General features: G+C 41.5%; 54 protein-coding genes, 1 tRNA gene, 1 pseudogene and 1 CRISPR repeat array (1 of these 57 only partly in view). Of the genes and pseudogenes, 32 read left to right on the top strand and 24 right to left on the bottom strand.

Annotation, left to right across the window (positions count from 1 at the left end; all coding sequences use genetic code 11):
- Positions 1-269 precede the first annotated feature (269 nt).
- Together V7K44_RS19620 and V7K44_RS19625 are read right to left on the bottom strand one after the other, a co-directional pair.
- Entirely contained in the window at positions 270-3,155 is a 2,886-nt protein-coding gene (locus V7K44_RS19620; RefSeq protein ID WP_334933570.1) for a choice-of-anchor D domain-containing protein, read from the bottom strand.
- Positions 3,156-3,461: 306 nt separating this feature from the next.
- A complete protein-coding gene (locus V7K44_RS19625) occupies positions 3,462-3,584 on the bottom strand; it encodes a hypothetical protein (protein ID WP_334933571.1) in 123 nt (40 codons plus the stop codon).
- 400 nt (positions 3,585-3,984) lie between these two features.
- Between V7K44_RS19625 and thiD the strand changes: the two genes are divergently transcribed.
- From thiD to V7K44_RS19640, 3 genes are all read left to right on the top strand, one after another.
- Positions 3,985-4,818, top strand: a complete 834-nt coding sequence (gene thiD / locus V7K44_RS19630; protein ID WP_334933572.1) for a bifunctional hydroxymethylpyrimidine kinase/phosphomethylpyrimidine kinase — start codon at positions 3,985-3,987, stop codon at positions 4,816-4,818.
- Positions 4,819-5,017: 199 nt separating this feature from the next.
- Positions 5,018-5,626 (top strand): hypothetical protein, encoded by a 609-nt coding sequence (locus V7K44_RS19635; RefSeq protein ID WP_334933573.1) that lies wholly within the window; start codon positions 5,018-5,020, stop codon positions 5,624-5,626.
- Positions 5,627-5,986: 360 nt separating this feature from the next.
- On the top strand, positions 5,987-6,325 hold the full coding sequence (locus V7K44_RS19640) for a P-II family nitrogen regulator (RefSeq protein WP_012410794.1): 339 nt from the start codon (positions 5,987-5,989) through the stop codon (positions 6,323-6,325).
- A gap of 7 nt (positions 6,326-6,332) precedes the next feature.
- On the opposite strand, the gene V7K44_RS19645 is transcribed toward V7K44_RS19640, so the two are convergent.
- From V7K44_RS19645 to V7K44_RS19655, 3 genes are all read right to left on the bottom strand, one after another.
- Complete coding sequence (locus V7K44_RS19645) at positions 6,333-7,595, bottom strand: RNA-guided endonuclease TnpB family protein (protein WP_334933574.1); 1,263 nt, start codon at positions 7,593-7,595, stop codon at positions 6,333-6,335.
- 128 nt (positions 7,596-7,723) lie between these two features.
- On the bottom strand, positions 7,724-8,302 hold the full coding sequence (rdgB, locus tag V7K44_RS19650) for an RdgB/HAM1 family non-canonical purine NTP pyrophosphatase (protein ID WP_334933575.1): 579 nt from the start codon (positions 8,300-8,302) through the stop codon (positions 7,724-7,726).
- Positions 8,303-8,382: 80 nt separating this feature from the next.
- Positions 8,383-9,819, bottom strand: coding sequence for a phosphoglucomutase/phosphomannomutase family protein (locus tag V7K44_RS19655; protein ID WP_334933576.1), 1,437 nt, complete (start codon positions 9,817-9,819; stop codon positions 8,383-8,385).
- A gap of 309 nt (positions 9,820-10,128) precedes the next feature.
- Between V7K44_RS19655 and V7K44_RS19660 the strand changes: the two genes are divergently transcribed.
- Positions 10,129-11,301 carry a DNA cytosine methyltransferase gene (locus V7K44_RS19660; protein WP_334933577.1) on the top strand — a complete coding sequence of 391 codons (1,173 nt, stop codon included), beginning with the start codon at positions 10,129-10,131 and terminating at the stop codon, positions 11,299-11,301.
- Between the two features lie 204 nt (positions 11,302-11,505).
- On the opposite strand, the gene V7K44_RS19665 is transcribed toward V7K44_RS19660, so the two are convergent.
- From V7K44_RS19665 to V7K44_RS19685, 5 genes are all read right to left on the bottom strand, one after another.
- Positions 11,506-12,072 carry a SinI family restriction endonuclease gene (locus tag V7K44_RS19665; RefSeq protein ID WP_334933578.1) on the bottom strand — a complete coding sequence of 189 codons (567 nt, stop codon included), beginning with the start codon at positions 12,070-12,072 and terminating at the stop codon, positions 11,506-11,508.
- Positions 12,073-12,239: 167 nt separating this feature from the next.
- Positions 12,240-12,719, bottom strand: coding sequence for a plasmid segregation centromere-binding protein ParR (locus V7K44_RS19670; RefSeq protein ID WP_094347280.1), 480 nt, complete (start codon positions 12,717-12,719; stop codon positions 12,240-12,242).
- Between the two features lie 5 nt (positions 12,720-12,724).
- On the bottom strand, positions 12,725-13,879 hold the full coding sequence (locus V7K44_RS19675; protein WP_334933579.1) for a ParM/StbA family protein: 1,155 nt from the start codon (positions 13,877-13,879) through the stop codon (positions 12,725-12,727).
- Positions 13,880-14,119: 240 nt separating this feature from the next.
- Positions 14,120-14,743: a DedA family protein gene (locus tag V7K44_RS19680; protein ID WP_334933580.1), complete on the bottom strand. Its 624-nt coding sequence runs from the start codon at positions 14,741-14,743 to the stop codon at positions 14,120-14,122.
- A 367-nt stretch (positions 14,744-15,110) separates the two neighbouring features.
- The gene (locus V7K44_RS19685) at positions 15,111-16,193 is read right to left on the bottom strand and encodes a Gfo/Idh/MocA family protein (protein WP_094347283.1); all 1,083 of its coding nucleotides are present in this window, start codon (positions 16,191-16,193) and stop codon (positions 15,111-15,113) included.
- Positions 16,194-16,531: 338 nt separating this feature from the next.
- On the opposite strand from V7K44_RS19685, the gene queC reads away from it, so the two are divergent.
- On the top strand, positions 16,532-17,209 hold the full coding sequence (queC, locus tag V7K44_RS19690) for a 7-cyano-7-deazaguanine synthase QueC (protein WP_334933581.1): 678 nt from the start codon (positions 16,532-16,534) through the stop codon (positions 17,207-17,209).
- 88 nt (positions 17,210-17,297) lie between these two features.
- Here queC and V7K44_RS19695 read toward each other — a convergent pair whose 3' ends face one another.
- Together V7K44_RS19695 and V7K44_RS19700 are read right to left on the bottom strand one after the other, a co-directional pair.
- A complete protein-coding gene (locus tag V7K44_RS19695) occupies positions 17,298-18,716 on the bottom strand; it encodes a hemolysin family protein (RefSeq protein ID WP_334933582.1) in 1,419 nt (472 codons plus the stop codon).
- Between the two features lie 124 nt (positions 18,717-18,840).
- A complete protein-coding gene (locus V7K44_RS19700; RefSeq protein ID WP_334933583.1) occupies positions 18,841-19,542 on the bottom strand; it encodes a hypothetical protein in 702 nt (233 codons plus the stop codon).
- Between the two features lie 295 nt (positions 19,543-19,837).
- Between V7K44_RS19700 and V7K44_RS19705 the strand changes: the two genes are divergently transcribed.
- Positions 19,838-19,910: transfer RNA gene (locus V7K44_RS19705), tRNA-Ile, on the top strand.
- Positions 19,911-20,033: 123 nt separating this feature from the next.
- Here the strand turns inward: V7K44_RS19705 and V7K44_RS19710 are convergent.
- Positions 20,034-20,465, bottom strand: coding sequence for a hypothetical protein (locus V7K44_RS19710; RefSeq protein ID WP_334933584.1), 432 nt, complete (start codon positions 20,463-20,465; stop codon positions 20,034-20,036).
- A 106-nt stretch (positions 20,466-20,571) separates the two neighbouring features.
- Between V7K44_RS19710 and pyrE the strand changes: the two genes are divergently transcribed.
- The gene (gene pyrE, locus V7K44_RS19715) at positions 20,572-21,195 is read left to right on the top strand and encodes an orotate phosphoribosyltransferase (RefSeq protein ID WP_334933585.1); all 624 of its coding nucleotides are present in this window, start codon (positions 20,572-20,574) and stop codon (positions 21,193-21,195) included.
- 20 nt (positions 21,196-21,215) lie between these two features.
- Complete coding sequence (locus V7K44_RS19720) at positions 21,216-21,545, top strand: hypothetical protein (RefSeq protein ID WP_322692398.1); 330 nt, start codon at positions 21,216-21,218, stop codon at positions 21,543-21,545.
- A gap of 62 nt (positions 21,546-21,607) precedes the next feature.
- On the opposite strand, the gene V7K44_RS19725 is transcribed toward V7K44_RS19720, so the two are convergent.
- Together V7K44_RS19725 and V7K44_RS19730 are read right to left on the bottom strand one after the other, a co-directional pair.
- Entirely contained in the window at positions 21,608-23,131 is a 1,524-nt protein-coding gene (locus tag V7K44_RS19725) for an ATP-binding protein (RefSeq protein WP_334933586.1), read from the bottom strand.
- Positions 23,128-23,811 (bottom strand): response regulator transcription factor, encoded by a 684-nt coding sequence (locus V7K44_RS19730; RefSeq protein ID WP_334933587.1) that lies wholly within the window; start codon positions 23,809-23,811, stop codon positions 23,128-23,130. The genes V7K44_RS19725 and V7K44_RS19730 overlap by 4 nt, the downstream gene beginning before the upstream one ends.
- Before the next feature lie 148 nt (positions 23,812-23,959).
- On the opposite strand from V7K44_RS19730, the gene V7K44_RS19735 reads away from it, so the two are divergent.
- The 3 genes from V7K44_RS19735 to aspS all read left to right on the top strand — a co-directional run bounded on the left by V7K44_RS19735 (position 23,960) and on the right by aspS (position 27,112).
- Positions 23,960-24,229, top strand: a complete 270-nt coding sequence (locus tag V7K44_RS19735; protein WP_334933588.1) for a hypothetical protein — start codon at positions 23,960-23,962, stop codon at positions 24,227-24,229.
- Positions 24,230-24,375: 146 nt separating this feature from the next.
- Complete coding sequence (locus V7K44_RS19740) at positions 24,376-25,029, top strand: hypothetical protein (RefSeq protein ID WP_334933589.1); 654 nt, start codon at positions 24,376-24,378, stop codon at positions 25,027-25,029.
- A 295-nt stretch (positions 25,030-25,324) separates the two neighbouring features.
- The gene (aspS, locus tag V7K44_RS19745) at positions 25,325-27,112 is read left to right on the top strand and encodes an aspartate--tRNA ligase (protein WP_334933590.1); all 1,788 of its coding nucleotides are present in this window, start codon (positions 25,325-25,327) and stop codon (positions 27,110-27,112) included.
- 182 nt (positions 27,113-27,294) lie between these two features.
- Here the strand turns inward: aspS and V7K44_RS19750 are convergent, their stop codons facing one another.
- The gene (locus tag V7K44_RS19750) at positions 27,295-27,933 is read right to left on the bottom strand and encodes a DUF4241 domain-containing protein (protein WP_334933591.1); all 639 of its coding nucleotides are present in this window, start codon (positions 27,931-27,933) and stop codon (positions 27,295-27,297) included.
- 219 nt (positions 27,934-28,152) lie between these two features.
- Between V7K44_RS19750 and V7K44_RS33245 the strand changes: the two are divergent.
- The 6 genes and pseudogenes from V7K44_RS33245 to V7K44_RS19775 all read left to right on the top strand — a co-directional run.
- Positions 28,153-28,362 (top strand): annotated as a pseudogene (locus tag V7K44_RS33245) (DUF3011 domain-containing protein); the annotation flags it as partial.
- Between the two features lie 25 nt (positions 28,363-28,387).
- Positions 28,388-28,597, top strand: a complete 210-nt coding sequence (locus tag V7K44_RS19755) for a hypothetical protein (RefSeq protein WP_334933592.1) — start codon at positions 28,388-28,390, stop codon at positions 28,595-28,597.
- Positions 28,598-28,668: 71 nt separating this feature from the next.
- Positions 28,669-28,950, top strand: a complete 282-nt coding sequence (locus V7K44_RS19760) for a hypothetical protein (RefSeq protein WP_334933593.1) — start codon at positions 28,669-28,671, stop codon at positions 28,948-28,950.
- A 50-nt stretch (positions 28,951-29,000) separates the two neighbouring features.
- Positions 29,001-30,317, top strand: coding sequence for a M16 family metallopeptidase (locus tag V7K44_RS19765; protein ID WP_334933594.1), 1,317 nt, complete (start codon positions 29,001-29,003; stop codon positions 30,315-30,317).
- A 210-nt stretch (positions 30,318-30,527) separates the two neighbouring features.
- A complete protein-coding gene (locus V7K44_RS19770) occupies positions 30,528-31,412 on the top strand; it encodes a fructosamine kinase family protein (RefSeq protein WP_334933633.1) in 885 nt (294 codons plus the stop codon).
- A gap of 128 nt (positions 31,413-31,540) precedes the next feature.
- On the top strand, positions 31,541-32,179 hold the full coding sequence (locus V7K44_RS19775) for a histidine phosphatase family protein (RefSeq protein ID WP_334933595.1): 639 nt from the start codon (positions 31,541-31,543) through the stop codon (positions 32,177-32,179).
- A 134-nt stretch (positions 32,180-32,313) separates the two neighbouring features.
- Here V7K44_RS19775 and V7K44_RS19780 read toward each other — a convergent pair whose 3' ends face one another.
- A complete protein-coding gene (locus V7K44_RS19780) occupies positions 32,314-33,180 on the bottom strand; it encodes a WYL domain-containing protein (RefSeq protein WP_334933596.1) in 867 nt (288 codons plus the stop codon).
- 169 nt (positions 33,181-33,349) lie between these two features.
- On the opposite strand from V7K44_RS19780, the gene V7K44_RS19785 reads away from it, so the two are divergent.
- The 13 genes from V7K44_RS19785 to cas2 all read left to right on the top strand — a co-directional run bounded on the left by V7K44_RS19785 (position 33,350) and on the right by cas2 (position 46,677).
- Positions 33,350-33,610, top strand: coding sequence for a DUF433 domain-containing protein (locus tag V7K44_RS19785; protein WP_334933597.1), 261 nt, complete (start codon positions 33,350-33,352; stop codon positions 33,608-33,610).
- Positions 33,607-33,993: a DUF5615 family PIN-like protein gene (locus V7K44_RS19790; protein ID WP_334933598.1), complete on the top strand. Its 387-nt coding sequence runs from the start codon at positions 33,607-33,609 to the stop codon at positions 33,991-33,993. Before V7K44_RS19785 ends, V7K44_RS19790 begins: the two co-directional genes overlap by 4 nt.
- Positions 33,990-36,167, top strand: a complete 2,178-nt coding sequence (gene cas3 / locus V7K44_RS19795) for a type I-D CRISPR-associated helicase Cas3' (RefSeq protein WP_334933599.1) — start codon at positions 33,990-33,992, stop codon at positions 36,165-36,167. Before V7K44_RS19790 ends, cas3 begins: the two co-directional genes overlap by 4 nt.
- A gap of 453 nt (positions 36,168-36,620) precedes the next feature.
- Positions 36,621-36,812, top strand: coding sequence for a hypothetical protein (locus V7K44_RS19800; RefSeq protein ID WP_334933600.1), 192 nt, complete (start codon positions 36,621-36,623; stop codon positions 36,810-36,812).
- A 187-nt stretch (positions 36,813-36,999) separates the two neighbouring features.
- Complete coding sequence (locus V7K44_RS19805) at positions 37,000-38,019, top strand: PDDEXK nuclease domain-containing protein (protein ID WP_334933601.1); 1,020 nt, start codon at positions 37,000-37,002, stop codon at positions 38,017-38,019.
- A gap of 16 nt (positions 38,020-38,035) precedes the next feature.
- Positions 38,036-41,326: a type I-D CRISPR-associated protein Cas10d/Csc3 gene (gene cas10d, locus V7K44_RS19810; RefSeq protein ID WP_334933602.1), complete on the top strand. Its 3,291-nt coding sequence runs from the start codon at positions 38,036-38,038 to the stop codon at positions 41,324-41,326.
- A 50-nt stretch (positions 41,327-41,376) separates the two neighbouring features.
- Positions 41,377-42,393, top strand: a complete 1,017-nt coding sequence (gene cas7d, locus V7K44_RS19815) for a type I-D CRISPR-associated protein Cas7/Csc2 (protein WP_334933603.1) — start codon at positions 41,377-41,379, stop codon at positions 42,391-42,393.
- Positions 42,393-43,100 (top strand): type I-D CRISPR-associated protein Cas5/Csc1, encoded by a 708-nt coding sequence (cas5d, locus tag V7K44_RS19820; RefSeq protein WP_334933604.1) that lies wholly within the window; start codon positions 42,393-42,395, stop codon positions 43,098-43,100. The genes cas7d and cas5d overlap by 1 nt, the downstream gene beginning before the upstream one ends.
- Positions 43,101-43,214: 114 nt before the next feature.
- Entirely contained in the window at positions 43,215-43,835 is a 621-nt protein-coding gene (locus V7K44_RS19825) for a 2OG-Fe(II) oxygenase (protein WP_334933605.1), read from the top strand.
- On the top strand, positions 43,825-44,661 hold the full coding sequence (cas6, locus tag V7K44_RS19830; RefSeq protein WP_334933606.1) for a CRISPR-associated endoribonuclease Cas6: 837 nt from the start codon (positions 43,825-43,827) through the stop codon (positions 44,659-44,661). Before V7K44_RS19825 ends, cas6 begins: the two co-directional genes overlap by 11 nt.
- Positions 44,662-44,692: 31 nt before the next feature.
- Positions 44,693-45,286: a CRISPR-associated protein Cas4 gene (gene cas4 / locus V7K44_RS19835; RefSeq protein ID WP_334933607.1), complete on the top strand. Its 594-nt coding sequence runs from the start codon at positions 44,693-44,695 to the stop codon at positions 45,284-45,286.
- 59 nt (positions 45,287-45,345) lie between these two features.
- A complete protein-coding gene (cas1d, locus tag V7K44_RS19840; protein ID WP_334933608.1) occupies positions 45,346-46,350 on the top strand; it encodes a type I-D CRISPR-associated endonuclease Cas1d in 1,005 nt (334 codons plus the stop codon).
- Positions 46,351-46,389: 39 nt separating this feature from the next.
- Complete coding sequence (gene cas2, locus V7K44_RS19845) at positions 46,390-46,677, top strand: CRISPR-associated endonuclease Cas2 (protein WP_334933609.1); 288 nt, start codon at positions 46,390-46,392, stop codon at positions 46,675-46,677.
- Between the two features lie 268 nt (positions 46,678-46,945).
- Positions 46,946-49,437: a CRISPR direct-repeat array (repeat unit 37 nt; unit sequence ATTGCAATTCATCAAAATCCCTATTAGGGATTGAAAC).
- 82 nt (positions 49,438-49,519) lie between these two features.
- On the opposite strand, the gene V7K44_RS19850 is transcribed toward cas2, so the two are convergent.
- Entirely contained in the window at positions 49,520-50,098 is a 579-nt protein-coding gene (locus tag V7K44_RS19850) for an NADPH-dependent FMN reductase (RefSeq protein ID WP_334933610.1), read from the bottom strand.
- 104 nt (positions 50,099-50,202) lie between these two features.
- Between V7K44_RS19850 and V7K44_RS19855 the strand changes: the two genes are divergently transcribed.
- Positions 50,203-50,691 (top strand): NUDIX hydrolase, encoded by a 489-nt coding sequence (locus tag V7K44_RS19855; RefSeq protein WP_334933611.1) that lies wholly within the window; start codon positions 50,203-50,205, stop codon positions 50,689-50,691.
- Here V7K44_RS19855 and V7K44_RS19860 read toward each other — a convergent pair.
- The 3 genes from V7K44_RS19860 to V7K44_RS19870 all read right to left on the bottom strand — a co-directional run bounded on the left by V7K44_RS19860 (position 50,688) and on the right by V7K44_RS19870 (position 54,187).
- Positions 50,688-51,422 (bottom strand): amino acid ABC transporter ATP-binding protein, encoded by a 735-nt coding sequence (locus tag V7K44_RS19860; RefSeq protein ID WP_334933612.1) that lies wholly within the window; start codon positions 51,420-51,422, stop codon positions 50,688-50,690. The two genes, V7K44_RS19855 and V7K44_RS19860, sit on opposite strands and share 4 nt — an antisense overlap.
- Positions 51,415-52,902: an ABC transporter permease subunit gene (locus tag V7K44_RS19865; RefSeq protein ID WP_334933613.1), complete on the bottom strand. Its 1,488-nt coding sequence runs from the start codon at positions 52,900-52,902 to the stop codon at positions 51,415-51,417. Before V7K44_RS19865 ends, V7K44_RS19860 begins: the two co-directional genes overlap by 8 nt.
- A 154-nt stretch (positions 52,903-53,056) precedes the next feature.
- The gene (locus V7K44_RS19870; RefSeq protein ID WP_334933614.1) at positions 53,057-54,187 is read right to left on the bottom strand and encodes a 2-dehydropantoate 2-reductase; all 1,131 of its coding nucleotides are present in this window, start codon (positions 54,185-54,187) and stop codon (positions 53,057-53,059) included.
- A 161-nt stretch (positions 54,188-54,348) separates the two neighbouring features.
- Here V7K44_RS19870 and cspC point away from each other — a divergent pair, with 161 nt between their 5' ends.
- Positions 54,349-54,639, top strand: coding sequence for a cold shock-like protein CspC (gene cspC / locus V7K44_RS19875; protein WP_442940703.1), 291 nt, complete (start codon positions 54,349-54,351; stop codon positions 54,637-54,639).
- A gap of 397 nt (positions 54,640-55,036) precedes the next feature.
- Here cspC and V7K44_RS19880 read toward each other — a convergent pair whose 3' ends face one another.
- From V7K44_RS19880 to V7K44_RS19890, 3 genes are all read right to left on the bottom strand, one after another.
- Positions 55,037-55,906: an inositol monophosphatase family protein gene (locus V7K44_RS19880; RefSeq protein ID WP_334933615.1), complete on the bottom strand. Its 870-nt coding sequence runs from the start codon at positions 55,904-55,906 to the stop codon at positions 55,037-55,039.
- 562 nt (positions 55,907-56,468) lie between these two features.
- Positions 56,469-57,074, bottom strand: a complete 606-nt coding sequence (locus V7K44_RS19885) for a PEP-CTERM sorting domain-containing protein (RefSeq protein ID WP_334933616.1) — start codon at positions 57,072-57,074, stop codon at positions 56,469-56,471.
- Between the two features lie 78 nt (positions 57,075-57,152).
- A protein-coding gene (locus tag V7K44_RS19890) for a cobalt-precorrin-6A reductase (RefSeq protein WP_334933635.1) crosses the window boundary here: on the bottom strand, positions 57,153-57,671 show its 3' portion. Its footprint extends 240 nt past the window's final position; 519 of the gene's 759 nt are visible here — the last part of the coding sequence; its start codon lies beyond the right edge, outside the window; the stop codon is at positions 57,153-57,155.

Raw genomic sequence — 57,671 nt, forward strand, 5'->3', positions numbered from 1 at the left:
GAGTGGTGATATTATTCATGGGCAACAACGTTTTTATTGTCAAGATGTTTTTTGCAATGGCTTTTACTTAACTACCATTTATTAAACATCTCCATAAATTAAATATAGGTTATCTAAAACCCTTATAGAGACGTAGCCGTGCTACATCTCTACATTCTTTTTCACTCCCCTATGTTGCGCCCCTATGGGTATGCTCTATCTCAATTGAAAGCCGCCTTAAAACTCGATTCATGTTTGGATTATACTTCCACTCAGTTGACCCGACCCAGCTATGCTTGAATGATGAAGTCAGAGGCAGTAAGATTGGGCGCACCAGTAAGTTGTGCAAATTGACCACCACTGCCGAAACCAGCAGCACTACCATTTTGATTGTAAAGTAACTGCCCAGTCATCGAGTCGTAAACAATTACAGCATTGCTAAGTGCCCCTAAACTGCTGATTTGAAAATCACTGGCGTTACTAAAACCCGTTCCCACAACAGAAGTAATAGCAGTAAAGGTAGTCTTATCGAGGATAATCTTATCACCTTGAGAGCGATTGAAGTCAGCGATAGTATCAATACCCACAACAGCGCTATTAAAGATGGAATTAGTGTCGTAGAGGAAAGAGTCAGCACCTGCACCACCCACAAGAGTATCATTGCCTGGTCCACCAATCAGAAGATCGTTGCCAGCACCACCCCGCAGCAGGTCGTCACCACCGCTGCCATCGATGGTATCATTACCCCCTTGACCATTAATCACATCGTTTGAACTGTAAAAACCGCTGATGTTATTGTTCAAGTCATTGAGGAAAGTAACAGTGTTTGCTGTAGAAATATACGTTTGAGTAGAGTTGGCATTAATCACATCAAAGCTTTTGGTAACACTGTCTTCTCCGTCAAAGATGATATTGCCGATAGCAGGTCTTGTTGTCGATGCGGCTAAGTTGTCTAGGTTTTCTAACTTAAAGTTTTGCAGAGTGACTTTAGTATTAGCCACATTTCCAAAGCTGACTTCTAAATTGCTGCCATTTTGAGTTAATTGCAGATTTCTTGCAGTTAATTCAGTCCCAATAAATTGTAAGGTATCTACTTTGGCAATTACCGCAGCCGAAGGGTTTGAGCTAGTACCTACACCACCAAAGTCGTTAATGCTGTAATTGCCATCACCTCGTTGGATAATAAAAGTGTCATTGGAGTTAGTGCCATTGAGAACTTGAATTCCTGGGGCAGGAGCAGGTCTGACTGTGCCACTAATGGCAAAGTCAAAGGGGCTTTCATCAATATCGTTGTTGTTTAAAATGAGGCTGCCACTATAAGTGCCGGCTGTAGTGGGCTTGAGTGCTACAGATATGGTGGTAGAAGCATCAACAGCCACACTCGTAGGAAGAGTTCCGACCAAACTAAATCCGTCTGGAAGTTTAAGACTACTCAGCTTGAGTGCGCCTGTACCGGTGTTCTTGATGGTAAAGGTTTTGGTCAAGGCGTCACCAACAGTCGTTTCACCAAAGTTAATGGCGGTAGTATTGCCATCTGTAATGTCAACAGCGCCATTGAGAACTTGAATTTCCGGGGTACTCACTGTGCCACTAATGGCAAAGTCAAAGGTGCTTTCATTAATATCGTTGTTGTTTAAACTGAGGCTGCCACTATAGATGCCGGGTGTAGTGGGGTTGAGTGCCACCACTATATTGGTGGAAGCATTGACAGCCAGGCTCGTTGGAAGAGTTCCGACCAAACTAAATCCGTTGGGAAGTTTAAGATTACTCAGGTTGAGTACAGCTATACCGGTGTTCTTGATGGTAAAGGTTTTGGTCAAGGCTTCACCAACAAGGGTCTGGCCAAAGTCAATAGCGGTGTTGCCATCAATAATATTAACTGTGCCATTCAGAACTTGAATTTCTGGGGTTTTGGTAGGGTTGGGGGGAGCTTCATATGCACCAATATCAATGACTGTACTGCCATTCCCATCACCATCCTGAGGAGTCTTTTTAGTGATGCTATTGAAGGCATTGGAACCACCATCAATCGCAACACTTCCAGGTTTGAGTGCAAAATCCCCTTTGTCTGCATCAACAAATTGAGGATCTTGACCCAAAAGATTTTGTAGCCCTGTAGCGTTTAAATTATCTGAAGCTTGGAATACGTTCGAGTTATAAACAAGATTGCGATCGAAAATTACATTTGTGTCATACCTAATTCTGTTAGCATTTTGATTGTCGCTTGCATACAAAATGTTGTTGTAGACATGTACATTTTCTGAATAAGTAACACCAATCTCTCCAGAATCTGGAAGAACCTGGGCATTCATGTAAGCCGTGTTATTGATAACATCAACATTGGTAGCTTTAAAAACATTAATGCCTGCACCTCCATTGTTGTAAGTAATGTTATTTGAAATTAATGCCTTACCTGTATAGGCCACATTATTTTCACTGGTATTGGTAGTATCAAGCATAATCCCATGTCCCTCAGTGATTGTGTCAGTACCTCCATTTTTCCACGGAACTAAACTTTGGTTATCGTAGACAATGTTGTCTCGAAAAATCATTCTGTAGTCAGTGGTATTGTTATCAAAATTAAAACCACGGAGAGAGGTTATTCCCTGATTGCCGTGAGGCGAATACCAAGCGTTTCCAGACACAATGTTTTTCTCAACAGTTATATAGTCTGAATTACTGAATTCTATGCCTCCACCTGGAAAGTTACGGATTGTGTTACCAGTTATGACAATATGATGGGGATTAGTACCACCAACACCATCGGTGTTTTTCCATGCTTTAACAGCAATTCCATTACTATTCGTCAAGGGGTTATTAAGGTTATTCTTCTCTTGTAAGGCATATTCGAGAGTAATGTTTTCCCGATTGCCTTCTATATCAAGTCCTTCAATCCGCACGTAGGATGAACTAAATATATTAATGCCACTTCCCGTTGTTGTTATCTTAGGCGTAGCCCCTGGATAAGCTTTTATTGTTGTCCAGTTATCTGGTGAGCCATTCAAGTTAAAAAGCGTAACCCCTTTCATTTGATAATTTCCATTCATGACGTAGAGCGTGTCGCCTGCTTTCATCTCATACACGGCTCTACCCAAGTTGAGAAATGCAGAATCTTTATTTAAGCCATTATTTTTATCACTGCCTGTTGCAGAAACGTAGTATGTTGTGCCAGCCATTTGTTTACTCCGAATATGTGTAAGGGAAATTAGTAGTACAATTTCAGCAACTTTATTTAGTTGCTAAGTAGTTATTTGAATGAGTCATCTATCTGCACTGTTAAGGACAGTCACAGTTATCCAAGCGCGACTTAAAATCGCGTCGATTATAGAAACGCTGTTGTAAAACTGAAAATTTTTTCTCCTGTCAACCGTTGATGGTTAAACTAGGAATATCCATACCGTCAATCGTCAGAGTTTTGCTGAGAGTAATTGGACGATTAACACGTAGATGCTTCTACTCTAGACTTGTCGTCAGATATCCTCTTAGTAAGACTGCATGGAGTTGAATTGAATCGTATCTTTAGCAGCCGTGTAGGCGTAGCCCGTCGTAGACATCGCTGCTCTTCGATCGTATTTGGCATAGTAATTCCTCTGAACTTTATGCATTGTTTTAAGTCAGGGGGTTGCCAAATCTGCATGGTAAAATTCACCCTTAACTGATAACTGGGGACTTAAAGTTAAAGCGATCAAAGTGAAATTGGTTGAAACTTTAGTTAGGTTGACCCTTGAACTTAAGGGGACTAATGTAACAACTTAGTTGAACCTGTTTTAAGCGGTGTAACTGAGCATTGTGAACTTAGTTAAAACTAACCTTTACAAATAGCACTTGATATCAGTGGATGCCCGGAATATGGTAAGTTTTTTTACAACAAAACCCAAAAAACTATGGAGGTGTCTGGTGGAGTCAGTCATTGAAATCGGGCAGGAGAGAAGAGGGTTTTAGCCTAGTTCATGAATCTTTGAGATAGTTTGGTTTGATAACGCAAACTTACTTAATCTTCATAATATGAACACTGAAGTAAACTCCAGAATACCTGTTGCTTTAACCATTGCTGGTTCAGATAGCGGTGGCGGTGCCGGAATTCAAGCTGATTTACGTACCTTTGCTTTTCACTGTGTCCACGGTACTAGTGCTATAACCTGCGTCACGGCACAAAACACTCTAGGAGTGAAGAGGGTTGATGCTATGCCAACAGAGGCTGTTGTGGCGCAAATTCAGGCAGTAGTTGAGGATATTGGCGTACAAGCTGCCAAAACTGGAATGTTGCTCAATCAAGAAATCATCTTTGCTGTTGCCCAGCAAGTGGAAGCTTTACAAATCAATAATCTAGTAGTCGATCCAGTAATGGTGTCACGCACGGGAGCACAATTGATTGATGATGATGCCGTAAAGACTCTGTGCCACGCCTTGATTCCAAAAGCGGTTATGATTACGCCTAATCGCTATGAAGCCCAGATTTTGAGCGGTTTACAAATTAATTCTTTAGAGGATATGCAAGCCGCTGCTGAAATTATTCACAAGACTTTAAAGACAAAGGTTGTTTTAGTCAAAGGTGGAGGTATGCAGGGAGATTTGCGTGGCGTTGATATTTGGTTTGATGGGGACAAATTGGAAGTTTTGACTTGCCAGCAAGTAGAGACAAAAAATACCCACGGTACTGGTTGTACACTATCGGCTGCGATCGCTGCTAATCTAGCTAAAGGAAAAGATTTGTGGCAGGCAGTGCAACAGGCAAAGGAATATGTGACTACCGCACTCACTTACGCCCTAGATATTGGCGAAGGACAAGGCCCTGTGGGACACTTCTTCCCATTGTGGGGACTAGGGACTAGAGACTAGGGATTAGGGATTGGAGACTGGGCATTGGGGATGGGGGCTAGAGAAAAGTTTTCTCAGTACCTCATCCTCAATGCCCAAATAAAAAATCTTTGCCCTTTCGGTATTTTTCTATTATTCTTGGGCATAGTTTCAGGGGTGACTATCTCTGTTAGCATCTCTGTACGATCTAATTACTTTGATTTTTAATACCAAGCCCCCGATGCGAACAACCATAGGTTCTGTTCACAGAAATTCGCCAACACCGAGTACTCAAGCCTACCCTCCCTCTGTACCACTATCTGTATACAGGGAATTGTCAACAGAGTTGCAAGCAGCACAGGCGAGGCTAAATGCACTCACCACCCAAAATCAGCAACTAGTACAAGAAAATCAACTATTACGCCAAGAAATTACCAAAGTCGTTGAGTCTTTTTCTCGTTTGCAAAATTTTGTGGATTCCCATGCTACAGCTAATTATCCCCAAGCTAACCAAGTTTCTGGTGATGTTCAAAGTACTGCTAAACAGCCAGTAACACAACCGCGTTCACCTCAGCGGGTTTCTCCTTCGCGTCCATCTGTTGTGTCCAAACAACCAGCTAAAAAAAGCCGCCACCAAGACTTTTCTGCACCTGTAATGGAAATGAATTTTCCGGTATCAGAACCAGTTTTTATAGAAGAGCAACAAGTCAGTTACTATTCCACTACTGAGCCAGATGTCAAGGGACTTAATGGCTGGTGGTTAATTATTACCATCTTGTTAATCATGCTGACTGCCTTTAGTGCTGGATATTTCGTTGTGCGTCCCTTGTTTGAACACCAGAAACGTTAGTTGACATTCCCACAGTCAGCAGCAGTAGCAGGCTTTCGGGCTAGTGTATAATTTGGCTGCGATCGCTCTCTAAATATCCAAACAAATCTGCTCAATGGTGGAAACGATCTATTTTTAGGTTATAAAAGCTACATAAAATGCTAAATTGACAGCAACTTCTTTATGTTAGAACCTCAAAGATTATCCAATTAATAAATCCTTGCCGCTTTTTATGTCATAAACCCTCAAGTAAAGCACTTACACTTTAAAAAAGTTGTAATTATTACATATTTTTTAGGAAAAGCACCGCTAGTTACAGCTTCAGACAGCGGATCTGGTTAGATATATAAACGAAGCTAGTAGAAGTCAGGAGTAAAGAAGATGAAAAAAGTAGAAGCTATTATCCGCCCATTTAAGCTAGATGAGGTGAAAATTGCTTTAGTTAACGCTGGTATTGTTGGCATGACTGTTTCTGAAGTCCGGGGGTTTGGACGCCAGAAAGGTCAAACTGAACGGTATCGTGGTTCTGAGTACACCGTTGAGTTTCTGCAAAAACTCAAAGTGGAAATCGTAGTTGACGACAATCAGGTTGATATGGTGGTAGACAAAATTATTGCTGCTGCCCGCACTGGTGAAATCGGCGATGGTAAAATTTTCATCTCGCCTGTTGAGCAAGTGATTCGGATTCGCACTGGCGAAAAGAACACAGAAGCAGTGTGAACTACTCCTAGTAGCATAAAGCTGAACTAGGAGCTTCTGTAATCACGGGGGAGTGCCCAAACTTAGACTTTCGCCCAAGTTTAGGACTTACCTCCCCTCCTACAGCAGAAACGGCTGAACCTTCCGCCTTTATCATTCTGATACCCTCTGCTCTAATATTTGTCGCTGCGTTTCCATCCCTATCATGATGAGTACCGCAGTGAGGACAAGTCCACTCACGGACATCCAATGACAACTCACTGATTTGATAAAAACAATTAGAGCAGAGTTTGGAACTGGGGAACCATCTATCAATCTCAATCAATTGACCACCATTGCGTTCTAGCTTGTAGGCTAAGAAATTAGTGAATGTTCCCCACCCAACATCAGATATTGATTTTGCCAATTGATGATTCCGTACCATGCCTTTAACATGAAGATTCTCTACTATGACAGCTTGGCTATCGCTGACTAACTTATAACTAAGTTTATGTAGAAAATCCTGCCGCGAATTACTAACTCGCTCGTACACCTTGGCAACAACTTTTCTATACCTATTCCTTGACTTACTCCCCTTCTGTTTACGTGCTAATTTTTTCTGTTTGCGTTTGAGGTTTTTCTCGTGTTTGGCAAGATGTTTAGGATTGTCATATTTTGAAACCTTTTCGCCGTCGGTAACAACTGCAAAGTATTTCAACCCTAAATCAATGCCGTAAATTTTACCAACTGAAAAACGCGGGTTTTCTCCCGCAGTCGCTCCACTTGGGCAAAGCCCAAGACCGCGCTGCTCTTCTGTTTCAGTCAAGATAGATGCAAGATATTTACCAGAAGGCGTTCTACTCACAGTAACAGTTTTGATTTTCCCCTCAATCGCTCTATGTATTTTGGCTTTGACTATCCCGATATTGCCAGGGAGTTTGACATTACCATCTACAATTTTGACATTTTGAGGATACTGGATAGACTGTTTTCCGTGCCTAGATTTGAATTTAGGGAATCCAGCACGGCTCTCAAAAAAGTTTTTGTAGGCTGTGGTCAAATTGAGTGTTGTAGCCTGTAAAACTTGGCTATAACAATCAGCCAACCAAATAGTATCGTCTGCTTTTTTGAGTACAGGAAGAAATGCGTTAAGTGCAACACGGCTAAGTCCCTTACCCGTCTCCTTATAAGTCTCGATAGATTTATTCAGAGCATAATTCCACCACCATCTAGCACACCCAAAAGTTTGAGCTAATTGAGTTTGCTGTTCAAGTGACGGATATAAACGGACTTGTACAACCTTGTGCAACACTTAACGTTACCTCCTTGATAGGAGGACTCTACCACAAATATATATTATGATAAAGTACTCAAACAAAATAATTAGGGATTCGTCATACATCTGATAAATGAAGAAAGATTTAGCATAACTCCCAACTCCTAACTCCCAACTCTCTCTAGTTGCGGAAGTAAAGCTGTAAAAGCCTTGCCTCGATGACTAATCGATCGCTTTAATTCCCGTGTCATTTCAGCAAAGGTCAATTGCAACTCTTGCACATAAAAAATTGGGTCATAGCCGAAACCACTGTCACCACGAGGCGCATGGAGAATTTCGCCCCGACAAATACCTTCAGATTGTAATACGATCGCACCATCGGGACGAGCGATCGCTACTGCACAAACAAATTGTGCTTGCCGATTTACCTCATTGCCTAATTCGCTCAATATCCTAGCAATACGTTCTGAGTCGGTTTTGGCGTAACGTGCAGAATAAACCCCTGGTGCGCCATTTAGAGCATCTACTTGCAAGCCTGAATCATCAGCAATTGCCCAGTTTCCCGTAGCTTTAGCAATTTGTGATGCTTTCAGACAAGCGTTAGCGGCAAAAGTTTCACCCGTCTCTTCAATTTCTAATTCTTCAGGTTTGAGGGTTAATTCCCAACCAGAATTTTCCAGGTAAGCTTGCATTTCCTTCAACTTACCTGGATTTCCTGTAGCTACTACAAGTAATTTGGTCATTGGTAATTAGTCATTGGTCATTGGTATATTAGTCATTGGTCATTTACCAAGGACAAATGACTAATGACTAATAATGAATTTTACCCCGCCCACTGTTTCGCCCAAGCAAGAGTTTGATGCACTTGCTCAATTGTCGAGGCTTCGCAGTAGAGGCGTAAAACTGGCTCAGTCCCGCTAAAGCGAATCATTAACCAGCTTTTATCAGCTAGACGATATTTATAGCCGTCAATTGTTTGACAATCAATCACTGCTTTCCCTGCAATTTCTGTTAAGGGTTGGGTTTGCAGTTGTTGCAAAAGACGCGATCGCACTTGCATATTTGCTAAGGGTAAATCAATGCGATCGTAAGCTGAGGTAAACCCGGTTTTTTTCTGCAAGTAGCGATAATACTCACCTAAATCCAAACCAGATTCGACGATCGCCTCTAACACGTACAAGGCTGACAGCAGTGCATCACGTTCGGGAATATGGCTGCCATAGCCAATTCCTCCCGACTCTTCGCCACCCAGTAACACTTTTGCTGCTAACATTCTGTCAGCAATATATTTATAACCAACTGCTGTCTCAAAGACTGACAGGTTATGTAGTTTTGCCACAAGGGGCATCAAGTCGGAACCACTAACAGTTTTAACTATTTCTCCAGTAAAACCGCGCCGCAGGGTTAAATGGTCGATTAATATCGGGATTAATACTTGAGAACTTAGGAAGTTGGCTTCTCCATCCACTGCTGCAATGCGATCGCAGTCTCCATCAAATACCAACCCCACCGTTAAACCTGATTTATCGGTTTCTCTGTGAGTCTTGATGACTTCAAATAGCTTTGAAAGGTATTTAGGTAAGGGTTCCGGCGCACCCCCACCAAATAGGGGATCGCGTTCTGAGTTGATTTCTTTGACTTGATTGCCTAGTAGTCTTGCCAATCCAGTAGCAGCAGCGCCATGCATGACATCGGCAAATAACGTTAATTTACCAGATGCGATCGCTTCTCGAAGTTTGGCAATATCAACTTTACGTTCTAACGCTTGGGTATAACTAGGCCAAGGATCGAATTTCTCTTGCTTACCTGGGGTAGCTGCTAGAGGTACTCCCACCGACAACTGATCTTCTATCTCTTTTGTGACTTCTGGCGGTACCGATCCACCAAAATAACCCTTGACTTTTAAACCCAAATATTTACCAGGATTATGGCTGGCTGTAATTACCAGTGCCCCTAAAGCATTGAGTTCTTTTGCCGCCCAACTATAAGCTGGGGTTGGGGCATAACTCTCGCTCAGTAGCACATCAAATCCGACAGCACTGACAGTATCGGCAACAGCACGAGCAAAGTCTTCAGCCATGAATCGGCGATCGTAACCGACAATTATTGTTCGGCTACCAACCGTAGAAAAATATGTATCATATAATACTTTTGCGGCAACTGGTGCGACCAGGGCTAGGCGTTCAAAGGTGAACTCGTCACCAATAATGCCCCGCCAGCCGTCTGTACCAAACTTGATTGAGTTAGCTACAACTGGCATCTAGGTATCCTAACTGTCTACTTGAGGATTCTAGCATTTATACAGTGTGCAGAGTAAAAAAAGAATCTAGTAAAAATATGTACTAATAATATTCAACATAAAGGCAAGCAAATTTGTGCATTGTACAAATACAATGTCTAACGATAAGCCCGTCTACGCCTGCCACATTTAAAAGAGAATAGCGCCTTTGTAACATACTGTTTCAAAAGGCTTACACTATTAGAATTGCAGGTATTTATCGTTAGCATGAAGCAGACTTGAGGGTTCCAGTAAATCGTATATTTGATTAAGGCTGTAAGGATAAAAGCAGTGATAGACAATCGGGCAATATCAATCAGTTTATTTACAGGAGCAGGTGGACTAGATATTGGGATAGAACAGGCAGGTTTTCGGGTAGTAAGTGTTGTTGAGAAAGATCCTGATGCTGCGAAGACTATAGCTTTCAACCGACCTCACCTAAATAGTGCCGTAGCAAGAGATATACAGAAAATCACTGCTCAAAATCTTTTGGAAGAAGGGGGATATGTTATTAACCTTGGTAGACCTCTACGTATTGGAGAAGTAGATTTAGTAACTGGTGGCCCCCCTTGTCAACCCTTCAGCACAGCAGGAAAACGTGGTTCAGTTATGGATCCTCGTGGCAGCTTGTTTATGGACTTCATAGGTATTGTTGAACAATTGCAGCCACGCTTTTTTGTCATGGAGAATGTTAAAGGTTTACTCTCGGCTCCTATTCGTCATAGACCTCATCTGGAACGAGGAACGGGTTATGCTCCTTTGGAACTAGATGAAATGCAAGGGAGCGCTCTTGAGATTGTTCTAGAAGAAATGAAGCGCCTTGGTTATCAAGTTATTTATAAAGTAATGGAAGCAGCAGATTACGGTGTTCCGCAAAACAGAGCGCGAGTAATCTTTATTGGCTCAAGAGATGGTGAATCGGCTACATTCCCTTTGCCTACTCATAGTAAAGATGGCTCTTTATTACCTCAATGGCGCACTCTAAAAGATGCTCTGCTCAACTTAGAAGATCCACAACCAGAGTATACTTCCTACTCAAAAAACCGTCTTCAATATTTAAAGCTTTTAAAAAGTGGTCAAAACTGGAGAGATTTACCTAACGACTTGATAAAAGAAGCAATGGGAGGAGCTTACAAATCTGGAGGCGGTAAAGTAGGGTTTTACAGAAGGTTATGTTGGGATAAGCCGTCTCCTACTGTTACTACAAGTCCTTACCAAAAGGCTACAGATATGTGTCATCCAGAGGAACTTCGTCCTCTAAGTGTTCGAGAGTGTGCCAGGATTCAAACCTTTCCAGACTCATGGATTTTCTATGGTTCGACAGCTTCTAAATACAGACAGATAGGTAATGCTGTACCTGTACTCTTAGCTCAAGCTATTGGTGACTATTTACATAGTCTAATTAGACAGGAAAAACCTAAAGGAATACCAGTCTTTGAACAGCTTTCACTATTTAATCGCTAAATCCCTAGCCTGTTGATTATTTTAAGACTTTTACTACTGAATTTGTTGCCAGTATTTACTATCTTCTACATACAATGCTGCATGATTTTCAGCAATAGTTTGTCTAACAAATACACCAAAGTCTTCTTCAGAAAGATTAGAGCATCCTATTAATTGATTCAGATCTTTCCAATAGTAAGCTCCATTTTGAGCATTGACTCTATGCTATTTCCGAATGACAGTTCCTTTACGGACACTACTGCTCGAACTATTTTCAGAATTACTACGATTTTTAACTTGTAATAGCTCACCTTTCTTGGTGCAAAAATCAACCTTATTTATAGTTTCACCCCAAGCACAGTACCAACCATAAAATGACAATTTGTCGGCAAGATATTCTTCTAAAAGAAGACCTAATATGTTTTCTGCCGACATGGAAAGACGATGAGCATACTTTATGTGATTAATGCCATCAGTGCTGAGAGTAGGTAAACGAGCAGAAATAATCGTGTCAATAATTTTGTCAGAGACAGTGCCTATCTTCTTACTAGTTCGCTTTGAGGCTCGATTATTATAACCGCCAAAATACTTATTTAACCACTTAGTAATGTAATCTAAGCGAGAATTGCATACTTTTAAATATGGAAATAATTCAGGCGAATTACAACAGACGGATAAAACTGTTTTTACAGAATCATTCCAGAACATCCCAGCATGAAATTTGGCGATATTTTCAGCTTCTGACACGATCAGATTGGCATCAAAATCCGGTATTTTTAGGTTATTGCTCACAGTTACTATTGGGTAAAATCTGCTGTTTCAATTATGAGCGATCGCCCCATCTATACAAATCTCAATAATCCCAATATTTCCATATATAAACATTAATAATCCTTAATAGTATTAACTATTAAGGATTGTTAACATGAGCAAAAACTGCTCATAAACCTGATTGTTCCTTAAAAATCATCGAGAAACTGACTAAGGCGACTGATTACGGGGTCAACCTCTTGAGGAGGGGTAGCAACAGTATAAGAAGTATTATTTACTACTTCTAATTGAGTTGGAGACGGAATGAACGATCGATCGTTGACTATGAGCGCCAGTTGTGCAACTTGTTGAGAAAGTTGCAGTAGATGATGTTCCATCGCCTCCAAACGATTAGATCCCTTGGCAAAAAAACGTTCCTCAAGTCCAGCCACTTGACGTTGCAGTTCACCGATTTGTTGATCGATCGGTGTGGTTACTGCTGTTTGTGGAGCAGGTTGTACAGGTTCCGGTACACATAAAGATTGCCATAAGGCTTCTTTACAGAGGTCGCTGAAAGTCTTGTCTGGTTGTTTTTCCAAATAACTTTCTACTTGCGCTAACAAGCTTTCATCAGCAAGCTCTGGGTTGAACGTGACGGATTTAACTACCTTTTTTGACCATTGGAACATCAGCTTTATGCCCTAGCAGCGCGATTGGAGGATAATTGTGCCTCTCCATAAATATACTGCCCCAAAGCATTCGCCTGACGGGAAGGTGCTGCTAAATGAGCATTAATCTTTGCTTCTTTGAGCAGACGTTGAACGTCGTCCCAGAAGAACTCACCACCGCCGCCAGTAAGAATCACATCGGTGACGCGTTCTGGCAACCAGGCTAGCACACGGCTACAGATTTCACGAGAAAACATCTCTGTAAGGTTAGGAAGAAAATCATCTAGGTTGGTGGGCTTGCTAGCGCCTTTAGGACGGTAATAGCGTTCACCTCTGGGTTTGTTCACAGCAGAAATCAGTGCTAGAGATTGACTATCTGCTCCCTCAATTTCGGCAGACACCAATTCATAAAACTTATTCATCCCGAAGTCTTCGCTCTTAGAAGCACCTCTGGCAAAACGGAAGTTATCTACCATCAAAAGATCGACGGTTTGATGTCCAATATCGACGATCGCCACCGATATTTTTGTAAAATCGGGACTGCCAGGGTTTTTCTTGGGTTGAGCTTCAGACCACAGCAAGCTGCCGTAGCCTTCTGGCATTACCCATACCTTACTGACGTTCAGCGACACAGATTCGCCTCGGAAGTTCAACACGTGAGGGCCACCTACTTGGCTAATCAATTGTGCTTTTTCCTTTTCAAATTGCTCTAAGGAAAGAAAAGGCAGACCCAGTACGACTGAGATATCATCTCTGAGTTTGAAGTAGCCAGCACTTGCTAAAACTTTTACCAGTGCAGCTTCTACCTTAGATTGTCCGACTCCTAAATTCGCCCCAAAATCGGCTGCTAGTTGACCAACAGCATATCCATTTCCTTGATACTCCAGCCACAAATCCATTAAGGGGTCAGTAGCTCTGGCTTCAAAAACACCACCGCGTACTTGTTCTATTGACATCTGCTTGACGTTGGCAGGTACGAACACCACACTGCCTGGTTCGCGACTCACACAAGTTTTTGTGGAAGTTCTGCCTAAATCAACACTGAGAATGGTTTTTCCCGAAACACCGCCTGTCTTGGGAGGATTATTATTAACAGCATTGATAGGAGTCGAGGCCGACACCCTATTCATGGGTATAGCAGCGGCATTGATGGGGGTAGCGGCGGAAGGTTGGTCTGTCATGAAAGCTCCTAGTTCAAACTTAACTGTAAAAAGTTGTCATGCTCATCTTACAAAAATGCGAGCAACCAGAAATTCTAGGTTGCGTCAAGTGTAGCTAGAAATACGCCAAAAATTAATTCGGTCGATACCTCCGATAAGCTCATGCCTTCGCACATCTAGTATTATTTGGCATAGTGTAGGCGAATTTTGGCCAGATGTAACCCCTGCTTTCACTGCTTTCAAACCAAAAGCGTCCGTGTCTCATCTTCTAGTACGTCTTAACTGGCGCTTGAATATCCAGAAAACAAATGCTAGAACCAAACCGCCAAGTACGATTTTAGATACAGGAGCAAGGTACTTGTCCACAAGTTCGTACTGACTACCCAATGCGTATCCTGAGTATGTTAGCAAACCCACCCAAGCCGCGCTACCTAATGTTGTGTAAACCAAAAATGGTAGCAGGGGCATATTGCTAATACCTGCGGGAACAGAAATCAAGGTACGGATTCCCGGTACAAGGCGACCAATTAATACTGCTGTTCTACCTTGTCGGTTAAACCACTCTTTGGCTTTGGTGATATCTTTACCAGATATACCCAGCCATTTGCCATACTTATCAGCCCAAGCTTTCAAACGGGTTTCGCCTAAAAACTTACCCGGATAATACCAAATAAGTGCGCCTAATACAGAACCCAAAAGTCCTGCGAAAAATACACCAATGATATTTAGCTTTGCCCCTCCTGGTTGATATGGACTTGCTGTAAATCCAGCAAGTGGCATAATCAATTCTGAAGGAATTGGGGGAAAAAGGTTCTCTAAAAACATTAGTAGAGCGATTCCCCAATAGCCAAAATAATTGATAGTATTAGTTATCCATTCAAGCATTTAGTCTATTCCTGAAATTGCTGCATTATAAAGTTGGCATTGCAACGGAGAAACAAAGCAAGACGAGTGGAAGATAAGGGTCTGTTTCACTAATTTCGAGGATTATTGTAAGTAGCTATAACCCTTGAAATTGAGCGATTTATCGCTCACTACGAACTTTACAAAATTAATGAAACGAACCACTAGGTTTTGTTTTCTAATTTTTTAGATCCCCCTTAGTCGCTTTCATAAAAGGACTTGGGAGGATCTAAAGATTTGATGGCAAATTTAAAAACACACTCTAGGGTTTTCTTTTGAAGTTGTGGCTGTTGGAGAGTAGGGAGAAAAGTTTGTCTTGTTCCCCTCATCCTCCTCATCCCCTCTTCTTCTAGGCTGTCGGGGTCAATGATTGTACCCTTGGTTCCGATTGCCAGTCCAAGGGATTCCAAACTCGATCTTCCAGCGCCATCTGCTCAATTAAACTTGCAAGTCTCAGGGCTTTGAGAGCTTGTTCACCACCTACTGAAGGTTGATTGCCACCGTGTACACAGTTGACAAAATGTTCTAATTCTGCACTCAGTGGTTGAATATTGCTGGTGTAGACTTTTTCAATTACACCATCTTGTCTGTAAAGTACTTGTCGGTGGTCGGTGAGAGAATTGGCAGCCGTTTGTCGGTGAATCAAAATTTCATTTTTGAGAAAATCTGCCTCAGTAAATGAATTTTTGCAATGGGCGACAATCCGGCGAATTTTGCGGTGAGTGACTTTACTAGCAGTCAGAGTAGCAACAATACCATTGGCAAACCCCAAGGTGGCGGTTACGTAATCTAAATAACCAGAGTCTAGGGAGCGAGTACCGCTAGCAGTCAATTTTGTGACTGGGGAAGCAGCTAATTCCAGAAGTAGGTCGATGTCATGGATCATTAAATCCAGCACAACGGAAACATCGTTTGCCCGATCTGAGTAAGGACTCATTCTGTGGGCTTCTAGCGCCAGTAATTCCTCTGTTTTTAGAACTTGACTCAGTTCTTTAAAAGCTGGGTTAAAACGCTCAATATGACCTACTTGCAGGATACACCCAGACTCAGCTGCGGCATTTACTAAAGACTCTGCTTCAGAAATACTGGCTGCGATCGGTTTTTCAATCAAAACATGAATTCCCGCTAACAGACAGTTGATGCCCACGGCATAGTGCAGACGGGTGGGAACAGCCACACAAACTGCTTCCACAAGGGGTAGCAGATCGCAGTAATCTTCAAAAAAACGCACCTTGTACTTGCTGGCAGTTTCTAATCCTCGCTCGACGTTAATATCTGCCACTCCGACTAGTTCAACATCTTTCATTGAACTCAGCACGCGAGCGTGGTGTTGTCCCATGTTACCCACTCCAATCACGCCTATGCGGATTGGTCGTGGCTGGTTGCGCTGTGTATATGGATTCGGTTCTGCCACTGACATGCTATTTTGCACTATTATTCTCTCCTCAACCACCAAATTTAGAGACGCTACGGCCGTTGGCGTTTATACTCGAAAGCCGGTTACGATCCGTCTAAAACCATCCAGATGGTAACATAGAGCCTATGTTTATGAAGAATTTCAAAGTTTGCGATCGGTTCCCGTAATCTAAATATCTTTTGTATAGATATTTCGAGTTTCCTTTGAATTTTGCACTTTCTACAAAAATAGATGTCTTTTTATTAACTTTAAAAGTTTCAGTAAGACCTAAGTATAAATTCTCCTTGGCATTGCTTTCTAGCGTCTTGTTAAGGTTTGATACAGTGATTTGAAATCCAAAATTTGCAACCGAGATGAAAGCTGTAATTCTGTTATCTGGGGGATTGGACTCTTCCACAATTCTGTACAAAGCTCAAGCTGATGGCTGTGAATGTCATGCGATTTCCTTTGATTACCAGCAGCGACATCGACGAGAGTTACAGTCAGCGCTCAGTGTCGCTCAAAAAGCTGCGATCGCAAAACATCAGGTAGTTAACTTTGACTTACGACAATGGGGCGGTTCGGCCCTTACCGATAATGCCATTGATTTACCCCAGGAGCGATCGCTGGATGAAATGTCTCAAAATATTCCTGTCACATACGTTCCGGCTCGTAATACCATCTTTTTAAGCTTTGCTCTTAGTTACGCCGAAGCGATCGCAGCAGAGTGTGTCTATATCGGCGTTAATGCCCTAGATTATTCAGGATATCCTGATTGTCGCCCCGACTATATCCAAGCAATGCAGGAAGTTTTTCGCTTGGGAACCAAACAAGGGCGTGAGGGACAACCAATTAAGATTGTTGCACCCCTAATCAACCTGAAAAAAACCGAAATCATCCAACTGGGGAACCAATTGGGAGTTCCTTGGGAACTAACTTGGTCTTGCTATGCTGGTAATGATGTTGCTTGCGGCGTATGTGATTCTTGTCGCTTACGGCTAGCAGCTTTTGCCGAATTGGGACTTGTCGATCCAGTAGCGTATGCACAGTAGAGGCATTGGAAAATTCAATTTTAGATTTTGGATTGACAATTTTGGATTAAATTTCAATCTAAAATCAAAATTCTAAAATCTAAAATTCTTACTCCCCTGCTCCTCTGCTCTCCTGCTTTTCTGTCCCCTCTTCCTCTAACCGTCGCAGTTGAATTTGATGCAGGCGTGGACCAACAATCGATACCACGGTGAATTCGAGATTTTGATAACAAAAGATTTCGCCTTTAGCAGGAATTTTCTGTAACTCATACAGCAAAAAGCCCCCTAGTGTTTGATATTCTCTGGTCAGGGGCAAATTGAGATGCAAAATCTCGTTGAGGTCTTCAAGGTTGATTTGTGCTTGCACCAAAAATTTTTGCTCATCTAACATCTGAATTAGTAAGTCTTCACTGCTTTCAGATTCGCTGGGGCCGCCAATAATTTCGGCAATGACATCTTTGATTGTCACTAGTCCCACAGTAGAGCCAAATTCATTCACTACCATGACCATAGCGGGTTTCTCTTGCTGCATCATGGGCAAAAGTTCACTCAAGGGCGTATGTTCTGGAACAAACCGGGCGGGACGCATCCAAGGCTGGATCTGTGTCTCTAAACTGAGGTTTCCGACTGCCAAAGGTTGTGCCAAATCTTTAAAATAAACAATACCGCGAACATCGTCTAAAGATTCACCAATCACGGGATAGCGAGAGTAACCAGTAGAAGCCATTTCCTTGAGTAATGTCTGGAAGCTAGCATCTTTTGGCAGTGTGATAATACTGGTGCGCGGGATCATCACATCTTGCGCCATGACATCTCCAAACTCGAAGACATTATTGAGCAATTCTCGCTCTGCACGCTGTAACCCAGTAGACCCCCATTCTGTAGAGATGATCAGTTGCAATTCTTCGGGAGTTACAGGCGGTCGCCAGCCTTGACCTGTGTATTGGATGCCAAAAATTCGTAATAAAAAACGAGTTGATTGGTTAAGAATCCAGATGAAGGGGCCAAAAAAACGCACGATCGCTTTTACCGGAGGCCCCAAAAACCTCGCTAGCTGTTCTGAGTACAGCATAGCTAAGGATTTGGGACATAATTCTCCGATCACAATTTGCAAATAGGCAATTAAGAAAAAGGCGATAGGAATTGATAGGGAATGGGCGAGGAAGGTAGTCATACCACTGGGCAAAGGCCAGGATCTTAACCAAGCATTCACCAGCACAACAATCGTACTTTCGCCAATCCATCCCAGTGCCAAACTAGAGAGGGTAATGCCTAACTGGGTGGTAGATAGCAGTCGGTCAATACTGCGTTGTAACATTTCTACAGCGATCGCTGGAATATCCCCAGCCTTAACTAGCTGGTGAATACGCGATCGCCGCACGCTCACCATCGAAAATTCCGCCGTCACAAAAAAGGCATTTATGGCAATCAGTAGTAGCACTGATAACAACCGCAGCGCCACTTCTATCAAACTTAAATTAGGAAAACCACTCACCGCTAAAGCTCGTGTAAAACTCACGCCCTCCATTTAGGGATTTTGGATTTTGGATTTTGGATTTTGGATTAAGTTTTGGGTATTAGGCACTAGGTAAATTGCTTAGTACCAAATCTCCAATCTAAAATCTAAAATCTAAAATCTAAAATTGCCCAATCTACCTTTCTACAGGAATATTCGATGCCTCTAGCTTCAATTGTTGAGCGGGATAATCAGTGAGAGCAAGTGATATTTTCTTGACATCATCAAGTAAAGCTGTAGGAATGCTCACTGTACCTGAAAATGCTGGCCCATTTACAGGCAATTCTGTAGGTAAACCCTCTGTACTTGCACTCAGGGTTCTTCCTTTGTCATCGGTAACATCTAAAAAACTATACAGGAAGCGCACAGAATCCTTACCTTTGTTCTGCATTTTCACTTTCAGTAGTAAATCACCACCAGAGTAGCGGGCAGATTGCACAGTCATTGTTACACCCTGACTTTGGGCAGTAACTGGAAAACCTGGTAGGGGCTTTTCTTCAACTACTTCTGGGGGTTTTTCCTCTGGCTTCTGCTTGCTGCTATTGGTTTCTTCATCATCTTCTTCTGGCTTTTCCGATTTAGCGACTTTGGTCTTACCTTCAATTCGCGCCTTGACTATTTTCAGAATTTCTTCCTCTTTTAATAGCACTAGCCCTCCCTGTTGAGAGCTATTTGCCTTATTGCTGGCAAATTTGGTTGTAGGACGCCCATCTGGTGTAGTCACGCCTTTAAGTGCTGAACTCCCCAGTTCAAAGCCCAACAACGCGCTCACAGAGCCGGCTCCCATCATCAGAATTAACAAAATCAAAGTAAGAAGTACAGTAGAATTTATTTTCATCGCTGACAAGCTATCACAATAGAATGCTGGTCTATTTAAGAATAGTGAAGCTTTTGACCTCAATCCTTAAAGGAACTTAATCAATATTAGTTTGCACTATATCTATGATCAAATTATGTAGTATAAAAATCTAATAAATTATTGTCCAGTATTCACACGTGTTAAATTTGTGCTATATTCATGGAATTGGCTAAACTCAGTGCGTGAGGTATTTTTCTCGGTCTAAAATTAGCAAATAAGGTTGACCTAAGAGTTGAAGTAATTTTCTCGTAGCAACCCACAACCCAAAAAACAAGCGCCTTTGGCCGATTGGGGAGGCAACGAACTCATAATTCGTCTTCAGGCTGGTTCGATTCCAGCAGGGCGCACTGAATCATCACAAAGTAGCAATAGAGGGCATGGGGCATTGGGCGTGGGCACTTATATTGAACATTGCTGAAGTGTTGGTTAGTAATCATTCTCCCCTGCTCCCCATTCCCTACTCCCCAATCTTACCGAGATGGTAAAGTTTCAAACCTGAATTCAGTTCCTACTTTGAGTTTGTTGCTATAGCGAGGAGACACGAGGAGCGATGTGTCATAAGGATTTGGTAAATCAGGAGTACGAATATAAGGATCGTTGCCAACTTGCTGAGTCAGGGCATCATGATATAAAGTATTAACCAAATTAGCGTCGCGGGCAATTTCATTTTCTGGGAAGGAACCACCGAAACCAGAACCAGATCCAAAAAATGAGTCTAGCTGACGCTTGAGGCTGCCATTTTCGTAGAAATTGCGATCGTGACTAAAATAAGCTCGTTCGAATACATCATTCGTAGTTTCAGAATTGGGTGTTGCCGTTTGGGCAGATGCAATAGAGGGAAAAACAATACCAGCAGCAAGCAGCACCAATAAACCACCAAAGGTTTTAAATTTTATACGCACGTTTCTGACTCCTCAACTTTTGCTTTGGGCGAATCTTAATTTATGCTGAAGTTCAGAACTCTGATGAGTTCAACCTTTGGTGTAGCACAACTTTTAATGTTTTGTAATGACGTATCCTACTGAAACTCTTACCCACTCGGATATTTGGGCAACCACTTCTGATTTGACCACTTTACGCCACAAGCTACTAGATTTATTCTCTCAACTAGCTTATCAAGAGGGTGATTTTGTTCTCGCTTCTGGGCAACGTAGTTCTTATTATGTCAATAAGATGCAGGTAACACTCCATCCCCAAGGAGCTTTGGCAGTTGGACGGTTACTATTTCCTTTATTACCTGTAGATACTCAGGCTGTAGCAGGTTTGACAATGGGGGCTGACCCAATTGTGACAGCAGTGAGTATAGTTTCTGTTTATGAAAACCGACCGATACCAGCGCTGATTATTCGCAAGGAAGCCAAGGGTTATGGGACAAGAGCTTATATAGAAGGCCCCACTTTACCAGAGGGCGCAAAAGTAGTAGTTTTGGAAGATGTAGTCACAACTGGGCAATCTGCTCTAAAGGCGGTTGAGCGTCTTAAAGATGCAGGTTATACCGTAAATCAAATAATTTCACTGGTAGATCGACAACAAGGGGGAGGTGAGTTGTACCAGTCAGCGGGTTTGAAATTTGAAACTTTGTTTTCGATTCAGGAAGTTCAAGAACGCTACCGACAACTTGCAAATTCATGAACAAAAGGAGATAGATAAATATGCAAGCAACAGTATCTACAGAACTAACACAAGAAAAAGTTGATAAAGCTGTGAGCGCAATTCTTGAAGTACTAGGAAAGCCAGAAAATGATTTACACCACAAAGCGTTAACAGCTTTTCAGAGTGGCGATTATCAAACTGTAAAGAGACTGGCATCTACCAACTTGACTGATGATTATTGCAAAGCTTTGGGATATCTGGGAGGAGCGCTGAAGTTGACTCCAAACACCGATACTATTTTGGCGGAATCAGCTCGTAGTGCCGCTGAATTTGTCAAAGAAAAAGCATTGCAGCACCTTGGTATTAAGATCGCTGATGCTTTGAATTAACCAATGCAATGAGCTTGCGCGATCGCTCTAAATAAATTAAAAAAACCCTCCTGAAAAACTTTTCAAGAGGGTTTGTTCATCGGTAAGGTGAGGGTGAACGCTGTTTGACCAGAAGATGTTAAGTCAAGAGTAAGGTCGCCACGATGTGCCCTGGCAATTTCCCGTGCAAGGCTCAGTCCTAGTCCGATTCCTTCTACCTTGCGGTTACGTGAGGGATCGCCGCGATAAAATCGGTCAAAAATGCGATCGCGATCGCTTAGGGGAATATCTTTTGATGCATTGACAATGGTAACGTGAAGAGTTGTTAGAGTTTGATGAGTGCGAATTTGTATCCAGCCGTTGGCGAGATTGTATTTAATTGCATTACTAAATAGGTTTTGCAAAACTTGAATTAAAAGATCGCGATCGCCTTTTACTCGCAACCCATCAGTAAAGTCAGTTTCCACAGTCAAATGGGGAGCTAGCATTTCCACATCTTCTAGCATTTCCATCAGCAACTCAGACATATCCACTTCAACCAGATACAAGCTCATTTTTCCGGCATCTGCCAGAGATAGCAACAAGAGTTTTCGCATAATTCCACTCAGGCGGCGCACCTCATCTAACAGGTTACTTAAGCGCTGTTGTACTTCACTACCGGGATCGACCTGTTGGAGTGTTCGTTCTAGTTCGCCCTGCAAAATAGTCAGTGGGGTTTTCAGTTCATGAGCCGCATCACCACTAAAGCGGGAAGCTTGGGTAAAACTCCGTTCCAAACGTGACAACATCAGGTTAAACACTTGAATCAGTTCGACAAATTCAACATCAGTTGTGCCAATGGGAATGCGCTGATCTAGCCCTTTGACAGTTACCTGTTGAATTACGCCCGTTAATTGCCGGATGGGACGTAAAGCACCACCAGAAACTAACCATGCTCCCACAGCAACCAACAGCAGCGCTCCCGGAATTGAAACTAGGAAGATATTGCGAATGGTAGCCATTTCTTGATCTACGGCTTGCAAGCTAACGGCAATGGCAACCTGAGCATTGGGAAATTTAGCTGCCCCAATCCGCCAGACTGCTGTTGTTGTCCGCTCTGTGACAAATTGAGGTGGGCGTGGACGAATTAGTGGTGGCCGCTCGAAGGATGGATTTGTATTAGAGGGTAAAGGTGGTGGTTCTCTCTTTGGCGACGGTGGTAGAGGTGTCAAGTGGAGACGCTTCAGCAACAGACGATTCACCTCAAGATCGGTAGGTAGGGAGTTGGATTGATAAAGTATGTTGTTGTTTGCGTCCAGCACCACTAGGGCGACAGGGGTTTTTGTATTGGTTCCGAAGGAATAAGATAATGAATCTTCGTAAAAGTGCCATCGGGAGCGATCGCGTGAGTTTTCTCTTCTGGGAAAGGCTGCGCCAGCGGGAGGTTCTTCTCGTGGAGGGAAGTTCGGAGTTGCCCGCATCAAGTGATTTAATAGTTCTGCATCCAGGCGGCTAATCTTAGCATTGTAAATCTGAAACCAGGAAACAGCGCCAAATCCGACTAATGTGCTGCCAGCTAGAGCCGCAGACAACAGAGCAATGCGGAGTCGAAAGGAAGGGAGTTTCATGATGAAGAATCTGGCTTGCGAAATCGATATCCAACCCCTCGAATGCTTTCAATCCAGACTACTTGATCGATAGGGTCAATCTTTTTACGAATTCGCTGGATACAAACATCCACAACGTTGGTGTTGGGGTTAAAGTCGTAGCCCCAAACGTGTTCCAAAATTTGGGTACGAGTGAAAACCCGTCCGGGAGAGCGCATAAGATATTCCAGAAGATTAAACTCGCGGCTGGTGAGTTCTATGGCTTGGTGATTGCAAGTTACTTCCCTAGTGATGCGATCGAGTTTGATCGAACCAACGCAAAGTAGATTTTGGCGATCGCTCACACTCCGGCGCACAACTGCATGAATTCTAGCCGCTAACTCTTCCACAAAAAACGGTTTAGCGATATAGTCATCCGCTCCCAAATTTAGCCCTTGTAAGCGATCGTCTAGTTCATTCCGAGCCGTCAACAAAATCACCGGAGCATTCCGACCTTGCCGCCGTAATAGTTTTAGAATCGATAGTCCATCTTTTCCCGGCATCATAATGTCGAGTACGATCGCATCATATTCGTTGTCTAATGCCCGCAGATATCCATCATCACCGTTATCGCAGTAGTCTACAACAAATCCCTGCTCCTTTAATCCAGCCCGGACAAAGTTAGCAATTTTCGCTTCATCTTCAACAAACAGAACGTTCACAGCATTTATTAATTCATATATTCTTCTATTCTAAATTCATTATTTTTTATTCAAATTACAAAACTGTAATTTAGAAAATAAGAAAGCTGTAATTTTGAGGTGGCTCAATTAGAAATATGAACACCCTAGCTTTTGAAGGTTGATTTTTATGAATATTCGTCGAGTCTTAGCCGTAGTAGCGATTCCTTTTTTGATTGGTACATTTGGTTTTGTTGTACCCAATCAGGCAAATGCCGCTAATCCATCTCATCGGAACGCAGAGATTTCACAACAGCCCAACAAACCAGAAATATCTGAGAAAAAACCACAAATCAGACATTCTAAACCCCGTCCACATCAGAAAAAGCGTTCTCCCCAACGTCCCCAAGCTCATAATCAAGAAGCAGTTCAAAACCGGTTAGAACGCAATAACCGTTAATTGATGCACCCTTGCATTTCACCTCGCCCTCAGCGGCGATCTCGTCAGAGTATTGTTGTTTCTAAATTACAAAACTGTAATTTAGAAACAGGGCAGACTGTTATTTTGAGAAGACTTAATTAGAAATATAAACCTTTGGAGATTTAATGATGAATATTCGTAGAGTACTAGTGGTGACAGCGATTCCTGTTCTGGTTGGCACATTTGGTTTTCTTTCACTCAATCAAGCAAATGCTGCTAATCAATTCGAGCAAATTGCACAAGCGCAACAACCGCCCAACCAACCATCAAACGAACGGCCGCGTCCACCCAGACCTGATTTTGCAGCCGCAGCGACAAAGTTAGGAGTTACAGAAGCCCAGTTAAAGGCGGCGCTAGGAGTCCCTGCCAATCCGCCAAATCCAGGCGATCGCAGTCAACGCCCACCCAGACCTGATTTTAAAGCCGCAGCAACCAAGTTAGGAGTTACAGAAGCCCAGTTAAAGGCAGCGTTGGGAGTCCCTGCCAATCCGCCAAATCCAGGCGATCGCAATCAACGCCCACCCAGACCTGATTTTAAAGCCGCAGCGACAAAGTTAGGAGTTACAGAGGCACAGTTAAAGACGGCATTGGGAGTTCCTGCCAATCCGCCAAATCCAGGCGATCGCACTCAGCGCCCACCCAGACCTGATTTGAAAGCGGCGGCGGCAAAGCTGGGTGTCACTGAACAACAGTTGATCGACGCATTAGGTGTTCCACCTCATCCTCCTGGCGATGGCGGAGCCTCTCCTCAAGAAAATCGTCCTAATCAACCAAAATAGTAAATAGACCACGCGGTAGGGGCGCAAGGCCTTGCGCCCCTACAACTCGGTTAAAGGGAAAAAAGAGTGGAAGGCTCGATATATAAGGTTTTTTCCCTTTTAACATGAGTCCCTTACCCCCAAAACCCGACAAGTATTGGGTGTAGTTCAAATACATGAAAACTGCTGTATATATAGTGTGAGATTATTTGATTTTTTCTTTCACCAGAACTACTACAATTACTATTGATGCTAGATAATGGGAAAGCTTTGACATTTTCTTCCCAATCTAGCCCGGAAACAATAACTAAGACTTATGCGAACTCACTATTGCGGCGAACTCCGAAAAGAACATATTGGAGAAACTGTTACCTTTTACGGATGGATAGACCGTCGCCGCGATCATGGTGGTGTGATATTTTTAGATTTACGCGATCGCTCTGGAATTGTCCAAATCGTCAGCGATCCGCAACGCACCCCAGATTCTTACGAATATGCGAATGCCCTACGAAATGAATATGTTGTCAAAATCACTGGTAGGGTAACACAACGTCCCGAAGAATCGTTGAATACCCGCATCCCCACAGGCGAGGTAGAAATCTACGCCGATAAAATTGAACTACTCAATGCTGTTCGCAAACAGTTACCTTTCCAAGTTTCTCTAGCTGACACCGAGACAGTGCGGGAAGACTTACGGCTCAAATACCGTTATTTGGATTTGCGACGCGAACGTATGGCGCAAAATTTGCAACTGCGTCATCAAATTGTCAAAGCCATGCGTCGTTATCTAGAAGATTTGGAAGGTTTTATCGAAGTCGAAACCCCAATCCTTACCCGTTCTACCCCAGAAGGAGCGCGGGATTATGTTCTACCCAGTCGCGTCAATCCTGGTGAGTGGTATGCTTTGCCGCAATCACCCCAGCTATTTAAACAATTGCTGATGGTATCTGGCTTAGATAGATATTATCAGATTGCGCGTTGCTTTCGTGACGAAGACTTACGCGCCGACAGACAACCAGAATTCACTCAGTTGGACATGGAAATGAGCTTCATGTCCCAAGAAGAAATTATCGAACTAAACGAGAATTTAGTTTGCCATATCTACAAAACAGTTAAAGGCATTGAGTTACAGCGCCCTTTCCCCCGTCTTACTTATACTGAGGGGATGGAACGCTACGGTAGTGATAAACCAGATACACGCTATGGTATGGAATTAGTTGATATATCAGATATCGTGAAAGACTCTGGTTTCAAAGTCTTTCGGGATACTGTTACTAATGGTGGTATCGTCAAAATCCTCCCCATTCCTAACGGTAACGATGTAATTTCTAATGTCCGCATTAAACCAGGCGGCGACTTATTTAAAGAAGCCAGCGAAGCTGGTGCGAAAGGTTTAGCTTATATCCGCGTCAGGGATGATGGCGAAATTGACACCATTGGGGCGATAAAAGACAACCTCAGCGTTGAACAAAAACAAGAAATTTTACGCCGCACAGGTGCTAAAGCTGGACATTTGCTATTGTTTGGGGCTGGTGATGCTGCTACAGTTAATAAAACTTTAGATAGATTACGACAAGCGATCGCTAAAGAATTTGACTTAATCGATCCAGAAAAAATCAACTTGCTGTGGATTACAGATTTCCCGATGTTCGAGTGGAATGCTGACGAAAAGCGTCTAGAAGCACTACATCACCCGTTTACAGCACCACATCCTGATGATTTGAGCGATTTAAAGACTGCACGCGCCCAAGCTTACGACTTGATACTCAACGGCGTAGAAGTTGGCGGCGGAAGTCTGCGGATTTATCAGCGAGAAATTCAACAGCAGGTGTTTGAAGCGATCGGTTTATCTCCTGAAGAAGCACAAAGTAAATTTGGCTTTCTCTTAGAAGCATTTGAATATGGTACACCGCCGCATGGTGGCATCGCCTACGGTTTAGATCGTTTGGTTATGTTGCTAGCTGGAGAAGAATCGATTCGGGATGTCATTGCTTTTCCAAAGACACAACAAGCACGTTGTTTGTTAACAGATGCGCCTTCGAGTGTCGATGCTAAACAGTTGAAAGAATTACACGTTGCTTCGACTTATAAACCAAAGTCTTAACTTGACTTTATCCAATTAGGCGGCATAAACAGCAATATCGTTTGTTTCATTGCCAATACCAAACAAGCCAATCCAAGGTGCGCTCTATCACCCGTTGTTTTGGAAGCAAAACAAACCCTTTGCGCTCTTTGGGTTGGAGTACTACTTGTATAATCCAACGGCAATTTTGATTATTTTAATATTCAAAACTCAGTGACAATGTTAACAATTTTATCTTCGTTGTCGTATCCAAAGTAGGTTGGGTAAATACCATCTCCATACCCTGACGAAAAGGCAATTATGTTTAATTGGATAGATTTATCTATACAAATATTTGCCCAATCCCATATATGTCTGTAATTTTTTCTTAATTCATCTTGAATCAGGTCTATCAAGCTTTCTTCTTGGGGATTAGCACTGTATGCATAGTATATTGAATCGTCAAGAATTTCTACTGCATCAAAATCCATAAAGCAGCCAACTCCAGAATCAACTGGATAACCCAAGGTGTCATTTTCTGTAAGCGAAGCTAGTTCTTCATCAGAGCAACTACCTAATTTCCAATTTATGGGAGTTTCTTCGCTAATACGAATTATGGCATAAGCTACTCTTTGGTCATTATTTCTTGGATAATGAGCAACAATTAAGAAAACAGGATATTTACCAATTGGTAAAGACTTTTGAAAAGCTTCACTATCAGGAAAAGCAAGTGGATCGCAAGCTACTAATCTTCCTGAAGTTAAAATTAATTCCCCAACATAATGGGTTGTAAATGTAATATCCCCAATTGAACTAGATAGTTTTTCACCTCTTAAAGCTTTATAAAAATTAATAGTATCCATTTTTGTATAACGTTTGAAATAGATATTGTAGCACAAGTATAGTTCAAACCCTTGCAATGCTTAAGTGCTTGATAGAAGCTGTTGTCTTTGATGAAGTTCGGAGTGCAAATATTCTTTGCATTGAATATGATTTATTGATTGGCTCTGAATGCAATTTGCTAGAATTACTATAGTTTTTGTTTCTGAAATCTAGAAAAAATCTAGCATTTTATTATGATTATGCGCCTTCCCACAATTGCCGCAACCTTTGTCGCGGCCAGTCTTAGTATAGGTACACTTTTGAGTATTGCTGCCCCAGCTTCAGCTGACGAGACAATAACTTGTTCAAGCCAGAATAATCGAAGAAATACTTGTTCGGTAAATACAAGAGGCAGAGTCAGGTTTGTTAGGCAATTATCTAACACCAGTTGTAGAGGAAATTGGGGCTATCGAAGAAATCGTATTTGGGTGAAAAATGGTTGCCGAGCTGAGTTTTCAGTTGGCGATCGCAGAAACGACAGAAACGACAGATACGACAGAGATGATAGAAACGATAGATATGACAGAAACGATAGAAACGATAGATATGATAGAAACGATAGAAACGACAGATATGACAGATATGACAGATATGATAGAAACGATAGAAACGACAGATAGAAGACTGGGTATTGCATCAATATAGTTAAGCAGAAATTAAGAAACTTACTTCTGCTAACTTTTATAAGTAAAGCCCTTATCAACTCTAAGAGGGCATTGATTTCTATCTATGTTAATCAGACATTGCTTTCAACAGCGTGTCTAGTAAGCATCTATCCAGAGTTTCAAAGCCTTTGGATAGATGTTTTGAGTATATATTATGACTTTTCAAACATCCTCTTGGGACTGATACCATTTCTTTGTGAAGCTGCGCTAAATCTCTTAATTTCTTATTTTTTAGCGTACTTGGCGCTCTTCTCTAACGAGACGCTGCGCGTTAGCGGAGCCTCTCGTAGAGAAGCGTCTTTGACAGAAGAAGCGATCGCAGTACTTATTTGAAGTCGCAGATAAGATAAAGAAGTAACATCGCTCCTCACACACAAGTAGCAATGACCTCAACCCTGCGGAAATTTACTCGTCTCAATGCTCCGACGCTGCACCAGTTGCCCAATGGTTTGACAATCATTGCCGAGCAAATGCCAGTTGAAGCCGTAAACCTCAACTTATGGATAAAAGTTGGTTCTGCTGTAGAACCTGATGCTATTAACGGCATGGCTCACTTTTTAGAACACATGATTTTTAAAGGAACAGAACGGCTAGCTAGCGGTGAATTTGAACGTCGAATTGAAGAACGAGGTGCTGTTACCAATGCCGCTACTAGCCAAGACTATACTCATTACTATATAACTACTGCCCCCAAAGATTTTGCCGAGCTTGCGCCACTACAAATAGATGTAGTATCGAATGCGAGTATTCCTGATGATGCCTTTGAACGTGAGCGATTGGTAGTTTTAGAAGAAATTAGGCGCTCAGAGGATAATCCCCAGCGGCGTACATATCGGCGGGCGATGGAGACAGCCTTCGATCGTCTACCCTATCGCCGTGCAGTATTGGGGCCAGAATCGGTGATTGCCGGACTAAAACCCCAGCAGATGCGAGATTTTCATGCTAATTGGTATCAACCGCAGTCAATTACTGCCGTAGCTGTGGGCAATTTGCCCGTAGAAGAGTTAATTGCAACAGTTGCGGAAGGATTTACAAAAGCCACTCGCAACTCCCCACTCCCCAATACAGACGCGATGAATGACGTGTCTGCCCACTCCTCACTAAATCCTGAATCACCATTTACAGAAATTGTCCGTCGAGAATTTATCGATGAAAGTCTGCAACAAGCAAGGCTAGTAATGGTTTGGCGGGTTCCAGGAATGACGCACTTAGATCGTACCTATGGATTGGATGTTTTAGCCGGAATTTTGGGACACGGACGAACATCAAGACTAGTGAGGGATTTACGGGAGGAACGGGGATTAGTTTCTTCGATTTCTGTGAGCAACATGAGCAACGAGCTACAAGGGATATTTTATATTTCAGCCAAATGTGCAGTAGAAAATTTACCAGTTGTAGAGGATGCGATCGCTCAACACATTAGCAAACTACAAACAGAGTTGGTAACAGAATCAGAAATTGCCCGTATAGGGCAGCGAGTAGCTAACAGATTTATATTTGGCAACGAAACACCAAGCGATCGCTCTGGGTTGTATGGTTATTATCAATCTTTGGTGGGAGATTTGGAACCCGCCTTTAACTACCCAGCGATCATTCAGAGCCAAGATGCAACAGACTTGATGCAAGCAGCCAAAGAGTATCTATCTCCTAGTGCTTATGGTGTAGTTTTTGTCAAGCCGCAAATTAAAAATTGGGAATAGGGCATCGGGCACTTGTACTGAGTTTCGACACTTCGACTGCGCGGTTCCTGAGCGTAGTCGTTCGCGTAGCGTCCCGCAGGGAAGGATAGTGCATCGCTGCGCTCAACTCTCGACAGTTGAGGGTTGAGCGTAGTCGAAACCCGCCTGGTTGGGACACTATTAACCCGCAGATCCCTTACTAATCCAAAATCTAAAATCCAAAATTGCATGATGTGGACTCAAATCGACACCCATATTAGCCAGGTGACTGGCGAAAAATTTCAAAGTCAGCAAAGGCGATCGGTTGGTGGCGGGTGCATCAACCAAGGTTATGCTGTCTCTAATGGTGAGATAACCTACTTCGTCAAACTTAATCAAGCATCCCAAGTTGCAATGTTTGAAGCTGAGGCGTTGGGTTTAGAGCAAATGATCGCAACAGCTAGTATTCGCATCCCCAAACCAATTTGCTGGGGTACTGCTGATAATTCTAGCTACATCATTCTGGAATGGTTGGAACTTAGTAGCGGTAACAGCAATTCTTCTCTACGAGACGCTCCGCGATGGCAAGAAATGGGACGCAAGTTAGCGGCGATGCACAAAGCTAGCAGCAGTCAAGGTTTTGGCTGGAAAATAAACAATACCATTGGTTCCACGCCGCAAATCAATACTTGGACAGCAGACTGGACAGAATTTTATATTAAACATCGCCTGGGTTATCAATTTCAGTTGGCAAGGCGACGGGGAGGTAATTTTCCCCAGCAAGACAAGTTACTAGCAGCTATTCCGGAACTATTGGCAAATCATCAGGTGCAACCTTCCTTAGTACATGGCGATTTATGGGGCGGAAATGCTGGATGTACTGCATCGGGGGAACCAGTGATATTTGATCCAGCAACTTATTTTGCGGATAGAGAAGTTGATATCGCCATGACAGAACTATTTGGTGGGTTCCCAGCAGCGTTTTATAAAGGTTACAACGAGGTGTTTCCGTTAGATGCAGGCTATGAGCAGAGAAAAACGCTTTATAACCTGTATCACATTTTGAATCACTTCAATTTATTTGGGGGTAGTTACAATTCGCAAGCCAATAGGATGATTGACCAGATTTTACGATAAGGGATGCGGATTGTGGTTAATTGACTTTTTTTGGTTGATTACTTTGTCCTAGTGTCACAGACTCGATTCCGAGATTGATGGTATTTTATTTTTGCACAAACTCCTTTATCCCAATCGCGATACAAGCTATGACACTCAATTTATATTTACTGCGACATGGAGAAACTACCTTTAGTCAAAGTGGTAATTTCTGCGGTGAAACTGATGCGGAGTTGACAACAGAGGGGATGCAGATGGCATCCGCTTTTGCCGATGTTTATCAACAATTGAAGTGGGAAGGGGTTTATGTTAGCCCGATGAAGCGCGCAATTGCAACTGCCAAGCCATTTTGTGATGCTATCGGTATGGATATGCAGTTGCGTGACGGACTTAGAGAAGGTAGTTACGGCGAATGGGAAACTAAAAGTAAATCGTTTGCCCAAGAAAATTACGCAGAAAACTATGTAAAATGGGTGACAGAGCCAGCTTGGAATGCACCCAAAGGTGGAGAAACTGCGGTAGATATTGCTAACCGTTCTATGCCTGTAATTGCTGAAATTCAAGAAAAACATCCCCAAGGTAATGTTTTAGTAGTTTCTCATAAAGCTACGATTCGGATTATGCTTTGCAGTTTACTGGGAATTGATTTAGGACGCTATCGCTATCGGGTGAATATTTTGGTCGCGTCGGTAAGTATGGTTAAATTTGACGTTAATGGCCCTTTGTTAGAAATATTAGGCGATCGCCATCATATACCCGATCGTATTCGCTCTCGTCCCGGAACATAATATAGCGGTTCTCGTTTGGGTGCAATACAGTCTGACCTCACTTCCATTCCTCTCTCCTCTTAGGAGAGAGGAATGGAATTTTACTCCCCTTCCAGCAATCAAAAGTTTTTCCGCTTCCCTCTCCTGGTCAAGACTTAACTCCTGGTTTCTATATCGTATAACTGGCAGAGGGTGAGGAGTTTTTGTTTAAGGCGATCGCGCACATTCTCTGGTAATATCACTACACAATCTGGCGCATACTGCATGACTTCGCGCATAAACCAAAATGTACTAGATACTCGCCTGACAACTCGCCGGACTCGTGGTTTATCTGGTAGCCACTCATTAATATCATCTTCTGGTTTAGCTTGATAGGCAAAAGCCAAGCCAGAAAATAAGTGCATTTCTACTTTTATTTCATTCAAATTAGTACGCCATTCACCAGAAATTGAAGTTACAGCAGCATCTGTAATCCGATCTAATCGTAAACTCCAGTTGTGAATTAGTTCTGGAATATCAAAGTTTCCTTCTGTTTCTTCACACCAGCAATCAAGATATTGCCGCTTTTCGTGGGGTGTAACTTTGGCATGGCGAACGGTAAAATTAAATACACGCTCTGCTGCATCTTGATAGGAAAGTTGAAAAGGTTGTTCGCGCAAGATGTAGCGATCTATTTCTAAGCGCCAAGGCGGGGGCAAATTCTCTAGGAAACGTTCGATTTCGCCTCGCAACGGTAATGATAGTTCACTGCGTTCGAGAAGTAAGTGTGCAATGATTTGGGCTTGTTCAATTTGCCCGATGTCTGTCAAAGCATTGATACAGCGATGTAATGCCCTAATGCGTGGTTCTTTCCAATCGTTATTGTTACCGATGAGTAACTGACGTTGGGCGATCGCTTCTATCAGTTTAGAGATATTTGGGCGATCGCCCCACATCATACCGAATTCTAAGGCGATCGCTTCTAGCTCGGCTTTATCACGTTCTGATATCGACAGTGTAATAGATTGACCTTTTCGACTCATTAAAAATGTCCGTGTACTTTATATGTATACTCTCTTGCTAACTTCTATTTTGCGTGCCAATATAGTTTTTAACAAGCAGTCACGGACACTATTTAAGTGTAAGTCCGAATATAGAATTAGGAGAAAAGGATTCATTGAGAAGAATCACGACAAATTTGGAGAAACTGCAATGACTAAGAATGATTTACTATCCCGAATTTCCATTGATCCAAATATTTGTTTTGGTAAACCTTGTATTAAAGGTCATCGTATATGGGTTAGTTTAATTCTCGACCTTCTTGCAAGTGGAGAAAAAATAGAGACAATTTTGGAAGAGTATCCCGGTTTGGAACAAGAAGATATCCTGGCCTGTATTGCATACGCTGCTGAAATGACAAGAGATAGTTATGTGGAAATTCCTTTAGGATTGCAAACGGAATCAAAAAAGTGAATATTAAACTTGATGAAAATCTTGGTAGTCTGCGAGTAGCTAAATTATTGCGTCTTGCAGGGCATGATGTTCCCACTGTCCGAGAACAAGATTTAATTTCAACTCCTGATGAGGAATTAATTGATATTTGTCGCAGTGAAAATAGATGTTTCGTAACGATAGATAGAGGATTTGGTAATCGTCTTAAATATCAGCCTTCTAACTATACAGGAATTATAGTTATTCGTTTACCACCCCGTCCTACTTTTGAAGATTACCGTATAGTTACAGAAACTCTAATTACTGGACTTGAAGCAGCAGATGTAACTCGTAAATTATGGATAATTCGACAAGAAAGTATTCAAGAATATCAAGATATTGGAGTAGAGGGAAAAGACAAATGACGGAAGCATACAAAATTACTCTTAAGCCTGTTTACTCGCAAACCGTCACGACACCTGACGGAGTGAAATTACCTAAAGATTGGTTACTTTCTTGGCATCAAGCCGCAACTTTAGAAGCGTTACGCGATCCAAATATTGATGTTGTGTTCAACACTGCGATGACTGGCGATGGTAAAAGTCTCGCGGCTTATTTAGAGGTTCTTCAGGGCGAATTTTCTGCGATCGGACTTTACCCAACCAACGAACTCGCCCGCGATCAAGAAACGCAGATTAAAGGATATGTTGAGAAATTCCAGCCAGAGAATCAGCCGCGTGTAGTGCGACTGAGTGGGGCTGATTTAGAGATTTATGCAGAAAATGAAGGATTGAAAAAAGGAGCTGCGATCGCAACTCTTACTAACCAGAGAGAAGCATTATTAACCAACCCTGATATTTTTCACTATCTGCATAGAGGTGCTTACATAATTCGTGGCGATAGTCCCGATAAACTATGGGGCAGAATCGATAAAGATTTTGACTTATTTATTTTTGATGAATTCCACGTTTTTGCTGCTCCCCAAATTGCTAGTGTGATTAACACAATGTTGTTAATTCGCTGTACAAACCGCCGCAAAAAATTTCTGTTTCTCTCAGCCACACCAGATACAAACTTAATTGGGCGATTAGAAAAAGCAGGATTTCGTTGTAAAGAAATTGATCCTCTCAAACAAAATAAATATCAATTCCCCGATACACCAGAACAAGGGCAGCAGCTACAAGCACAGGGATGGCGGCAGGTAGCACGGACAATTTCGTTGAAATTTATTCCTTTGGAACCATCCTTTAAAGCTTCGGAAACCTGGCTAAAAGAAAATAGTGAGTTAATTTTGGCCCAGTTTCAGCAGTATCCAGGAAGTAAAGGCGCAATCATCCTTAACTCAATCGCAGCAGTCAAACGCTTAACTCAATTTTTTAGGGAAATATTACAGCCTTACGGATTGAAAGTTGGAGAGAATACAGGGCTATCGGGAAAAGGAGAAAAGGAGCGAAGTCTTTCTGCTGACTTGGTGATTGGTACTAGCACAATTGATGTTGGGGTTGATTTCAAAATCAATTTTCTAATTTTTGAATCACCCGATGCAGGTAACTTTATTCAACGTTTAGGACGCTTAGGAAGGCATGATGAATATGAGAAAGATGGTCAGAAAATCAAGTTTGATAATTTTACAGCTTTTGCTCTAGTTCCTAACTTCTTAGTAGAGCGTTTATTTAAGGTAGATACTCCATCTTTAGAGGTAAATAGTATTTGCGATCGCCCCACTTTTCACAATACAATTACCGAGAATTATCGACAAATCAACGATTTTCGTGGTTATTATCGTCGTTGGGGGGCTGTGCAATCATTTTGGCTATGTTATCAGTTGAGCGATCGCACAATTAAACAACAGTATGCCCAAAGCCGAGATAAATTTCAAGAAGCCTGTGAACAAGTATTTGAAACAAGTCTGAAGTCACAAGCTGGACGTATTCAAGGATGGGCGAAAGATTGGCAAGTGCTTTCAGGTAAATCAGCAAATCCGATTGCTGAGGATGCTGCTAGTTTTCGAGGTTCAAGTCCTTTGCAATGTGGTTTATACGACTTAACCGAAGAAAACGAGGCGGATAGGTTTAAAACCTACGATTTACCGGGTATTTTGGGAAATTTAGAAATTGAAATGTGGACGGAAGCGGCGTTTATACGGACACTCAAAGAAACCACAGAACGCATGGGACAACCCATTGCTAAAGGTAGATTTGCTCATTGTCTAGCATTTATGAAGTTGCGTTCTTACCGAGAGGAACGGCTGAACTGGAAGTTTACCTATTCTGGGAACTTGCAGCCAATTGCAGACGCTTGGAAAGTTCAGGTTTTGACTGGTGTGGAAATTTGGCAACCTGACAACTATTGGGTTGGAGAAATTAACAAACGCCTAAAAAAGGAAGGTTTGGTTTGTTACGTGATTCGCCGTCCTCTTACTGAAGTGCGGATGCGGCTAAGGTTACCGATGAATTTTCAGATTTATGGCATCAGCGATCAGTATAGCTTTCATGATGCTACTGCGCCTTATGCGATCGCATTTGGTCACTCTGCACTGCTGCTAGATACGCTTGCTTACACGTTTAAAAGCAAAGGAGATGAGATATGGATTGCTTGAGGTTTCAATCCCTGATAGGGATTTTGGTTACTGATTTACAGTAGGAGGGCGTAAGCCTTCAAGTGCAGAAAAGGAGATTTCAATCCCTGATAGGGATTCTAGTTTGCTCAATACTTTATCGCTCTCCACCCTCAATGATATAGGAGAATTCACAAGAATTTTATAAGGTCTTTGAATTTATTGTCAGAAAACTTTCATGTGCTATTCTTTACTTGTTGGTGTCAGCCTACAAGGACAGAGAAGGAGATTCGTTGTACCGATGCTTGCATCCGTCTGACGCTATGCTTCTCCCGTAGTTGAACTGATAATCACAGCCGTCCAACTAATGCTTCGCTTCTTTATGAACCAAGCAGAAGCCCAAAATCTAAATGGAGGTTCTGACGTAATAAAAGACCTTTTAAATCTCATTTTCTTGAGAAAACATTCCTAAAAATTAAGTGGAGGTTCTAACTGATGGACAACTATGTTCAGTTGGAATTCTTTGACCTGCAACCTTACACCTCAGAACAACCTTCTGTAACTGAGGATGTACCGGAATTGGTTAAAGAGATTCAGCAATCAAGCAAGTATGAGCAACTTGAACTTAATCTATTTCCGCAGCAAATCTGTATTACTCCTCTAGAGTTTATAAAATTGGCTGCTTAGTTAGTTAAGGAGTTTGTAAATAAGAATTTCTTTGTTTACCAATCTCCTCAATTTCATAATTTATAAATATCTATTAGGGCAGAATGCCTGCCCTAATAGACAGTAGATTCTTTTTTACAGGTTATATGTGATTACAAGCAAGTTAATAAAAATATAATTTAGGAGCTTCTATAAATTGGAGTTTAGTATGAGTAACCCCATTTCAGACAATTACAGAGATTTGCTAATGGAAATAAAACAGCGTATTCGTTCAGCCCAGTACGAAGCACTAAAAGCAGTTAATCGGGAAATGATTAACCTCTACTGGGACATTGGACAGATAATTGTTACTCAACAACAGGGCGCTAGTTGGGGAAAATCCGTAGTAGAACAGTTAGCAAAAGACTTACAAGGCGAGTTTCCAGGAATTAGCGGATTTTCTGCCCGTAACATTTGGAGAATGCGAGATTTTTATCTGACTTACCACTCTAAAGAAATTCTGCCACCAATGGTGGCAGAAATTGGATGGACTCACAATATAGTCATTTTAGAGAAGTGCAAAGATGACCTAGAACGGGAATTCTATATCAGAATGACTCGTAAATTTGGCTGGACAAAGAATGTTTTGATTCACCAAATTGAAAATCAAACCTATGAAAAGACTCTGTTGAATCAGACTAACTTTGATAAAACTGTTCCAGCAGAGATCCGTAACCAATTAAAACTAGCTGTCAAAGATGAATATACTTTTGATTTCTTAGAACTAGCAGATGAACACAGTGAACGACAGCTAGAACAGGCGATTTTGGCAAGAGTTGAACCATTCTTGCAAGAAATGGGTGGGCGGTTTACTTTTGTTGGCAGTCAGTATCGCTTAGAAGTTGGCGATAAAGAATTTTTTATTGACCTGTTGCTGTATCACCGCCAATTAAAATGTCTAGTTGCGATTGAGTTAAAAACTGGAGAGTTCCTACCTGAGTATGTGGGAAAAATGCAATTTTATCTGGCGGCTTTAGATGATTTATCTCGATTCCCAGACGAAAATCTCTCAATCGGAATTATTCTTTGCAAATCCAAGGATAAAACTATTGTTGAGTATGCACTGAGAGAATCGAATAAACCAATTGGTATCGCAACTTATAAACTGTTTTCTACGTTGCCTCAAGAATTAAAAAATCAACTTCCGGCTCCAGAGCAAGTTGCCAAGTTGCTAGAAGGCGTAGAGTAAAAAATGGAGTTTAAAAATGTCTAATGATGATTGGTTATCAGGTGATTTTGGTTTTGATGGTGATTCTTCAGACCGCACTATTGAAACTGAAGGCGAATTATTAACACTCAAGCTATTACGAGAAGCGATTCAATCTCAAAATCCAGATGATAAGGTAATGGCAGATTTTGCCGAGTATGTCTTACCAAATCTCTTGAGAATAGCCATTGGTGTAACAGCGAAAGGCGGTAAGTTTTTTGATGAAATTGACCAACAGCGAGAAGCTGAAGGAAAAACTAAAGTCAGACGAGATAACGCTGCTGACCAATCACTGAATACTCACTTACTCAATGGTTTATTTCCAGCTAATTTAATTGAGAAACGTTTAGAAAAACTCAATACCACAGTGCAGCGAGTGGTGAAAGAGCGAGAGCGTAGATTAGTAATTGCTGGATTTATTTTACATGATTTTGAAAAGTTTCCTGATATACCTGAAAACTGCCGCAAGCTAGCATTAACAGAACATCGTGAAATTATTGATAAAAAAGTTCACCAGTTAGGACTAGATAACTTTATAAATTCAGAAAATCCTGAAGCTTATCGAGAATATATAGATGATTTATTATGCATGGCTTATAATGCTCAACGCCGTTGGGATACTAACTGGAATTTTTCTGAATTCGGGTTGAATCCTCTTCTGAAAGACCGTACCCTTCGCAGTTTATCTGATTTAACTTGTTTGGCTGATTCTCTCGCCTCAATTGTTAAACATCCCCAGGATGCAGAACATCCTAGACTCAAAGAAATCATCCACAGCCTCAGTGATGGACAGTTGAAATTTACCTATCACAGCATTGCTGAGAATCGTGGTGTTTTAACTAATGTGGTGAATAATGCTTTAATTCAAGCTCATATCAGTCTGAATACTGATGAAGATATTTACTATGAACCTTTGTTATATCTACCAACAGGTGTGATTTACTTGGCTTCGCGCAATGCTCCAGCTATCTCGTCGGAAGATTTACCAGACCGTGTAGTTAACAGTATTAAATCGCTTTGTGCTGGACAATTACGCCTCAGACAAACAGGATTTGGTAGAGATGGCAAAGGCATGAAATATGCCGACTATTACAACTTGTTTTTTGATGACATAGGCTTGATGAAAGTAGCCTTAGATGCTACATTACGCATCTTAAACCTTAACAAAGGCTCTGTCGCTAAAAGTCGCAGCGAAAATCTAAATAAATTTCAGCAGCAAAATGTTTTATCTGCTGATTATGACTTCACATTTGAAGATGATATCCGTATTGACCAGATAGCAGAATTTGGTGATTTAGTTAGTCGGAAGATTTGGGAAGAGACAGTTAATCGCGTTGATTCGGCTCGTAAGAAAGATAAAAAGCTGCCAGCAGTTCCCGATTTTGATTTAACTCACAAAGTTGCAGAATTTTGGAATTTAACAGAATTTTTACCCCAGATTAGAGAAATTCAACGCATTAATGAAAGTCTGAAAGAAAATAAGTTAAAGGGGAATACCGGAGGAGTACCTTATGAATGGTATTATCTAGCGGCTAAATATTTAGAACATCATCCAGGAATTGAAGATGTACGCGAAAGTTGTCAGAAAGTTATTGACTACTTGACTACCTTAATTTCTCCAATAATTTCTCAATATCAATTACCTGATGGTTGGGATGATTTAAGGCTTTGGGTAAAACGAGTTGTGATGTTACCAGGCACTAATCAAGTGTCATCTGTTAAAACTCAAGTTGAAACATTTCTAAATGAGTTAGGTAATTACAATGCTGCAAAAAAAGCAGGGCGAGGGAAACAATTAATCTGCTCAATTTCTCATTCTGCTTATACGGTTACTGAGCAAATGGAATCAGCAGTTTTATTTACGCCACAAGTTTATACAAACAAGCAAATGTTAGGAGGTTCTAACGCCAAACGCAATATCTCTAGTATTGCAGGTGTGGAGATGATGCTGAGGCAAATTTTGATGAATCAAACTCAAGCTGTAGGTAAACGGTTTGAAGATGGTAAATATCGTTATCTCTACTTTTATCCTACTTATTACTTTACTCCAGAGACTAATAAGTTTTTGCAGAAAGCATACAATGGTATTGCTCAAACTCGCTTTGATACGAGTGTTCGCAATCATTTTATCAGTAAAGATTTACAGGCGGATTTGGGGCGCGATCGCTACCAAAGTGTAGATAGTTTTTTAATTGATGAAAACCTCCAGCGTGACAAAGACCGCACCTTTAAGCTTTTCTATCCTGAAGACCAGCCTTTAACATTTTACTTCATGGCGCTGCCGCCAGGAAGAGACAGCACCGATACAGAATCTTGGGTAATGCCAACTTGGTTAGCGTTTGCTTTCCCGATGATTTTAGATGTTAAAACTGTGGTTTCAGAGTCGCCAATTCCACCTTTTAATGATGGGGCTGAATTTGAGGAAAGCGTTTTCCTTGATAGTGCGCCTCATGCTTTTCGGGCTTTAGTAAGGCGCGATCGCTTCCGTCTTGACTACATTCTCGAAGGTTGGAATGAAAACGGCATCCAATACCCAGCACCTTTAAATGTGCTTACCGCCGCTTATGCCATTCATTTAGATGTGAATGCTAGGCAAGGTAAGTCTGGTTACGATGCCAATTGGGGAAGATTCACAGAACTGGCTAAAGATTTTGAAACCAGTCCCCTGTACGTTTTTTCTTACCTCAATCGCTGGGTACGTAACCAGGGAGTGGAAACAGCCCGGATTGAAAAAATTCGGCTTTATGCCTATCATTTTTATCCTTGTTTTGACTCTTATGTGAAATATGACACGAATATGGAGCAATTAATTGTGGGAGAAGCATCAAGTTTAAATCACCCTAAGAAATTAACAGATTTATACCGCAGATTTTACCGAGCTAATAAGCGTTATAATCCTAAGTCTAATGCTGTGTTAAAACCAGTAGATATTGCGGCTGAAACTATACTAAAAGCTGAGTCAAGTGTGTTTCAGGGAGAAACATTAGTTGTAGCTGTTGCAGCAGAAGTTTTTAAACTCATGGATCGCGTTCATTCTTCTACTGCTGAAGGACGCTGGATCATGAGCAAACGTGAGGAAGAACGGCAAGCTGTTCTAGATTTTGCCAAGTATTTTGTAGTGGAGGTATTTGATAACTCTTTTGCAGGCGATCGCGCTCGTTTAGCTGGTCGTCAACTCAACTTAATTCGTGATACCTGTGAATTTCTTTATCGTCTTGAAGATGACAAAGAAAATGCAGGAAAAAATGAAAATATTCCTGCAATAGATGATGTTAATGAACCGGAATAAATTCTTCCTCTAGAAGGAAACAACTAGTAAACAATTTTTTGGAGAAAATTATGGCAATTTTAAAAACTGTTGAACCTAAATTCTTTCAAGCTGAAATTCCTTACAAACCAATGGGGAAATATGCTCATTTTTTGACCATCCGTATTACCGAATCTTATCCATTATTCCAGACAGATGCAGAACTGAATAAAGCACGGGTAAGGGCTGGAGTTAAAGACAAAACCACAATTAGCCGTTTGTCAATGTTCAAGCGCAAACAGTCTACACCAGAGCGTTTAGTTGGTCGAGAATTACTGCGTAACTATGGATTAATGACGGCTGAAGAATGCGAATATAACGTAAATTTTGCAATGGATAATCCTGATTGCATCATTTACGGATTTGCTATTGGTGACTCTGGTTCTGAAAAATCGAAAGTTGTGGTAGACACGGCATTTTCAATTACAGCTTTTGATGAATCACACGAAACATTCACCCTCAACGCTCCCTATGAAAATGGCACGATGGCTTCTAAGGGGGAAAATGGTTCTAAACCTGGTGAAGTTACCAGCCGAATTAATCAGCAAGACCATATTAAACCGCAAGTTTTCTTCCCTAGTATTGTCACCTTGAAAGACCCCACTGAAGCTAGCTTCCTTTACGTTTTTAATAATATTCTGCGAACTCGTCACTATGGAGCGCAAACAACCCGTACAGGTCGAGTCAGAAATGAGTTAATTGGTGTTGTATTTGCGGATGGAGAAATCACTAGTAATCTGCGTTGGACTCAGGCAATATATGACCAAATGAAATCTAATAATACTTTAAATGCTCCCGATCCACTAGATGAAGATGATGTAATCACTGCTGCAAAAAATGCTATCGAGGCGTTAATGGCTGAGGAGTTTATTGTTCACACAGATTTCATTGGTGATGCTTTTGTATCCCTAATTAATGAAGTCAAAACTTTAACAGGAAGTGAGAAAGGAATTCAGGCAATTTTACAAAAAGCTGATGCAGAAGCTAAAGATTATGCCAAGAAGCATATCAGCAAGAAAAAAACTACTGCTAAAGCGGGGAAAGATTAATGGTGTTTATTTATCGCTGTCAATTAGAGTTGCACGACAGCCTTTATTTCGCAACTCGTGAAATCGGGCGATTGTATGAAACAGAAGCCCTAATTCATAATTACGCTCTCTGTTATGCACTGGGTTTAGTTGATAGCCAAATTTACTCTACTACCGTTGCTGAAGAACATTCTTATCGCTATTTTTGCCCTGAACAAGTGCCAAAATATGAGGAGCATTTAACGCCACTTAATCAACAGCAAATTTACGTAACTCCAGCGCGATCGCTCAATCATTCGTCCATCCTCAATACCTGGAAGTATGCTAACAACAACTACCATGTTGAAATGGAGAAAACACAGAAAAATATCCCCAGTTTTGGGAGAGCGAAAGAAATAGCAGCAGAAAGCAAATTTGAGTTTTTTGTTATTTCGCCAAAAGAACTCAAACTACCAAAGTGGATTCGCTTAGGTAAATGGATGAGCAAGGCCGAAGTAACGGTTGAACCATTACCGAAACCTAAAATTACTGAAGGTATATTCACTTGTACACATCCATTAAATCCATTAGATGTAATGTTCACTAATCAAGTGATTAGCTATGATGTTGTGAATATGCCTCCAGTAAGCTTAATTCAGAATGTCCAAATGCGAGGTCAATACTATCAATTTGATGGCATTCAAAACTTAAAAATTCCAGTTCGGATAGAATATCGTTTTCGGAATTAATCACTTCCTAAAACCTTTACCACGTTTTTTATTTTTCGCAGGTTCTAGCGTCCAGTCACAAATTACGTTACAATTCTTAGCCCCTGTTAGTTCTGTACGCTCCCCAGATCCACCGTGAAACACTATCAACAACAAACCAATGCCTTCCCCAGCGATTACCTAAACAACTTGTGGGGAGAAATCCAAGCTTGTCCTTACTTTGCTATCAACAACCTCAACCGCGATTTTGTCGCCACTAAAGGATTTTCTGTCGTATTTCAGCGTTCTGGATTAGCAAAAGTTGAACAGCAGTTTCCCTACTTCAAACCTTACCTAAATTTAGCTCTCCAAGCGAATTGTAATGCTTTTTACCTCAATCCTTTACAACTCAAAGAAGGCTCCCGTGTCGATCCGCATATCGATCGCTCCTTACGTTCCTACTCCAAGACTATTGAACCGCCTGCGGTTGTCAGTGTGCTTTATGTGCGTGTACCAGCAGATATGGAAGGGGGAGAACTGGTATTACGATCGCACAAACGCCAACTTGGGCAAATTAAGCCCCAATTCAATACTTTAGTTTACTTTCAAGGTGATTTAACCCATTCGGTTAACGCTGTCAAAACCCCAGGAAATCGCCTAAGTCTCGTTTGTGAACAGTATAGTTTGAGTGATGCTGAACTCCAGGAAATCCCTGAGTTCACTGTAGAGTCAAGAATCACTCAGTCTACAACCAAAAAGAGAAAGTATGCCTCATAGTTTAGTGTTGAATTTGCTACCTCAATCGCCCATTCCACCACAGTATCTCACAGGTAGACATCTCCACGCCCTATTTTTAACCCTCGTTAGTTCTGTAGATAGCACATTGGGCGATCGCTTGCACGATTCCACCGCAGACAAAGCCTTCACTCTTTCTCCCCTCCAAACTAACTCCCCCCTTTTGAAGGGGGGTAGGGGGGGATCTAAATTGCAATACTCACATCAACAACCCATTCCCGCCGGGACTCCTTGTTGGTGGCGCATCTCTTTATTAGATGACACTCTATTTGGCAAACTTACCCAACTCTGGCTAAATCTTAATCCCAATCGCCCTTGGCATCTTGGCCCCGCTGACTTGTATATTACCAGCATTCAAGGCACACCCCAATCTATTCAACCTTGGGCAAATGCCATTACTTATGCTCAATTATACGAAGAAGCTAGCGATCGCAATTCTTCCATCAACCTTAGCTTCTCCACGCCTACCGCCTTTCGTCAAGGACAGTATGATACTACCCTTCCTACTAGAGAATCTGTTTTCAATTCCCTACTTTCGCGGTGGAATAAATACAGTGGCATAGAATTTACTCAAATTGCAATTGAATCCATTTTTCCCTCATTTGTCAATATTCACACAGAAATATTAGCTGATTCTCGCAGCAAATTTATTGGCATCCTTGGCGAAGTTACTTATAAAATTTTAGGGGCAGTTGAACCAATACAAATTAAGCAAATTAACGCTTTAGCTGACTTTGCTTTATATACTGGTGTCGGCAGAAAAACAACAATGGGTATGGGGATGACGCGGCGGCTGTATTCTCCCTAATTTCAATAATCATTTAAAAACTACCTAAGTTATGAATCAAACTGAATATATTTCCATTGCGGCATTGAATCAATATGCCTATTGTCCGCATCGCTGTTGGCGGATGTTTTGTGCAGGTGAATTTACCGACAATCAATACACAATTGAAGGCACAACTTTACACGATCGCGTCCACACGACAAGCGATGTACAGCGCGGAAAAACTTGGCAAATTCGAGCAATTTGGCTGAAGTCTGAGCAATACAAACTCATCGGCAAATCTGATTTAATTGAAGCAGAATCAGGTGAAATTTATCCAGTGGAATATAAACGAGGACGCAAAGGCGAATGGGATAACGATGAGTTGCAAGTCTGCGCCCAAGCCTTATGTTTAGAAGAGATGACAGGACAACCTGTTACTACTGGATATATCTATTATGCCCACTCCCATCAACGGCAATTAGTAGAGATTAATCAAGAGTTACGGCAAAGTGCGATCGCAACTATTGAATCTGTCACAAATCTCTTAGAAACAGGAGCAATGCCAAAACCAGTTTACAGCAAATGCTGCCAAGGATGTAGTCTTTATTCGCAATGTTTGCCCAAAGCAACTGATAAAGTCAAAACTTATCAAGAAGTCAATTAAATTATACCCTGACGAATAGAATTCGCCTAAGCACTAATTATTACTAGGAAAAATCAAAAATGGGAACACTTTACGTAATACAAGCTGATGCTTTTATCGGCAAAGTTGACGAACGCCTCACCGTCAAAGCTGAACAAAAAACTATCATGGATATCCCTTTAATTAAACTAGAAGGGATTGTAGTACTAGGACGGGCTACTATTTCTCCCGCCGTCGTCAGGGAACTTTTAGATCGTCACATCTGTTTAACATTTCTCACACAAAATGGACGATATTTAGGACGTTTAGAACCAGAAGTTACCAAAAATATTTTTGTTCGCAAAGCCCAATGGCAAGCTATAGGAGAATCAGAACCAGCAATACATTTAGTCAGAGGATTTGTACGGGGTAAATTAAAAAATTACCGCCATAGCTTACTTCGCACTCAGCGAGAACATCCTGATACAGACCTGAATAATAACATCACTCGATTAGAAAACGCGATCGCACCAATCGAAAAAACTAGCAGTATTGATTCCCTCAGAGGCTTAGAAGGTGCTGGTAGTGCAGCTTATTTTGGTTGTTTTCAACAGCTAATCAAAACCCCAGAATTTCGATTTGAAGCCAGAAACCGCCGTCCACCAACCGATCCGGTTAATGCCTTACTGAGTTTTGGGTATTCATTACTACGTCATGATGTGCAAAGTGCTTTAAATATTGTCGGCTTCGATCCTTATCTAGGATACTTACACGTCGAACGTTATGGTAGACCTTCCTTAGCCTTGGATTTGATGGAAGAATTTCGTCCTTTAATAGTGGATGCTGTTGTGTTGTCGCTGATTAACAAGCGATCGCTAACCCTAACTGACTTTACCACCGAACCGCTCAGTGGTGCTGTGTCTTTAACCAAAGAAGGACTGCATACATTTCTTCGCGCCTACGAACAAAAGAAACAATCAGAGTTCAAACATCCAGTCATGGGAAACAAATGCACCTATCAAAAATCCTTTGAAATTCAAGCCAGGTTATTAAGTAAGTACCTCATGAACGAAATCGATAAATATCCCCCTTTAATTCTCAAGTAATTACTCATTCTCCCCCATCTCCCCACTCCCCACTCCCCCATGTATATTGTTGTCAGCTACGACATTCCAGAAGATAAGCGTCGGACTAAAATCCATTCGGTTCTGAAGTCTTACGGACAATGGATGCAACTGAGTGTGTTTGAGTGCGATATCACTCCCACTCAGTATGCTAAACTGCGATCGCGTTTGTCTAAATTGATTAAACCCGACACCGATAGCGTGCGCTTTTATTTTCTCTGTGGCTGTTGTCAGGGAAAAATCGAACGTATTGGCGGAGAACAGCCACGAGACGAAACAATTTTCTTTGCTGAGTCTCCTTCTGGCTAGGTTTCTGTATTTAAAATGCGCGGAGGGGTAGGTGTACAAATTCCACAGCCCCAAAAAAATGCTTCTATCCCAACTCCAGTAAGGCTTTCAACCCATTAGTCGCCTAATCCTCATCCGCGCAATCTCTGAAATGCTTATCAAAACACGATTTCAGCTTTTAAATTTCCCTGACACTCTTTCCAAACGAATTCTCTAATGCTATGATTGCTCCAGAATCGCGCAACTGCACCTTGAAAACTAAATACAGCTTGGCTTTCAGGCTCCCGCCATTGCAATTCATCAAAATCCCTATTAGGGATTGAAACGTTTATAGGATGCGAGGTTAAACATGGTATTAAATTGCAATTCATCAAAATCCCTATTAGGGATTGAAACCTATCCACTTGGTTAGTATATTTGTACCTAATTGCAATTCATCAAAATCCCTATTAGGGATTGAAACGAATAGCAATTAGGCAATCTGTCGCAGGGCTTCCAAATTGCAATTCATCAAAATCCCTATTAGGGATTGAAACATACTGAAGAGTCGTTGGTGAGAGCTTAAGCTTACATTGCAATTCATCAAAATCCCTATTAGGGATTGAAACGAAGCGACGGGTATCGTCGCAGCTAATATCTGCGCATTGCAATTCATCAAAATCCCTATTAGGGATTGAAACCTAAACCTAAATATCCTAAGCCGACACCAGCCGCAATTGCAATTCATCAAAATCCCTATTAGGGATTGAAACACAAAAATGTAACAATGACCTTAAGTTGAACGAAATTGCAATTCATCAAAATCCCTATTAGGGATTGAAACACCTTGGGGCAGATCGTCCTAGTCAGTTAAAACCAGATTGCAATTCATCAAAATCCCTATTAGGGATTGAAACTACCATTGAAATCCATTCGCGCTTCCTTTGCGCTTCCATTGCAATTCATCAAAATCCCTATTAGGGATTGAAACCTCTCAATGCTAGAGATGGCACTGAGCAGCAAGGGATTGCAATTCATCAAAATCCCTATTAGGGATTGAAACTATGACACCGATAGCCCAAAAGATGCGCTTCAAATTGCAATTCATCAAAATCCCTATTAGGGATTGAAACGTCAGCATCAAAAGCTCCGATGATCGCATCTCGCATTGCAATTCATCAAAATCCCTATTAGGGATTGAAACTAGCACATGGATTTCCGGGTCCTGCTTTGCATCAAAGAATTGCAATTCATCAAAATCCCTATTAGGGATTGAAACATTTCCTGGGGGACATAAGAACCTTGCCAAAATTGCAATTCATCAAAATCCCTATTAGGGATTGAAACGAAATGATGGTACAAACTTTTTTTAAACTAAAAATATTGCAATTCATCAAAATCCCTATTAGGGATTGAAACAAATAATAACAAAAACACCACTGTCGATAAACGGATTGCAATTCATCAAAATCCCTATTAGGGATTGAAACTTGATGTCAAGCAGATCGCGCACATCCAAAGAGAATTGCAATTCATCAAAATCCCTATTAGGGATTGAAACAATTATGGGAAGTTGCTATCCGCGCACAAGTTGCCGAATTGCAATTCATCAAAATCCCTATTAGGGATTGAAACACAAAGTTGCTTCTAGAACGTAAAAGTCATCCTAAATTGCAATTCATCAAAATCCCTATTAGGGATTGAAACATTCGCACTGATAATTGGCTATCTGGCGCGACATCATTGCAATTCATCAAAATCCCTATTAGGGATTGAAACAAGGGCGCGGTTAGCATTATCGCGCTTGGTTTCGAATTGCAATTCATCAAAATCCCTATTAGGGATTGAAACCATACCACCAAGCGCGTGACAGCAATCGGGTATTTTGGATTGCAATTCATCAAAATCCCTATTAGGGATTGAAACATCAAAAATTGCTAATAACATCAGTAATATCGCATCAGATTGCAATTCATCAAAATCCCTATTAGGGATTGAAACAATTGTTAGCCTTAAGCTAGTAATAAATCCACTATAATTGCAATTCATCAAAATCCCTATTAGGGATTGAAACCAAAGTCAGCGTTTTGCAAGTTGTCGTCAGAATGCTATTGCAATTCATCAAAATCCCTATTAGGGATTGAAACGTAGCCATGGTAATTTGCAAGTTGTATTACCTTCTCTATTGCAATTCATCAAAATCCCTATTAGGGATTGAAACGCAGCATTGGAGAGGCTAGCTACACGCGCACGTTGAATTGCAATTCATCAAAATCCCTATTAGGGATTGAAACACTTTACTTGCTCTTACATACCTAAAAGAGATAATTGCAATTCATCAAAATCCCTATTAGGGATTGAAACCAGTACAGACATATTTACAAAAATGTTGGGGAGAATTGCAATTCATCAAAATCCCTATTAGGGATTGAAACCGACAGTACACTCCATATTCTTGGTGATTTCGTAATTGCAATTCATCAAAATCCCTATTAGGGATTGAAACACCAACTGCTTACCTTCCATAAGTTAAATGTAGGATTGCAATTCATCAAAATCCCTATTAGGGATTGAAACTTGTTTCTGCGGGGATGGCAAGTTCAGCAGCTTGGGCACATTGCAATTCATCAAAATCCCTATTAGGGATTGAAACAGATGAAGACTTTTGTATAAGATAACTATCACAGAAAATTGCAATTCATCAAAATCCCTATTAGGGATTGAAACTGCGCGGTGGCTTAATTCCGCGTACTGATGAGTAAAAAATTGCAATTCATCAAAATCCCTATTAGGGATTGAAACGCAGTAGTTGAATCGACTCCTGAATTCTAAATTCTGAATTCTACTGTATAGGTGTTCGTTATTTACTGAACACCTGAAGAATTTAGTTAAGCTTCAGTAATATCTTTGTTAAACCATCGCCTAACCGCTCAATAGATTCTTGCTGTTTAGGATCTTTTAACGTGCCATCAGCATTAAAAGCTTCATAAGCTTTGGGTACTGCTATTTGATCGGGAAGTACCAAAACTTTGATGTTTCCCAAAATAGAGCGCAGGTGAACCAATCCCCGCAAACCACCAAGAGCGCCTGGGGAAGCGCTCATAATACTAGCAACCTTCCCTGCAAAAGCAGCCAATGGTGCTTCATTTGGGGCTGGACGAGATGCCCAGTCAATGGCGTTCTTCAAAACTGCTGTGAGTGAACTGTTATATTCCGGCGAAGCAATCAGCACTCCTTGATGAGAAATCATCAAGTCTTTAAAAGTGCGGGCGTTGGCTGGTAGTCCTTCTTGAGCTTCCAAGTCTTCATCAAACAGAGGTAAAGGCAAATCGCGGAGGTCTAGATAAGTCACTTCTGCGCCAGCTGCCTTAGCGCCAGCCGCCGCGATTTTTACCAATTTTTTGTTGTAAGAATCTATCCGCGTGCTGCCAGCAAAGGCGAGGATTTTCGGTGTAGGTGCCATAATTCTAGGTTGAATGGGAATAATTAACCTGTTCAGCTGCATTATCCTGTTTTCAGGCGATCGCTATTTGCTACCTTTAGATTTTCTTTACAAACTTTCTCGTTATGGCGAATTGGTCAGATTCTTATCTCGGTAAGTTACGACAAATTGTAGGCGATCGCCTACTTCTGATGTTTGGCGCACGCGTGATTATCGAGGATACCTCGGGGCGCGTTTTATTGCAAAAGCGAAGTGATTTCAAAATTTGGGGGCTACCTGGCGGCTGTCCAGAGATAGGCGAATCTGCCGAAGAATGTTCAGCACGAGAAGTTTTTGAGGAAACTGGTTTAACGGTTAAGCGTTTTGCAGCTGTGGGGTTTTCTTCTAACCCAGCCTTTGAAACTGTAACTTATCCCAATGGCGATCGCGTCCAAACCTTTATTTTGATTTTGCGAGCCGTTGAATGGTCAGGTAGCCTCGCTTGCTTAGATGGAGAATCGCTGGCGCTGGAATTCTTTGATTTGACTGACTTACCTACATTAATGCCAAACGATCGCCCCGTTTTGGAAAAATTTCAAGAATACAAAAAAAGCGGCGAATTTCAATTGTTCTAAAGCATTTTTTCTAAGAACTGCTTGGCGCGATCGCATTTAGGATTTTGGAAAAACTCGCTAGGAGTAGTATCTTCTGCTAAACTTCCCTGGTCGAGGAACATAATCCGATTGGCAACTTCTTTTGCAAAGCCCATTTCATGAGTGACGATCGCCATTGTCATCCCAGATAGCGCTAAATCTTTCATCACTTCCAGCACATCCTTAACCATTTCTGGATCTAGTGCAGAGGTGGGTTCATCAAACAAAATCATCTCAGGTTCCATTGCTAATGCCCGCGCGATCGCTACTCGCTGTTTCTGTCCCCCCGATAGTTTGGATGGATAGACAGACACTTTTTCTTCTAAACCTACCTTAGCAAGCAATTCTAAGCCATGTTGTTCTGCTTTTTGCTTGTTTACTCCTTTTACCTTTATCGGTGCGTAGGTGACATTTTCCAGCACATTCATGTGGGGAAACAAATTAAAATGTTGAAATACCATCACCAAATGCTGGCGCACCTTTGCGATGTTTGCCTTGGGATTAGTAATTTCTTGCTCGTTAAAGTAGATTCTGCCTCTGGTGGGTTGTTCTAGCAAGTTTATGCATCGCAGAAAGGTAGACTTCCCTGAACCAGAAGGGCCTAGTATCGCAACTACTTCCCCCTGATAAAACTCAGTGGAAATATCTTTGAGTACGTCAAGCTTACCAAAGGATTTACACAAGAGTTCCGTGCGAATTACTACATTATTCACTTTGTCGTAACCTCCTTTCTAAAGCCGACGCACTTAAAGTCATACCCATTACCAAAACATAGTAGATTAACCCTGCAAATAGCAGTGGTTCAAAATAAATATACTTATTTGCACCAACGATTTGAGCGCTGCGTAATATTTCCACCACCCCAATTGTTGACACCAGCGCGGAATCTTTAAGCAATCCGATAGTTTCATTTACCAATGCGGGGAGAATATTCTTCAATGCTTGGGGCAAAATCACATCCCACATCATCAACCAATAGGGAACACCCATAGACATCGCCGCTTCACTTTGTCCTTTATCCACCGCCTGAATTCCACCTCTAATGGTTTCCGACATATAAGCGCCAGAATTCAAAGTAAAAGTTAGCACCCCAGCCTGCAATGCTGAAATGTCATAACCTGTAAGTTGGGGTGTTGCGTAGTAAACCAACGCCAATTGTAATAGCAAAGGTGTGCCTCGAAAAACGGAGGTGTAGGCATTAGCAACCCAGGTAAGCGGTTTGATGCCGAGAATTTTTAATAGAGATAGGATTGTTCCCCAGATTAACCCCAAGGATACAGATAATAGCGTGAACAACAAAGTTAAAGGGATTCCCCGAAGAATAAAGGGAATGTCGGGAAGAATTCTGGTGAAGTCGAGATTCAATCCGCCTTTGGCAGGAGTTGAGGATGCAGGATTGGCGGTAGTATTCTGTGAAAACCACTTGGCTACAAGTTTATTCAACGTGCCATTGTCCTTCATTTGTTGAAGAACTCTGTTAAACGGTTCTACAAAAGAAGAACCTTTAGGAAAAGCGATCGCAGATCCACTTGCTTCTTCTGAGGGAATAACATTAAATTCTAAATCTGGGTTAGCTTGGGCAAATCCCTTAGCGACAGTATCCTCAACAATTGCTGCATCAATTCGTCCAGATTTGATTTCTTGAACTACTTCCGGCACTCTGTTGAGTTGCTTTAGTTGAATACCCGTAACTTTTTTAGCAATTTTCTCGGCATTTTGTTCTTGTATTGTTCCCAGTTGTACCCCAACCTTTTTGCCTGATAAATCTTGCGGCTGTTTCAGATTGCTACCTTTAGGAGCGACAATTGTATCTTTGGCTTCGTAATAAATAACTGAAAAATCAATATTTTTCTGACGTTCTGGAGTCGGAGTCATCCCAGCCATGACAAAATCAGCGCGATTTGCTTGGAGTGCAGGAATTAATCCATTAAAATCGGATTCCATTATTTGAAGTTTGAACCCTAATTTTTCAGCAAGGGTTTTGGCAATATCTATATCAAAGCCAACGATTTGGCGATCGCCTCCTTTCGTATCATAAAACTCATAAGGCGGATAATCTGGGGAAGTAATCATCGTCAGGGTGTCTTTCCCTAAAGGTGAAGCAGCTTTTAGAGAATTACTATGTCCGATGATGATGCTGATTACTACTGCTACAACTACTATTGTTGATAGCCATACTTTCTTTTTATTCATGAACTTGATAATTATATAATTTCAATTCTGCACTTTAAATGTGTAAAATCTTGGGGAATTGAGGGTGAAATTTAAACGCAGAGGAGTGCGGAGGGAAGCGCAGAGGTACGCGGAGAATTTTCAACAATTATTGGAATGTTGTAATTATGGACTGTTAAATTCTTATTTTGGTCGCTTCCAGCAGCTTGACACTGGCATATATAGCATCAATATAAGGTGTGGGAATTTGAGTAAGTTTTCCCAATTCTGCCACCGCGCCAACAATTGCGTCTATCTCCGTAGTGCGTCCGGCTTCAATATCTTGTAGCATTGAGGTTTTATGGGAACCAACGTTTTCTGCGCCATTAATTCGCTGTTCTAAAGTGATGCCAAACTTTATACCCAAGTTTTCTGCGATCGCTTGAGTTTCACTCATCATTTGCCGCGCTAGTTCGCGGGTGAGGGGATAACGGCAAATATCCTCTAGAGTCGCACCAGTTAAGGCACTGATGGGATTAAACGCTACATTTCCCCACAACTTAATCCAAATTTCCGTGCGAATTTGATTGCGAATTGGTGCTTTGAATCCTGCCTGTTTGAGAGTCTGTGCTAATAATTGGATGCGATCGCTTTTACTACCGTCGATTTCACCAAGAGTAAAGCGATCGCCTTCAATATGTTTAATTACACCTGGTTCAATTATCTCAGTTGCCGGATAAACCACACAACCGATGACACGTTCAGCACCGATACTAGCTTCAATAATCCCATCTGGATCAACAGATTGAATCCTTGTACCTTCATACTCACCACCATACTTGCGAAAGTACCACCAAGGAACGCCATTTTGGGCTGTCACCACCATTGTATGAGGATTGTAGAGTGCTGGGAGAAAAGGTGCGATCGCAGCTACACTGTGAGCCTTAACAGTTAAAATTACTACATCTTGTGGCCCCGCTGACTGGATATCACTAGTTGCCATCGGAGTAGCAATTTGGCTGGAACCGTCTGCCATGAGTAACTTCAGCCCATTTTTTTGAATTGCTTCCAAATGAGAACCACGCGCAATCAGCGTCACTGCTTCACCTGCAAGTGCCAGTTTTGCCCCTAAATATCCACCAATCGCACCCGCGCCAACAATACAGATTTTCATTTTGTCAAAAGAAATATTAAGTTGTGGAAGACGGTATCCAGTCGTTTGCAATCTAGACCGAATACCTTGGACTAGCTTACCTTCAACATCAACCTGTGAATATAACAGTACCCATCGGTGAAACGTTAAGATAAAGCACTTTTTGTCAATCAATTAAAATACTCAAAATAGTTTTTGTGATAATGATAATTGTGTGTGGGGATAGACCGTACAATGTAGGAAAAGTGGGAAAGGTAGGATGTTTTACTGTTTTTGTTGATTTTCTTATTGCTTATTGTTAGCCTATTATTGAACTGATATTAAGATTAGCAAATATGAAGACAATAGAAATTAAAAATTTGCAAGCACCAGAAATTGAGGAACTTGATGATTTGGAAGTAGCGGCAATTGTAGGCGGCGCTCTCATTGAAGGACAAGTAAAATGGTTTAATGAGTCCAAAGGATTTGGCTTCATTACACCTTCAGACGGATCTAAAGATGTTTTCGTTCATTTTTCAGCTATTCAAGGCAATGGTATTAAAACGCTAGCTGAGGGTCAAAATGTTCAATTTGAGATTACTAGTGGTTCAAAAGGGCCGGCTGCTGTAAATGTTACGGCTCTATAAGACTTGAAATAAACACAAGTTTGAAATCTGCTTAGTAACTAAGCCATGACTGAAAATTAGCTGTATCTCCATCGGCGAGAGGTTAGAATGATTGTACTTTTGTCAAGAGGGTGCAGAAAAAGGAGACAAATCCAGCTTTGACACTGGCTTTAGCAGCGCTTTGACGACTCCTAAATCTTGATTTTCTTTTGCAGCGAAGTACTTAGGGACTTCCAGTTAAAAAAATATCCCATTATAGGGGCGCAAGGCCTTGCGCCCCTACAAATATGCAAATAATTTGGGATAATTTATTTTCTGCAAGTCCCTTAATAGGGTCATCCGCCTTAGCTTTGTCATAGGCGACACTAAAATGGTACAAACCACGAAAAATCATCTCCAAACCGATATTGATTAACCCTCAAACAACTACGCTTTGCATTGCTTCTAATAGGTCTTGATGAACAGATTTTGAGGCAGCTACGATCAATCCAGGCAGACTATAGTTTTTACAAGTATGCAATGGCGGTAAAGTCGAACCGTCCAGAGTAGTCACAATCCAGCCAGCCTCTTTTGCAATAAAAGCGAGTGCAGCACTATCAAGAAATTTGCCCGATTTGATAACTGCTCCACTCAAGTCGCCACTGAGAATACCATTAAGATTGGGAATTTGAATATCACTAGAGTAATCAGCCGCTATATCGATTACTTTATATCGATCTTTTAAGAAATGTGCGATGGAATTCATTCCCCATCCCAATAAAATAGAAGGTTTGGCGGATGTTATATCTAACGGGGCACAGGCTTCTAAACTCATCTCCAGCGTCCCTTTAAAAGCACCTTCACCTCGAAGCGCGTAAAAATAAATGTTTTGGGCAGGAGAAATGGCAATTACTGCTTCAAACTCATCCGCATTTAGAATACTGAGAATAATTTGGTAATTAGAATGTCCATCCATATAAAACTTCGTGCCATCAATCGGGTCAAGTGTTACTAAGTAATCACCTTCTGAACCGAGGTCGGTAGCACGAAAATATTTGGTATTATTAGAACTTTCATATTCTTCACCATAAAAGCGAATATCTGGGAAAGTTCCTAGTAATACTACTTCTACTAAATTTTGAATAGCCACATCCGCATCAGTAAGTGCAGCACTAAAAAAGTTGTTTGCTTGTTCTTTGGCGGGAAGTGCAGCAATTTTTGGTTGCAGAAAATTAGCATAAGCTGCTGCTACTTTGAGATGGGGGAGTAAAGTCTCTAAAATTAATCGGGTAGTTGGTGTTGTGGACATTGCAGCAAACTCCTTTTAGAAATAATCTACCGTCCGCAGGGCGATAGAATTCTATATCTAGACAAAATTACGGTATCATTTGGATGCAATGATACCACCGTTGCTATATTACTTTAATCTGTGTGTCTCAAAGAGCCTATAGAGAGATTGCAAGTTTTCTCATGAATTTAAGGGTTTAAAACCGAACGTCAGCACTTAGTAGAGCATTTCATTAATTCATAGCAAATTAAATTTGGCAATACCCTACAATGCCAATGCGTCGGCTTGCATTGTGAATGCATTGGCTTGCATTAAAAACGCTACGCTTTTACGCAAAACTGTACTTAGCTAAAGTTATACCATTTTGAAAAATGATTGCGACAGATGGATTCACATCAAGCCAGACGCACCAAGGCAATTCCCAATCCAAAATCTAAAATCCAAAATCTAAAATGGTATTACCCTACAAAAAGCAAGCTACAATCGGGCTTTAAATTCCCATTTGCAACTCTCTTTTCTACAAGACGCTACGCATAGCTTGCTTTCCTGTAAGGGTATAATTTTGAATTTTTATTGGATGGTTTTAGGAAACTTTTTCGAGCTTCTTCTGAGTAAATTTGGATAGATTATGGGGTTTGAGTAATGAAGGTGCGCCAACAAGAGTCCCAAGAATGAGTAGGCTAAGGATAGAAGTAGGTTCAGGGACAGTAATTATGGTTGCAGAAAAACTAATAGGTAACTCACTATCTTCTAATCCTAAATTTTCAAAATCTGGTATGATTGGCGGCGCAGAAAAAACCTCTAAATAACCTGGTGTCGGCAAAAAACTCGCGAAAAATGGACTAGAATAGTTTCCTCCCAAAGTGGAGTACCCAAAACCATCACCTGTTAACTGCTGAGTATTAAGACTAATTAAATTATCAACATTAAAAGGTTCGTTTCCTGGTATTGGAGTCCCGGCGGGTTGCAGACCAGTAATTGTTTCATCATTTCGCGTACCAGTAATTCTAGTAATTAAGTAAAAACCCAAATCGTTAGGGGTGTCATTAGTGGTGAAAGTACCGTTCGCCGCTATGCCAGTACCAGAATAATTCCAATTCCAACTTAAAGCAGAAGCGGCTGGCATTGTCCCGAAAACTAATCCAGATGTGGTGGCGAGGGCTATGGCAGATAGAGCTAGATTTTTCATGGAAGTCGTGACTGCGATCGTTCCCGTGTATTATACGGAAATTAACAAAGATCGTATTATCAATCTTGCCTATATAATTTAGCAGCGATGCCTACGGCGGGCTACGCCTACGCATAGCCATACCAAAGCAGCATCAACATTGCTAACCTGTTCCCCTGGCGGTATAGCTGGACGATTTACCATCACAACCTTCACGCCCAGTTCTCGCGCGGCAATAATCTTAGGCTTTGTGGCATCGCCACCGCTATTTTTACTGACGATGGTATCAATGTTATTCTCAATCAGAATTTGTCTCTCATTATTGAGCGTAAAAGGCCCGCGATCGCACAATACCATTCCCGGCGGTACTAAAGCATCATCGCCAGGAGGGTCAATCATCCGCATCAAAAACCAAATTTTCTCCAAATGAGCAAAGGCGGCGAGTTCTTGCCTTCCAACTGTCAAAAATACCCGCTGTGACTGATTTTGCAGGGTTGTTGCTGCGGCTGCAACATTATCAACTTCAATCCAGCGATCGCCACTTTCTTTTTCCCAAGGCGGACGGATTAACATCAGACGGGGTACTCCAACTTTCGTTGCCGCATCTGCTGCATTGAA

It is taken from the genome of Nostoc sp. (genome assembly GCF_036917235.1).
GTDB lineage: Bacteria > Cyanobacteriota > Cyanobacteriia > Cyanobacteriales > Nostocaceae > Nostoc.

Excerpts from the sequence above, each read along its gene's own strand:
- V7K44_RS19620 (WP_334933570.1), bottom strand. The coding sequence starts at position 3,155 with ATGGCTGGCACAACATACTACGTTTCTGCAACAGGCAGTGATAAAAAT.
- V7K44_RS19625 (WP_334933571.1), bottom strand. The coding sequence starts at position 3,584 with ATGCATAAAGTTCAGAGGAATTACTATGCCAAATACGATCGAAGAGCA.
- thiD (WP_334933572.1), top strand. The coding sequence starts at position 3,985 with ATGAACACTGAAGTAAACTCCAGAATACCTGTTGCTTTAACCATTGCT.
- V7K44_RS19635 (WP_334933573.1), top strand. The coding sequence starts at position 5,018 with ATGCGAACAACCATAGGTTCTGTTCACAGAAATTCGCCAACACCGAGT.
- V7K44_RS19640 (WP_012410794.1), top strand. The coding sequence starts at position 5,987 with ATGAAAAAAGTAGAAGCTATTATCCGCCCATTTAAGCTAGATGAGGTG.
- rdgB (WP_334933575.1), bottom strand. The coding sequence starts at position 8,302 with ATGACCAAATTACTTGTAGTAGCTACAGGAAATCCAGGTAAGTTGAAG.
- V7K44_RS19655 (WP_334933576.1), bottom strand. The coding sequence starts at position 9,819 with ATGCCAGTTGTAGCTAACTCAATCAAGTTTGGTACAGACGGCTGGCGG.
- V7K44_RS19670 (WP_094347280.1), bottom strand. The coding sequence starts at position 12,719 with ATGTTCCAATGGTCAAAAAAGGTAGTTAAATCCGTCACGTTCAACCCA.
- V7K44_RS19675 (WP_334933579.1), bottom strand. The coding sequence starts at position 13,879 with ATGACAGACCAACCTTCCGCCGCTACCCCCATCAATGCCGCTGCTATA.
- V7K44_RS19680 (WP_334933580.1), bottom strand. The coding sequence starts at position 14,743 with ATGCTTGAATGGATAACTAATACTATCAATTATTTTGGCTATTGGGGA.
- queC (WP_334933581.1), top strand. The coding sequence starts at position 16,532 with ATGAAAGCTGTAATTCTGTTATCTGGGGGATTGGACTCTTCCACAATT.
- V7K44_RS19695 (WP_334933582.1), bottom strand. The coding sequence starts at position 18,716 with ATGGAGGGCGTGAGTTTTACACGAGCTTTAGCGGTGAGTGGTTTTCCT.
- V7K44_RS19700 (WP_334933583.1), bottom strand. The coding sequence starts at position 19,542 with ATGAAAATAAATTCTACTGTACTTCTTACTTTGATTTTGTTAATTCTG.
- pyrE (WP_334933585.1), top strand. The coding sequence starts at position 20,572 with ATGACGTATCCTACTGAAACTCTTACCCACTCGGATATTTGGGCAACC.
- V7K44_RS19720 (WP_322692398.1), top strand. The coding sequence starts at position 21,216 with ATGCAAGCAACAGTATCTACAGAACTAACACAAGAAAAAGTTGATAAA.
- V7K44_RS19725 (WP_334933586.1), bottom strand. The coding sequence starts at position 23,131 with ATGAAACTCCCTTCCTTTCGACTCCGCATTGCTCTGTTGTCTGCGGCT.
- V7K44_RS19735 (WP_334933588.1), top strand. The coding sequence starts at position 23,960 with ATGAATATTCGTCGAGTCTTAGCCGTAGTAGCGATTCCTTTTTTGATT.
- V7K44_RS19740 (WP_334933589.1), top strand. The coding sequence starts at position 24,376 with ATGATGAATATTCGTAGAGTACTAGTGGTGACAGCGATTCCTGTTCTG.
- aspS (WP_334933590.1), top strand. The coding sequence starts at position 25,325 with ATGCGAACTCACTATTGCGGCGAACTCCGAAAAGAACATATTGGAGAA.
- V7K44_RS19750 (WP_334933591.1), bottom strand. The coding sequence starts at position 27,933 with ATGGATACTATTAATTTTTATAAAGCTTTAAGAGGTGAAAAACTATCT.
- V7K44_RS19755 (WP_334933592.1), top strand. The coding sequence starts at position 28,388 with ATGGTTGCCGAGCTGAGTTTTCAGTTGGCGATCGCAGAAACGACAGAA.
- V7K44_RS19765 (WP_334933594.1), top strand. The coding sequence starts at position 29,001 with ATGACCTCAACCCTGCGGAAATTTACTCGTCTCAATGCTCCGACGCTG.
- V7K44_RS19770 (WP_334933633.1), top strand. The coding sequence starts at position 30,528 with ATGTGGACTCAAATCGACACCCATATTAGCCAGGTGACTGGCGAAAAA.
- V7K44_RS19775 (WP_334933595.1), top strand. The coding sequence starts at position 31,541 with ATGACACTCAATTTATATTTACTGCGACATGGAGAAACTACCTTTAGT.
- V7K44_RS19780 (WP_334933596.1), bottom strand. The coding sequence starts at position 33,180 with ATGAGTCGAAAAGGTCAATCTATTACACTGTCGATATCAGAACGTGAT.
- V7K44_RS19785 (WP_334933597.1), top strand. The coding sequence starts at position 33,350 with ATGACTAAGAATGATTTACTATCCCGAATTTCCATTGATCCAAATATT.
- cas3 (WP_334933599.1), top strand. The coding sequence starts at position 33,990 with ATGACGGAAGCATACAAAATTACTCTTAAGCCTGTTTACTCGCAAACC.
- V7K44_RS19800 (WP_334933600.1), top strand. The coding sequence starts at position 36,621 with ATGGACAACTATGTTCAGTTGGAATTCTTTGACCTGCAACCTTACACC.
- V7K44_RS19805 (WP_334933601.1), top strand. The coding sequence starts at position 37,000 with ATGAGTAACCCCATTTCAGACAATTACAGAGATTTGCTAATGGAAATA.
- cas10d (WP_334933602.1), top strand. The coding sequence starts at position 38,036 with ATGTCTAATGATGATTGGTTATCAGGTGATTTTGGTTTTGATGGTGAT.
- cas7d (WP_334933603.1), top strand. The coding sequence starts at position 41,377 with ATGGCAATTTTAAAAACTGTTGAACCTAAATTCTTTCAAGCTGAAATT.
- cas5d (WP_334933604.1), top strand. The coding sequence starts at position 42,393 with ATGGTGTTTATTTATCGCTGTCAATTAGAGTTGCACGACAGCCTTTAT.
- cas6 (WP_334933606.1), top strand. The coding sequence starts at position 43,825 with ATGCCTCATAGTTTAGTGTTGAATTTGCTACCTCAATCGCCCATTCCA.
- cas4 (WP_334933607.1), top strand. The coding sequence starts at position 44,693 with ATGAATCAAACTGAATATATTTCCATTGCGGCATTGAATCAATATGCC.
- cas1d (WP_334933608.1), top strand. The coding sequence starts at position 45,346 with ATGGGAACACTTTACGTAATACAAGCTGATGCTTTTATCGGCAAAGTT.
- cas2 (WP_334933609.1), top strand. The coding sequence starts at position 46,390 with ATGTATATTGTTGTCAGCTACGACATTCCAGAAGATAAGCGTCGGACT.
- V7K44_RS19850 (WP_334933610.1), bottom strand. The coding sequence starts at position 50,098 with ATGGCACCTACACCGAAAATCCTCGCCTTTGCTGGCAGCACGCGGATA.
- V7K44_RS19855 (WP_334933611.1), top strand. The coding sequence starts at position 50,203 with ATGGCGAATTGGTCAGATTCTTATCTCGGTAAGTTACGACAAATTGTA.
- V7K44_RS19865 (WP_334933613.1), bottom strand. The coding sequence starts at position 52,902 with ATGAATAAAAAGAAAGTATGGCTATCAACAATAGTAGTTGTAGCAGTA.
- cspC (WP_442940703.1), top strand. The coding sequence starts at position 54,349 with ATGAAGACAATAGAAATTAAAAATTTGCAAGCACCAGAAATTGAGGAA.
- V7K44_RS19880 (WP_334933615.1), bottom strand. The coding sequence starts at position 55,906 with ATGTCCACAACACCAACTACCCGATTAATTTTAGAGACTTTACTCCCC.
- V7K44_RS19885 (WP_334933616.1), bottom strand. The coding sequence starts at position 57,074 with ATGAAAAATCTAGCTCTATCTGCCATAGCCCTCGCCACCACATCTGGA.